Origin of the sequence: Mesonia sp. K4-1 (genome assembly GCF_008017825.1) — a bacterium.
In the GTDB taxonomy this organism is placed as follows: Bacteria; Bacteroidota; Bacteroidia; order Flavobacteriales; family Flavobacteriaceae; genus Mesonia.
The window spans coordinates 288,358-346,028 of the sequence record NZ_VRLS01000086.1; the positions used below are offsets into that span (position 1 = coordinate 288,358).

57 protein-coding genes (2 of these 57 only partly in view) are annotated in these 57,671 nt (G+C 33.0%); 31 read left to right on the plus strand and 26 right to left on the minus strand.

Annotated elements, in window-relative coordinates; all coding sequences use genetic code 11:
- Window positions 1-711: the 5' portion of a 5'-nucleotidase C-terminal domain-containing protein gene (locus tag FT986_RS13575; protein WP_147865516.1), read on the minus strand. Its footprint begins 66 nt before the window's first position; the window shows 711 of its 777 coding nt (coding positions 1-711); it begins with the start codon at window positions 709-711; its stop codon lies off the left edge, out of view.
- A 132-nt stretch (window positions 712-843) separates the two neighbouring features.
- On the opposite strand from FT986_RS13575, the gene FT986_RS13580 reads away from it, so the two are divergent.
- The 16 genes from FT986_RS13580 to FT986_RS13655 all read left to right on the plus strand — a co-directional run bounded on the left by FT986_RS13580 (window position 844) and on the right by FT986_RS13655 (window position 22,930).
- The gene (locus FT986_RS13580) at window positions 844-2,712 is read left to right on the plus strand and encodes a peptidase M61 (RefSeq protein ID WP_147865517.1); all 1,869 of its coding nucleotides are present in this window, start codon (window positions 844-846) and stop codon (window positions 2,710-2,712) included.
- Between the two features lie 134 nt (window positions 2,713-2,846).
- Window positions 2,847-3,350: a hypothetical protein gene (locus FT986_RS13585; RefSeq protein WP_147865518.1), complete on the plus strand. Its 504-nt coding sequence runs from the start codon at window positions 2,847-2,849 to the stop codon at window positions 3,348-3,350.
- Window positions 3,350-4,225 (plus strand): 4-hydroxy-tetrahydrodipicolinate synthase, encoded by an 876-nt coding sequence (gene dapA / locus FT986_RS13590; protein WP_147865519.1) that lies wholly within the window; start codon window positions 3,350-3,352, stop codon window positions 4,223-4,225. Before FT986_RS13585 ends, dapA begins: the two co-directional genes overlap by 1 nt.
- Window positions 4,226-4,324: 99 nt before the next feature.
- Window positions 4,325-5,128: an outer membrane protein assembly factor BamD gene (locus tag FT986_RS13595; protein WP_255505978.1), complete on the plus strand. Its 804-nt coding sequence runs from the start codon at window positions 4,325-4,327 to the stop codon at window positions 5,126-5,128.
- Between the two features lie 11 nt (window positions 5,129-5,139).
- Window positions 5,140-5,466, plus strand: a complete 327-nt coding sequence (locus FT986_RS13600) for a DNA-directed RNA polymerase subunit omega (RefSeq protein ID WP_111541028.1) — start codon at window positions 5,140-5,142, stop codon at window positions 5,464-5,466.
- A 3-nt stretch (window positions 5,467-5,469) separates the two neighbouring features.
- Window positions 5,470-6,669, plus strand: coding sequence for a bifunctional phosphopantothenoylcysteine decarboxylase/phosphopantothenate--cysteine ligase CoaBC (gene coaBC, locus FT986_RS13605; RefSeq protein WP_147865521.1), 1,200 nt, complete (start codon window positions 5,470-5,472; stop codon window positions 6,667-6,669).
- Window positions 6,666-7,553, plus strand: a complete 888-nt coding sequence (locus tag FT986_RS13610; protein WP_147865522.1) for a DUF4835 family protein — start codon at window positions 6,666-6,668, stop codon at window positions 7,551-7,553. Before coaBC ends, FT986_RS13610 begins: the two co-directional genes overlap by 4 nt.
- A 68-nt stretch (window positions 7,554-7,621) precedes the next feature.
- Window positions 7,622-9,274, plus strand: a complete 1,653-nt coding sequence (recN, locus tag FT986_RS13615) for a DNA repair protein RecN (RefSeq protein WP_147865523.1) — start codon at window positions 7,622-7,624, stop codon at window positions 9,272-9,274.
- A 43-nt stretch (window positions 9,275-9,317) separates the two neighbouring features.
- On the plus strand, window positions 9,318-10,136 hold the full coding sequence (locus tag FT986_RS13620; RefSeq protein ID WP_111541032.1) for an enoyl-ACP reductase: 819 nt from the start codon (window positions 9,318-9,320) through the stop codon (window positions 10,134-10,136).
- A gap of 144 nt (window positions 10,137-10,280) precedes the next feature.
- Entirely contained in the window at window positions 10,281-16,046 is a 5,766-nt protein-coding gene (locus FT986_RS13625) for a fibronectin type III domain-containing protein (RefSeq protein ID WP_147865524.1), read from the plus strand.
- Window positions 16,047-16,163: 117 nt separating this feature from the next.
- Window positions 16,164-17,942, plus strand: a complete 1,779-nt coding sequence (locus FT986_RS13630) for a T9SS type A sorting domain-containing protein (protein ID WP_147865525.1) — start codon at window positions 16,164-16,166, stop codon at window positions 17,940-17,942.
- Between the two features lie 75 nt (window positions 17,943-18,017).
- Window positions 18,018-19,019, plus strand: coding sequence for a glycosyltransferase family 2 protein (locus tag FT986_RS13635; RefSeq protein ID WP_147865526.1), 1,002 nt, complete (start codon window positions 18,018-18,020; stop codon window positions 19,017-19,019).
- Window positions 19,019-19,978 carry a YbbR-like domain-containing protein gene (locus FT986_RS13640; protein WP_147865527.1) on the plus strand — a complete coding sequence of 320 codons (960 nt, stop codon included), beginning with the start codon at window positions 19,019-19,021 and terminating at the stop codon, window positions 19,976-19,978. The genes FT986_RS13635 and FT986_RS13640 overlap by 1 nt, the downstream gene beginning before the upstream one ends.
- Window positions 19,979-19,981: 3 nt before the next feature.
- Complete coding sequence (gene coaE / locus FT986_RS13645; RefSeq protein ID WP_147865528.1) at window positions 19,982-20,572, plus strand: dephospho-CoA kinase; 591 nt, start codon at window positions 19,982-19,984, stop codon at window positions 20,570-20,572.
- 68 nt (window positions 20,573-20,640) lie between these two features.
- The gene (locus FT986_RS13650; RefSeq protein WP_147865529.1) at window positions 20,641-22,203 is read left to right on the plus strand and encodes a sensor histidine kinase KdpD; all 1,563 of its coding nucleotides are present in this window, start codon (window positions 20,641-20,643) and stop codon (window positions 22,201-22,203) included.
- 4 nt (window positions 22,204-22,207) lie between these two features.
- Entirely contained in the window at window positions 22,208-22,930 is a 723-nt protein-coding gene (locus FT986_RS13655; RefSeq protein WP_111541038.1) for a response regulator transcription factor, read from the plus strand.
- 53 nt (window positions 22,931-22,983) lie between these two features.
- Here FT986_RS13655 and miaA read toward each other — a convergent pair whose 3' ends face one another.
- Genes miaA through FT986_RS13690 form a run of 7 tightly spaced genes read right to left on the minus strand, consistent with a single transcriptional unit; the run spans window position 22,984 to window position 29,922 of the window.
- Entirely contained in the window at window positions 22,984-23,895 is a 912-nt protein-coding gene (gene miaA, locus FT986_RS13660; protein ID WP_255505979.1) for a tRNA (adenosine(37)-N6)-dimethylallyltransferase MiaA, read from the minus strand.
- Window positions 23,885-24,718, minus strand: a complete 834-nt coding sequence (locus tag FT986_RS13665; RefSeq protein WP_147865531.1) for an ion transporter — start codon at window positions 24,716-24,718, stop codon at window positions 23,885-23,887. Before FT986_RS13665 ends, miaA begins: the two co-directional genes overlap by 11 nt.
- A gap of 47 nt (window positions 24,719-24,765) precedes the next feature.
- The gene (locus tag FT986_RS13670) at window positions 24,766-26,127 is read right to left on the minus strand and encodes an exonuclease domain-containing protein (RefSeq protein WP_147865532.1); all 1,362 of its coding nucleotides are present in this window, start codon (window positions 26,125-26,127) and stop codon (window positions 24,766-24,768) included.
- Between the two features lie 14 nt (window positions 26,128-26,141).
- The gene (locus FT986_RS13675) at window positions 26,142-26,804 is read right to left on the minus strand and encodes a YggS family pyridoxal phosphate-dependent enzyme (protein WP_147865533.1); all 663 of its coding nucleotides are present in this window, start codon (window positions 26,802-26,804) and stop codon (window positions 26,142-26,144) included.
- Window positions 26,805-26,808: 4 nt separating this feature from the next.
- Complete coding sequence (locus tag FT986_RS13680) at window positions 26,809-28,047, minus strand: DUF1015 domain-containing protein (RefSeq protein ID WP_147865534.1); 1,239 nt, start codon at window positions 28,045-28,047, stop codon at window positions 26,809-26,811.
- Window positions 28,048-28,053: 6 nt separating this feature from the next.
- Entirely contained in the window at window positions 28,054-28,941 is an 888-nt protein-coding gene (locus tag FT986_RS13685) for a 3-hydroxyacyl-CoA dehydrogenase family protein (RefSeq protein ID WP_147865535.1), read from the minus strand.
- Between the two features lie 15 nt (window positions 28,942-28,956).
- Complete coding sequence (locus FT986_RS13690; protein WP_147865536.1) at window positions 28,957-29,922, minus strand: Gfo/Idh/MocA family protein; 966 nt, start codon at window positions 29,920-29,922, stop codon at window positions 28,957-28,959.
- Window positions 29,923-30,065: 143 nt separating this feature from the next.
- Here FT986_RS13690 and FT986_RS13695 point away from each other — a divergent pair, with 143 nt between their 5' ends.
- From FT986_RS13695 to FT986_RS13715, 5 genes are all read left to right on the plus strand, one after another.
- Window positions 30,066-30,965, plus strand: a complete 900-nt coding sequence (locus FT986_RS13695) for a T9SS type A sorting domain-containing protein (protein WP_147865537.1) — start codon at window positions 30,066-30,068, stop codon at window positions 30,963-30,965.
- 5 nt (window positions 30,966-30,970) lie between these two features.
- Window positions 30,971-31,846, plus strand: a complete 876-nt coding sequence (locus tag FT986_RS13700; RefSeq protein WP_187248640.1) for a T9SS type A sorting domain-containing protein — start codon at window positions 30,971-30,973, stop codon at window positions 31,844-31,846.
- A gap of 4 nt (window positions 31,847-31,850) precedes the next feature.
- On the plus strand, window positions 31,851-32,738 hold the full coding sequence (locus FT986_RS13705; protein WP_147865539.1) for a T9SS type A sorting domain-containing protein: 888 nt from the start codon (window positions 31,851-31,853) through the stop codon (window positions 32,736-32,738).
- 96 nt (window positions 32,739-32,834) lie between these two features.
- Window positions 32,835-33,476, plus strand: coding sequence for a protein-L-isoaspartate(D-aspartate) O-methyltransferase (locus tag FT986_RS13710; RefSeq protein WP_147865540.1), 642 nt, complete (start codon window positions 32,835-32,837; stop codon window positions 33,474-33,476).
- Window positions 33,477-33,490: 14 nt separating this feature from the next.
- Complete coding sequence (locus FT986_RS13715) at window positions 33,491-33,955, plus strand: hypothetical protein (RefSeq protein ID WP_147865541.1); 465 nt, start codon at window positions 33,491-33,493, stop codon at window positions 33,953-33,955.
- An 84-nt stretch (window positions 33,956-34,039) separates the two neighbouring features.
- On the opposite strand, the gene FT986_RS13720 is transcribed toward FT986_RS13715, so the two are convergent.
- From FT986_RS13720 to smpB, 5 genes are all read right to left on the minus strand, one after another.
- Entirely contained in the window at window positions 34,040-34,453 is a 414-nt protein-coding gene (locus FT986_RS13720; protein WP_370451187.1) for a DUF4870 domain-containing protein, read from the minus strand.
- The gene (locus FT986_RS16230; RefSeq protein ID WP_255505980.1) at window positions 34,454-34,603 is read right to left on the minus strand and encodes a helix-turn-helix domain-containing protein; all 150 of its coding nucleotides are present in this window, start codon (window positions 34,601-34,603) and stop codon (window positions 34,454-34,456) included.
- 204 nt (window positions 34,604-34,807) lie between these two features.
- Complete coding sequence (locus FT986_RS13725; protein WP_147865542.1) at window positions 34,808-35,884, minus strand: endonuclease/exonuclease/phosphatase family protein; 1,077 nt, start codon at window positions 35,882-35,884, stop codon at window positions 34,808-34,810.
- Between the two features lie 70 nt (window positions 35,885-35,954).
- On the minus strand, window positions 35,955-38,414 hold the full coding sequence (locus FT986_RS13730) for a DUF5686 and carboxypeptidase regulatory-like domain-containing protein (protein WP_147865543.1): 2,460 nt from the start codon (window positions 38,412-38,414) through the stop codon (window positions 35,955-35,957).
- A gap of 13 nt (window positions 38,415-38,427) precedes the next feature.
- On the minus strand, window positions 38,428-38,886 hold the full coding sequence (gene smpB, locus FT986_RS13735) for an SsrA-binding protein SmpB (RefSeq protein ID WP_111541050.1): 459 nt from the start codon (window positions 38,884-38,886) through the stop codon (window positions 38,428-38,430).
- Between the two features lie 147 nt (window positions 38,887-39,033).
- Between smpB and FT986_RS13740 the strand changes: the two genes are divergently transcribed.
- Window positions 39,034-39,843, plus strand: a complete 810-nt coding sequence (locus FT986_RS13740) for a DUF6503 family protein (protein ID WP_147865544.1) — start codon at window positions 39,034-39,036, stop codon at window positions 39,841-39,843.
- Here FT986_RS13740 and FT986_RS13745 read toward each other — a convergent pair.
- Window positions 39,840-40,388: a phosphoglycerate mutase family protein gene (locus tag FT986_RS13745; protein ID WP_147865545.1), complete on the minus strand. Its 549-nt coding sequence runs from the start codon at window positions 40,386-40,388 to the stop codon at window positions 39,840-39,842. The genes FT986_RS13740 and FT986_RS13745 overlap by 4 nt on opposite strands.
- A 4-nt stretch (window positions 40,389-40,392) precedes the next feature.
- Window positions 40,393-41,514, minus strand: coding sequence for an esterase-like activity of phytase family protein (locus FT986_RS13750; RefSeq protein WP_147865546.1), 1,122 nt, complete (start codon window positions 41,512-41,514; stop codon window positions 40,393-40,395).
- A 92-nt stretch (window positions 41,515-41,606) separates the two neighbouring features.
- On the opposite strand from FT986_RS13750, the gene FT986_RS13755 reads away from it, so the two are divergent.
- Entirely contained in the window at window positions 41,607-41,792 is a 186-nt protein-coding gene (locus FT986_RS13755; protein WP_111541053.1) for a CsbD family protein, read from the plus strand.
- A 69-nt stretch (window positions 41,793-41,861) separates the two neighbouring features.
- Here FT986_RS13755 and FT986_RS13760 read toward each other — a convergent pair whose 3' ends face one another.
- Genes FT986_RS13760 through FT986_RS13770 form a run of 3 tightly spaced genes read right to left on the minus strand, consistent with a single transcriptional unit; the run spans window position 41,862 to window position 44,523 of the window.
- Complete coding sequence (locus tag FT986_RS13760) at window positions 41,862-42,944, minus strand: peptidylprolyl isomerase (protein ID WP_147865547.1); 1,083 nt, start codon at window positions 42,942-42,944, stop codon at window positions 41,862-41,864.
- A gap of 6 nt (window positions 42,945-42,950) precedes the next feature.
- Entirely contained in the window at window positions 42,951-43,520 is a 570-nt protein-coding gene (gldI, locus tag FT986_RS13765) for a gliding motility-associated peptidyl-prolyl isomerase GldI (protein ID WP_255505981.1), read from the minus strand.
- The gene (locus FT986_RS13770) at window positions 43,495-44,523 is read right to left on the minus strand and encodes a bifunctional oligoribonuclease/PAP phosphatase NrnA (RefSeq protein WP_147865548.1); all 1,029 of its coding nucleotides are present in this window, start codon (window positions 44,521-44,523) and stop codon (window positions 43,495-43,497) included. The genes gldI and FT986_RS13770 overlap by 26 nt, the downstream gene beginning before the upstream one ends.
- A 183-nt stretch (window positions 44,524-44,706) precedes the next feature.
- On the opposite strand from FT986_RS13770, the gene FT986_RS13775 reads away from it, so the two are divergent.
- Window positions 44,707-45,126: a nucleoside-diphosphate kinase gene (locus FT986_RS13775; RefSeq protein ID WP_147865549.1), complete on the plus strand. Its 420-nt coding sequence runs from the start codon at window positions 44,707-44,709 to the stop codon at window positions 45,124-45,126.
- Between the two features lie 64 nt (window positions 45,127-45,190).
- Here FT986_RS13775 and FT986_RS13780 read toward each other — a convergent pair whose 3' ends face one another.
- The 3 genes from FT986_RS13780 to FT986_RS13790 are packed head-to-tail and all read right to left on the minus strand — an operon-like array spanning window position 45,191 to window position 46,984.
- Window positions 45,191-45,487: a DUF721 domain-containing protein gene (locus FT986_RS13780; RefSeq protein ID WP_111541058.1), complete on the minus strand. Its 297-nt coding sequence runs from the start codon at window positions 45,485-45,487 to the stop codon at window positions 45,191-45,193.
- A complete protein-coding gene (locus FT986_RS13785; protein ID WP_147865550.1) occupies window positions 45,471-45,899 on the minus strand; it encodes a lipocalin family protein in 429 nt (142 codons plus the stop codon). Before FT986_RS13785 ends, FT986_RS13780 begins: the two co-directional genes overlap by 17 nt.
- 2 nt (window positions 45,900-45,901) lie before the next feature.
- A complete protein-coding gene (locus FT986_RS13790; RefSeq protein WP_111541060.1) occupies window positions 45,902-46,984 on the minus strand; it encodes a DNA replication/repair protein RecF in 1,083 nt (360 codons plus the stop codon).
- A 143-nt stretch (window positions 46,985-47,127) separates the two neighbouring features.
- Here FT986_RS13790 and FT986_RS13795 point away from each other — a divergent pair, with 143 nt between their 5' ends.
- The 7 genes from FT986_RS13795 (at window position 47,128) to FT986_RS13825 (ending at window position 53,329) form a co-directional block, all read left to right on the plus strand.
- Window positions 47,128-47,910, plus strand: a complete 783-nt coding sequence (locus tag FT986_RS13795) for a tetratricopeptide repeat protein (protein WP_147865551.1) — start codon at window positions 47,128-47,130, stop codon at window positions 47,908-47,910.
- A 3-nt stretch (window positions 47,911-47,913) separates the two neighbouring features.
- On the plus strand, window positions 47,914-48,420 hold the full coding sequence (gene ribH, locus FT986_RS13800) for a 6,7-dimethyl-8-ribityllumazine synthase (RefSeq protein WP_147865552.1): 507 nt from the start codon (window positions 47,914-47,916) through the stop codon (window positions 48,418-48,420).
- Window positions 48,421-48,506: 86 nt separating this feature from the next.
- Window positions 48,507-48,791, plus strand: a complete 285-nt coding sequence (locus FT986_RS13805) for a riboflavin synthase subunit beta (protein ID WP_111541063.1) — start codon at window positions 48,507-48,509, stop codon at window positions 48,789-48,791.
- Between the two features lie 3 nt (window positions 48,792-48,794).
- Window positions 48,795-50,654: a DNA mismatch repair endonuclease MutL gene (gene mutL / locus FT986_RS13810; RefSeq protein ID WP_147865553.1), complete on the plus strand. Its 1,860-nt coding sequence runs from the start codon at window positions 48,795-48,797 to the stop codon at window positions 50,652-50,654.
- Window positions 50,655-51,401 carry a rhomboid family intramembrane serine protease gene (locus tag FT986_RS13815; protein WP_111541065.1) on the plus strand — a complete coding sequence of 249 codons (747 nt, stop codon included), beginning with the start codon at window positions 50,655-50,657 and terminating at the stop codon, window positions 51,399-51,401.
- The gene (locus FT986_RS13820; protein WP_147865554.1) at window positions 51,401-52,294 is read left to right on the plus strand and encodes a rhomboid family intramembrane serine protease; all 894 of its coding nucleotides are present in this window, start codon (window positions 51,401-51,403) and stop codon (window positions 52,292-52,294) included. Before FT986_RS13815 ends, FT986_RS13820 begins: the two co-directional genes overlap by 1 nt.
- A gap of 6 nt (window positions 52,295-52,300) precedes the next feature.
- Window positions 52,301-53,329: an endonuclease/exonuclease/phosphatase family protein gene (locus FT986_RS13825; protein ID WP_147865555.1), complete on the plus strand. Its 1,029-nt coding sequence runs from the start codon at window positions 52,301-52,303 to the stop codon at window positions 53,327-53,329.
- A 7-nt stretch (window positions 53,330-53,336) separates the two neighbouring features.
- On the opposite strand, the gene FT986_RS13830 is transcribed toward FT986_RS13825, so the two are convergent.
- The 5 genes in view from FT986_RS13830 to FT986_RS13850 are tightly spaced (at most 39 nt apart) and all read right to left on the minus strand, a layout consistent with a single transcriptional unit that may run on beyond the window.
- A complete protein-coding gene (locus FT986_RS13830; protein WP_147865556.1) occupies window positions 53,337-53,966 on the minus strand; it encodes a WbqC family protein in 630 nt (209 codons plus the stop codon).
- A gap of 12 nt (window positions 53,967-53,978) precedes the next feature.
- The gene (lepB, locus tag FT986_RS13835; RefSeq protein WP_147865557.1) at window positions 53,979-55,559 is read right to left on the minus strand and encodes a signal peptidase I; all 1,581 of its coding nucleotides are present in this window, start codon (window positions 55,557-55,559) and stop codon (window positions 53,979-53,981) included.
- 39 nt (window positions 55,560-55,598) lie between these two features.
- A complete protein-coding gene (dapB, locus tag FT986_RS13840) occupies window positions 55,599-56,318 on the minus strand; it encodes a 4-hydroxy-tetrahydrodipicolinate reductase (protein WP_147865558.1) in 720 nt (239 codons plus the stop codon).
- 3 nt (window positions 56,319-56,321) lie between these two features.
- A complete protein-coding gene (locus FT986_RS13845; protein WP_147865559.1) occupies window positions 56,322-56,903 on the minus strand; it encodes a DUF5683 domain-containing protein in 582 nt (193 codons plus the stop codon).
- A protein-coding gene (locus FT986_RS13850; RefSeq protein WP_147865560.1) for a ParB/RepB/Spo0J family partition protein crosses the window boundary here: on the minus strand, window positions 56,893-57,671 show its 3' portion. It continues 130 nt past the right edge of the window; 779 of the gene's 909 nt are visible here — the last part of the coding sequence; the start codon falls outside the window, past its right edge; the stop codon is at window positions 56,893-56,895. The genes FT986_RS13845 and FT986_RS13850 overlap by 11 nt, the downstream gene beginning before the upstream one ends.

A 57,671-nucleotide genomic window follows, 5' to 3' on the forward strand; every position in this document is an offset into this window, starting at 1 on the left:
AAAAATATTACGTAATTTATAGTCTAGAAAAGTCTCGCTTTCTCTCTGTGAGAAGAACTTCATATTATCTCCACCTTCCATTAAATAATCATTCGTAACGATGTAATAGGTTTTACTAGGATCTACTTTTTTCCCCTGTACTCGAGCAGTTTTAATTTGATTTTTAGAATTTAAGATCAATTGCATTCCAGAAATAGGATGTGCTCTTTTACTGCGAGACAGGTATTCAAACATTTTTAAAACTTGACTTCCTTTTAACGCTACGACTACAGCTTCATTTTCAAACGGCATAATATTATAAGCAGTTTGGGTGGTAATATCGCCGCGATTAATTTTAGAACGTATTCCGCCGTGGTTTAACAGTACACCATCTATCGTGTTTCCTGTACGTTTTTTGAATATAGGATTAGCAAACTCCATCACAGCATCTGCCATCATATTTCCAATGGCGGTGTTGTATTCTCCATCAGATTTTGATAGTGTTTCTCCAGTATAAGATAAAACCATATTCATTTCACCTTTAATCCTATTTTTATAAGGAACAATAAAAGACTTAATCTCTTCGTCTTCGGTTAAAGATTTTTTTACAGAAAGTTGCTTTCCTTCAATTTTAGAAACCTGTAGTGGGTCAGAAGAATTGTTTTTTTCTTCTCCACAAGAGGAAAGAGATAAAAGAGTGATTCCGTAAAGGAGTAAAAGAAAATTTTTCATCTATATTTTTTTACAAATATAAAGATAGCATTTAAAGCTAAAGTTAATTTAAAGGTTCCTTTTTATAAAAATTTTAAAGAATAGATGTAACATTTGAAAATAAGTGAAGTCTTATTAACAAAACCATACTACATGAAAAAAATGATTTATACTGCGGCTTTGGCTTTTGCACTCTTCTCGTGTAAAAGTACAGCAGTAAAGACTTCTGAGAATGAAACTATTGTGACTAATATCGACTTAGTAGATGTACAAGATGATAAAGTGATGGTAAGTGTTAATCCTGGAAAAATTGATAAGGAAAGCATTGTATTTTACATTCCTAAAACTGTTCCTGGTACTTATTCTACCGATAATTATGGGAAGTTTGTAGAAAATGTAAAAGCTTACAATTACAAGGGAGAGGAATTAATAGTTACAAGTCTAGATGAAAATTCTTGGCAAATCGCAGATGCGACGAATTTAGATAAAATCACCTATTGGGTAAATGATTCTTTTGATATTGCAGGTGAAGAAGGAGTGTTTTCTCCAGCAGGAACAAACATTGCTGCTAATGAAAACTTTATGCTTAACCTTCACGCATTTGTAGGTTATTTTGACGGAATGACAGAAACACCGTATCAATTAACGGTAAAAAGACCTAATAGCTTAGTGTCAGGTACTTCTTTAAAATCTAGCATAGTTTCAAAACCTGAAGGTGATGCTACGATAGATGAATACTCTGCAGCTCGTTATTTTGAAATTACCGATAATCCAATTATGTATTCTACTCCCAATCAGGTAGATTTTCAATTGGGAGATATGAAGGTGATTTTAGATGTGTATTCTCCTAATGGGGTTTATACTGCCGAACAAATTAAACCTAATATGTCTAAAATCTTAGAAGCTCAAAAAAGCTTTTTAGGAGATATAGACAATACCAATATGTATGCTATTTTATTGTATTTAGCAGACATGCAAAAAACCGATGCTAAAGGTTTTGGAGCTTTAGAGCACCATACTTCAACTACGGTAGTTTTGCCCGAAACTATGCCTTTACAAGCGTTGAACGAATCGATGAAAGATGTAGTTTCACATGAGTTCTTTCATATTATCACTCCGTTAAGTGTACACTCAAATGAAGTGCATTATTTTGATTATAACAACCCAAAAATGTCTAAGCATTTATGGATGTATGAAGGAGTTACTGAATATTTTGCTAATTTATTTCAGGTAAATCAAGGATTGATCGAAGATGCAGCTTTCTATGAAAGAATGGCAGAAAAAATAGCTAGTTCTAAAAGTTTTGATGATACCATGCCTTTTACGGTAATGAGTGAAAATATCTTAGATGAAAAGTACGAAAAGAGCTATTACAACGTATACCAAAAAGGAGCTTTAATAGGAATGGCTTTAGATATTCGTTTAAGAGAATTGAGTAATGGAGAGTCTGGTATTTTAGACTTGATGAAAAAATTGAGTGCAAAATACGGTAAAGAAAAACCATTTAATGACGATGAGTTGTTTGATGATATTGTAGAGTTAACTTATCCAGAGGTAAGAACATTTTTAACTACGTACATTAGCGGAACAACTCCAATCCCTTACGAAGATTTCTTTGCTAAAGTAGGAGTTGAGAAAAAAGAACAAGAGGTTAAATCGGGTTATTTCCTTAACGGACAAGTTCCTTTTATTGATGGAGATGCAGAAACCAAAGAACTTTTTATTCGTAAAAATATAGCTCTTAACTCATTTCTTGAAGAGATGAAGTTAGAAGGTGGTGATATCATTAAATCAATTAATGGTACTGCTTATACTATAGATAATGCATATGCATTAATTATGACTTCTCAAGCTTGGAAAGATGGTGAAGAGCTTAAAATGGTTATAGATAGAAACGGGGAAGAAATGACTTTAACAGGGACAGTGAAACCAGCAACGATGATGAAAACTTCTTATGAATCTTTAGATTTACCAGACTCAGATGCTCGTAAGCAATTACGTGAAGCTTGGTTAAGAGGATAATAAATATTAGAAATTGATAAAAGCGGTAGAAATACCGCTTTTTTTGACCATAAATTTGAGCAAACAAAGAATAAATTTACCTTTGCAAACAGTTATTGCACAAGGTGAGAATATGGAACTTTGTGCGTCTTTGTATGATAAAAGGAATAAAAAAGTTTAGTGTAAAAAAAAATATAGAGAAACATTTTTCTTTACGGAAAAATGAACCTTTAAAAAACCTTAATCGTATAGGTTTAATAGTAGACGCCAATTTTAATGAACAGCGTCTTATAAAAGTATTATCCACTACTTTTTCTTTAAATTCTAACCAATTGAGCACTATAGTTTTTAAAGAAAATAAGGGCAAAGAAATTGAGGGTGCTTTTTTTACAGAAAAAGATATTGATTGGCGAGGAGTTTTTAAAAAAGAGAGTGAAGTAAAATCGTTTTTAGCACAAGATTTTGATTTACTAATTAATTATTTCTCTAGAGATAATTTAGCATTACTTTTGGTTGCAGCTTCCGCGGAAGCAAAATTAAAAGCAGGTTTTCCTCATCAAGAAAAAAGATTAAATGATATGGAGATTTTGATGCAAGAAGAGGAACCAGGTTTGTTTGTGAAAGAATTAAAAAAGTATACAGATATAATTATTAAATAATGGAAAAGTTTGTAGGGACAGGAGTTGCATTAATCACCCCTTTTAAAGAAGATAAGTCGGTAGATGTTGAAGCTTTAAAGAAGGTGGTGAAGTTTCAAATAGAAAATAGTGTAGATTATATTGTTGTTTTAGGGACAACAGCAGAAAGTGCGACACTAACCAATGAAGAAAAAACCTTAGTAAAACAAACGATAATTGAAGCTAATAATGGTGAGTTACCATTGGTTTTAGGAGTAGGAGGAAACAGCACTGCTGCGTTAGTTGAACAGCTTAAAAGCGAAAACTTAAAAGGTTTTGATGCTATACTTTCGGTTTCTCCATTTTATAATAAACCCACTCAAGAAGGAATTTATCAGCACTTTAAACACGTAGCAGAAAACTCTCCTTTACCTATAATTTTGTACAATGTACCAGGAAGAACGGCGAGTAATATGTTGCCTTACACCGTAGCAAGATTAGCCAGTGATTTTGATAATATTATTGCGATTAAAGAAGCGGCAGGAGATATTGTACAGGCGATGGAAATGATACAGCAGACTCCAAAAGATTTCTTAGTGATTTCTGGAGATGATATGATTACGCTTCCTATGATTTTAGCAGGAGGAGCGGGAGTAATTTCAGTAATAGCCGAAGGGTTTCCAGAAGATTTTTCTAATATGGTCGCATTAGGGTTAGATAGAAAAGTAGATGAAGCTTATGAAATTCATTATAAAATAGCACCTGCAATAGATATGATTTTTGAAGAAGGTAACCCAGCAGGAATCAAATCGGTTTTCAAAAAATTAGGCTTAACTACCGATGAGGTAAGACTTCCGTTAGTGAAAGCTTCAGAAAGTTTACAGTTAAGATTAGCTGAATTTATAGATAATAATTAATAATTAGCGCAAAACAATATTTCTGATAAATTAGAGTTTTTTTAATACGTTAGAAAGCAGTACTTTTGCAAGATGTTTTATAGACTTATGAGAAAATTAATGTTCCTTTTACTTTTGGTATCTAGTTTCTACTCTTGTAGTGAATACCAAAAAGCCTTAAAAAACGACGATGTTAAAACCAAATATGATATGGCTGTAAAGTTGTATGATGAAGGGATTGAACAGGATAAAAAAGGAAAAATTAAAAAATCTCTTAGGTTAACAGAGCAAATTTTACCACAATATAGAGGGAAGCCGCAAGGAGAAAAAATCTCTTATATGCACGCTAACTCCTATTATTTATTAGAAGCTTATTTTGATTCGGGGTACCAATTTGAGCGTTTCACTAAATCTTATCCTAAAAGCGAAAAGATAGATGAGGCTTACTTTAAAAGTGCGAAGAGTTATTACTATGTTTCTCCTAGGTTTAGTTTAGATCAAACTGAAACATATAAAGCAATTGATAAGTTTCAAGATTACATCACGCGTTTCCCTGACGGAGAAAATTTAGGAAATGCCAATGAGTTATCATCAGAGTTGAGAGAAAAGTTAGAGAAGAAATCATATGAGATATCTAAACAATATCACCATACTGAAGATTATAAAGCGGCAATGGCTTCTTTTGATAATTTTATAGAAGCTAATCCTGGTTCTATATTTAGAGAAAAAGCTTATTTCTATAAAATGGAATCTGCTTATTTATTAGCGATCAATAGTTACAAGTACCTTATAAAAGAGCGTTTGTTGACGGCTAAAGAATACCACGAAAATTATAAAAAATATTTTCCTCAAGGCGAGCTTTCTGAAGAAGCGAATATAATTCTTGAAGATATTAATAACAGATTAGAAAACTATAACAGTTAATACTTTAATAAATGGATATAAAAAATGTAAATGCACCCGTAAGTACAACTACTATCGATAAAAATTTAGTAGATGCGCCTACAGATAATATCTATGAGGCAATTGCTATCATGTCTAAAAGAGCAACTCAAATTAATACTGAAATTAAAAAAGAGCTTTTAGAGAAGTTAGACGAATTTGCTACTTACAACGATAGTTTAGATGAAATTTTTGAAAACAAAGAGCAAATCGAAGTTTCAAAATTTTATGAAAAATTACCAAAACCCCATTCATTAGCTGTACAAGAGTGGTTAGATGATAAAGTTTATTACAGAGATACCAAGAGCGATAACGCATAATCTATGATATCCTTAAACGATAAAAAAGTACTCATAGGGGTAACTGCAGGAATTGCAGCCTATAAAATAGCTTTTTTAGTACGTTTATTTATAAAAGAAGGAGCAAAGGTTAAAGTGGTTATGACTCCAAAAGCTAAGGAGTTTGTAACCCCTTTAACCTTATCTACGCTCTCAAAAAATGACGTTATAATTTCCTTTACAGATAAAGAATCTGAGGTTTGGAATAATCACGTAGATTTGGGTTTATGGGCAGACTTTATGCTCATAGCTCCTGCCACAGCCAACACACTTTCAAAAATGGCTCATGGGCAAAGCAATAACTTTTTATTAGCGACTTACCTTTCAGCTAAATGCCCAGTTTACGTAGCTCCTGCAATGGATTTGGATATGTATAGACATCCATCAACCAAAAAATCTTTAGAAAAATTAAATACCTTTGGTAATGTAGTAATTCCTGTAGGGAATGGCGAACTAGCTAGTGGCTTGAGTGGAGAAGGAAGAATGGCAGAACCAGAAGAAATCATTAGTTTTATAAAAAGAGATATTGCAAAACAACTTCCGTTAAACGGAAAAAAAATATTGATTACCGCTGGTCCTACATACGAAGCTATAGATCCTGTACGTTTTATAGGCAATCATTCTAGCGGAAAAATGGGGTATGCCATAGCTGAAGAAGCAGCAAAGCTAGGAGCAGAGGTAATTTTAGTTAGCGGACCTAGCTCACTCCAGTTGAAGAATGATGGTATAAATAGGGTAGATGTGGTTTCTGCTAAAGAAATGTATGATGCAGTACATTCATATTATAAAGAAGTAGATGTGGCTATTGCTGCTGCTGCAGTTTCTGACTACAGGCCAATGACTAAGGCTACTCAAAAAATAAAAAAATCTGATCCTAAACTTACCTTAGAATTAGAGAAAACCCAAGATATTCTTTTGTCTATGGGGGAAAAAAAACAAAATCAGTTTTTAATTGGTTTTGCATTAGAAACAGAAAATGAGGTAGAAAATGCTCAAAAGAAATTACAAAAAAAGAATTTAGACTTTATTGTCTTAAATTCGTTACAAGATAAAGGTGCAGGGTTTCAACAGGAAACTAATAAGGTTAGAATTATAGATAAAGATAAAGTCCAATCTTACGAGTTAAAGTCAAAAGAGAAAGTGGCTAAAGATATTCTCAAAGAATTAGTAGATAGATTAGTATGAAAAATATTTTAATATATTCTTTATTGATGTTGTTTTCTTGTGTGTTAAGTGCGCAAGAACTTAATTGCTCGGTTACTGTAAATGCAGAGCAAACTGGTAAAACACAATTATCTATATTTAAAACTTTAGAAACTTCAGTTAAAGAGTTTATGAATCAGAGTTGGACAGATCTAGATTTGGATGACGATGAGAGAATACAATGCAGTATTTTTATTACCATAAAAGAATATAATTCAGATAACTTTACCGCTACAGTTCAAGTTCAATCTTCGAGACCTGTATATGGAAGTTTGTATTCTACTCCTGTCTTAAATTTTAAAGACAACGATTTCAATTTTAATTATACAGAGTATCAGCCATTGCGATATAGTGAAAATACCTTTAATTCTAATTTAATTTCTAATTTAAGCTTCTATGCTTTTACTATTTTAGGTTTAGACGCAGATACTTATGCGTTACAAGGAGGAGAAGATTATCATCAAGAAGCTAAGCAAATTGTGAATATCTCTGCACAAACAGCAGGTGGTGGTTGGACAGCAAATGATGGAAATCAATCTAAGTACAAGCTTAACGCGGATATTATATCGAGTAACTTTACTAAATATAGAGAAGCATTATATGTATACCACCGTCAAGGATTAGATGTGATGCATAGTGATGTAGAGGCTGGGAAAAATAGTATTGTAGATGCTATTCAGTTATTAAGAGACGTAAATAATAACCGACCAAATTCTGCTCCTATGCGAGCTTTCTTTGATGCTAAATCATCAGAAATTGAAAGTGTATTTACTGGTGGGCCTTCGGTAGAAGTAAATAAGGTTGTTGAAAATTTACGAAGAATATCTCCGCTTTATAATAAAAACTGGAATAAGATTAAATTCTAAAATTCTGTTTTGTTTTTGATGTATCTCATCAATTTCTCTTGTATATTTACCCTAAAATTAAAGAGGATTTGTTAACTAATTTATCGATTAAAAACTTTGCTTTAATTGAAGATGTTTCTCTACAGCTTCAAGATGATTTTACTATAATCACAGGGGAAACCGGTGCTGGAAAATCAATATTATTAGGTGCTTTATCTTTACTTATAGGGAAACGTGCAGACATTGCTTCTGTAAGAAACCCTGATAAAAAATGTGTAGTTGAAGGGCATTTTAAAATATCTGTTTATCAATTAGAGAACTTCTTTGTAGATAACGATTTGGACTATGAGCCAGAAACCATTATTAGAAGAGAGATCTTACCTTCTGGTAAATCTAGAGCTTTTATAAATGACACTCCCGTTACCTTGCAAAAATTAGTATTGTTGGGAAATCAACTCATAGATATTCACAGTCAGCATGAAACTCTGTCTTTAGGAGAGGTGAATTATCAATTTAAAATTATAGACGATTTAGCAAATCACAAGACGACATTAGTTAGTTATAAGCTAAAATTAAATTCTTATAAAACACTTTTAAAGCAATTAGAAGAATTGAAGTCTTCTCAAAAAGAAGCCAAAGCAGCTTACGATTATAACCTTTTTTTGGTTTCAGAACTTCAAGAAGCTAATCTTAAAGCAGGAATTCAAGAAGAATTAGAAGAAAAGTTTACAGAACTCAATAATGTAGAAGAGTTAAAGGAAAACCTTTCGGCTTCTTCTTTTCATTTAGAACAAGAAGATATTGGAGTTTTAGCTGTATTAAGAGATGTGAAAAATAAACTTTCACGTTTAGAAAATTTCAGCGAAAGCTATAAAGAAATTTTTCAGCGAGTAGAAAGCAGTTTATTGGAGTTGGAAGATGTTACGGAAGAGATTGTTAGATTAGAAAGTAAAATTGAAGATGATCCAGAAGAGTTAACTTTGGTTAATCAAAAACTTCAGCAAATTTATAATCTTCAGCGTAAGCACGACGTAGAAACAGTTGAAGAGTTACTTGCCTTACAGAATGATTTGGAGAAGAAAGTAGCAAGCTCTGAAAATGCAGATGAAGAGTTAAATATATTGGAACAAAAAATTGAAGCTTCAAAGCAAGAGGCTTTAGCATTAGCTCAACAACTTTATAAAACTAGAAAAAAGGAAATTCCCACTTTTATAAGCAAAATGCAAGCTATTTTGGCAGAAATAGGGATGCCAGATGCAAAGCTAAAAATTGAAATCGCACTTCAAGAAGAATTTAACGCTCACGGAATAGATAAAATGAACTGGCTATTAGCAGCCAATAAAGGAGGAAGTTTTAAGGATATTAAAAAAGCAGCTTCAGGCGGAGAGCTTTCTAGAATTACTTTAGCGGTAAAAAGTATATTAGCGTTTTATGGTAAATTACCAACCATAATATTTGATGAAATAGACACGGGAGTTTCGGGAGATGTAGCTCAAAAAATGGGTAATATTATGCTAAAAATGAGTCAGGAGATGCAAGTTATCGCTATAACGCATCTGCCACAAATTGCAGCAAAAGGAAAGCAGCATTTAAAAGTTTATAAAGAAACTAAAAAGAAAATAACCACGACTAATATTGAGCAGTTAAGCGAAGAAAATAGAATTTTAGAGCTTGCAGAGATGCTTGGCGGAAAAGAAAAGTCTAATTCGGCAATTGCTCACGCAAAACAATTATTGAACTAATCTAGTTTTTATATATTTACCACCACTAAGAAAAAACAAAATCATGTCATATAACTTATTAAAAGGAAAAAGAGGAATCATATTCGGAGCTTTAGATGAAAATTCAATCGCTTGGAAAACCGCTGAAAAAATAAACGAGCAAGGAGGAACTTTTGTATTGACAAATGCGCCAATTGCTATGAGAATGGGAAAAATTAAAGATCTTGCAGAAAAGACGGGATCAGAAATTATTCCTGCTGATGCTACAAAAGTAGAAGACTTAGAAAACTTAGTAGAAAAGGCAACAGAAATTTTAGGAGGTAAATTAGATTTTGTACTTCACTCTATAGGGATGTCTGTAAACGTGCGTAAAGGAAATCATTATACCGATATGAATTATGATTTTACCACTAAAGGTTGGGATGTTTCGGCAGTTTCATTTCATAAAACCATGCAGGTTCTTTATAAAAAAGACGCTATGAACGAGTGGGGGAGCATTGTAGCTTTAACCTATATGGCTGCACAACGTGTTTTCCCAGATTATAACGATATGGCAGACAATAAAGCTTACTTAGAATCTATCGCAAGAAGCTTTGGTTACTTCTTCGGTAAAGATAAAAAGGTAAGGGTAAATACAATTTCTCAATCTCCAACACCAACTACTGCAGGACAAGGAGTGAAAGGTTTTGATGGTTTTATCGCTTACGCGGAAAAAATGTCTCCTTTAGGAAATGCCACTGCAGATGAGTGTGCCGATTACACGTTAACACTATTCTCAGATCTTACTAAGAAAGTTACGCTTCAAAATTTATTCCACGACGGAGGATTTTCGAATATGGGTGTAAGTCAGCAAGTAATGGAAGCATTTGTAGAGAAAGAATAAGAAAATATAAAATATTTTTAAAAAAACCGCTTTTAAGCGGTTTTTTTTGCTTTTAACCGAATAGTGTCTTAAGTTATTAATATTGAAATAGTTTTTTAACATATATTTTGTATTTTAGGGAGTTGTTTAACTTAAAATATATATATGAAAAAAATTACTTTATTGATTTTCTTTACCTTGTTGGGAATAACGACCTCTTGGTCGCAAATCTCAACTTATTATACATTTTCTGAAAGTTCAGGAACTTATATTCCTATTACAGGAGGAACAGTTACCTCAGCTATTACAGGAGATAGTGACGATGGTGAAGAATTGAGCGTGCCTATTGGGTTTACATTAAATTATGCTGGTACAAGTTATTCAGATTTGACTATAGGTGTAAATGGAGCTATAAGCTTCACCAATAATGATGTCAGTTTTACAAACGATTTAAGTGCTACGGGCGTAGCCCAAATTGATGTAATAGCTCCCTTATGGGATGATTTGTATCATAGATCATCAGATGGAGCAGAGATTAGATATGAAACTTCAGGAACATCTCCTAATCAAACTTTTACCGTACAGTGGACAAATATTTCTTGGAGAACTACTGGGAACAATACTAGCTTTCAATTAGTACTATATGAAGATTCAAATAATATTCAATTTAATTATGGGCCAAATACTTCAACGGACTCTAGAACAGCTTCTATAGGTTTTAATAAAGGAAATTCAGGGTCTAATTTTATTAGTGTTACTCCAGGCGTTCCTGGAGCTGCAAGTACATCTACAGACAATAATAGTATTTCTTCTAGTGATTATCCAGGAGATGGAGTTACATATATATTTACTTATGCAGCTCCAACGTGTATAACACCAACAAATGCTCAAAATACATTATTAGCGGCAACAACGGCAGATTTTACTTGGGATGCTGAAGCTACTGCAACGTCAGGATATAACTGGGCAGTAATGGCAGATGGAGATGACCCAACGACAGATACTCCAGTAGCAAGTGGTACCGCTGCAACAGGAACGACCTTAGCTCAAGCTACAGGATTAACTGCAAATACAGATTATGACTTTTATGTGCAATCTAATTGTGGTGCAACAAATGGTTTAAGCTCGTGGTCTGTTAAAGTAGATTTTATAACTCCTTGTGCAACATTTATTGCAACACCTAGCTCACCATTTGTAGAGGAGTTTACTGCTACTACAATCCCAGCTTGTTGGTCTCAAACTTCAGATTGGGAGTTTTCAGGTAGTATTGGTTGGAATACTTCAGGTTGTTCTGCTATACCATCTGATAATACTGCTGGTGGAGGAGGAAGCTATGCCGCTGTTGATATGTCAGATATTACAACTACAGAAACTATCGTTTTGGAATTACCTTTAGTTGATGTAAGTGCACTTACCGCACCGAGTTTAAATTTTTATATGTTTATGTGTACTCAGGGATATAACCCGCCAAATGAATTACATATAGAAGCATATGATGGGACAACTTGGAATCAAGTTGGCATTGTTGATACTGGTAGTGCTAGTTGGGAAAACCACAAATTTATTTTACTAAATCATGTAGTAGGGAATACAGTTCAATTAAGATTTAGGGTGCAAGAACAATCATCAAGTAGTAGCTATTATGGTGATATTGCTATTGATGATGTAATGATTGAGGAAGGACCAAGTTGCTTGAAACCAACCAATATAGTTAATGCTGCAGTTACTGCAAACACGGCAGATTTTACTTGGGATGCTCCAGCAATTTTACCTTCTAACGGTTATGAATGGGTAGTAATGGCTTCTGGAAGTCCTGCTCCAGATATTTCTACTTCTATTAGTACCGGTACAGCTACTACAAATAGCACCACAGCTGGTTCTTTGACTCAAGTAACAAGCTATGTTTTTTATGTTCGTTCTGATTGTGGAGGAACTGATCAAAGTGCTTGGGAGGGTCCACTTTCATTTACTACTGGCTGTCCATCACAGCTTGCTGGAAATTATACCATTGGTACAACTGGAGATTATACTAGTATTTCTGCAGCAATATCAGATTTGAATGCTTGTGGTGTTTCTGCAGCTGTTACCTTCGATATTTTAACAGGTTCAGGACCATATAATGAGCAATTAGTATTAAATGAAGTGACAGGAGCTAGTGCAACTAATACAATTACTTTTAATGGTAATGGTGAAACTATCACATCAGCAACAGATACTTCAAATCGTAGCTTGTTTTTACTAGATGGTGTAGATTATGTTACTTTAAATAATATAAACTTCTTGACTCAAGATGTCGATAATAACTTTGTTATTCAGTTGACAAATGGTGCTAATTTTAACAGTATAACAAATAATACTATTGATTTAACTTCAGCAATTGACGATACAGGATCTGATAATGCAGGTATTGTTGTTTCAGGAAGTTTAACTAGCGCAACATCTGATGGTGATAGTGGAAATGTAACTATTACTGGAAATACCATCATTGGGGGGTATTATGGGATTTCAATTAGTGGACAATCTACGGGAAGTTCAATGGATAATACAATATCAGATAATACTATACAAGATTTTTATTATTATGGTATTTATAACAATGATGTTGAAAATACTACTATTATTAGTAATGATCTACATAGGGAGAATAGAACGAATGTTAGTAATTTTTATGCTCTGTATTTTACAGGAAATGGAGGTGGAAACATTATCAATGCTAACATGCTTCACGATGCTTTCACGGGAGAACCATCTGCAACAAGCGCAGCATATCCTATTTACCATACTTCTACAGATGCAGCTGCAGGTAATGCCAATATTGTCTCAAATAATATTATATATAATATTAATGGCGCAGGAGGTACTAATTATGCTATTTATAATTCTGGTAGCGATGGTGTACATTACTATCATAATACGATTACACTTGATTTTCAAGGTGCGTCTTCTGGAACAACAAGAGGTTTTTATCAAACCACAACAGCCTCTGATATCGAGTTTATCAATAATATTGTTTCTATAACTCGTGGAGGTTCTGGAACTAAATATTGTCTATATTTCAATACTTCAGGATCTAGTATTATTAGTAATTATAATGTATTACATATGGACGCCCCAGCTGGTACCAATCACATAGGTTATAGTGGGAGTGCACAAACGACATTATCAGACTGGCAAACTGCTACTGGTGGTGATACTAACTCTGTAGATGTAGATCTTTTATTCGCTGCGCCTGCTACAGGTCAATTAGAACCAAATAACCCAGCAGTAGATAATATTGGTACGCCTTTAGCATCTGTAACAATGGATATCAATGGTAATGCTAGAAGTGTAACGGCACCAGATATTGGAGCATTCGAATTTACTCCAGCTTCTTGTATACTGCCTACAGGTATTATGGCTAATAATATTACAGATTCTTCTGCAGATATAATTTGGACAGGTAATAATACACCAGCTGCTACAGAGTGGGAAATAGAATATGGCCCTGTAGGTTATACTCAGGGTTCAGCAGCAGCTATTGCTACAATTAATGATAATGATGGTACTTTAGGTGAAACTCTAACAGGTTTAACAGGTTCAACAGACTATGACGTTTATGTTAGAACTATTTGTTCATCAACAAGTTCAAGTGCTTGGACAGGTCCATTCACTTTTACAACACTTTGTAGTCCGATTACAGCTCCATTCTTTGATGATGTTGAAACACATACAGCTACGGCTACTAACCCTGTTGAAGATTCAGAATGTTGGTATACAATTCAGGGTTCTTATGAATGGCAAATTAGTGATGATGATACAACATCGTCAGGAACCGGGCCAAATCAAGCTAATAGTGGTACTAACTTCTTTTTTACTGAAGGAAGTAGTGGCTTAGCAGGAGATGTAGCAGAATTATATAGTCCTTTTTTAGATATTAGTTCACTGTCATTCCCAGCATTAGAATTCTATTATCATATGTTTAATGGAAGTACTATAGGAGATATGGGAGAGCTACATATTGATGTCCATGATGGATCTACTTGGAATAATGATGTTATGACTCCAATAGTTGGCGGGCAACAAGCTGCTCAGGCTGACCCTTGGGTTCTTCAGACCGTAGACCTTTCAGCTTATTCAGGAACTATACAGATTCGTTTTAGAGCATTAAGAGGTAATGATTATGAAAGTGATATTTCCATTGATGATATAAGCGTATTTGATTTTAACTGTGTAGCTCCTACTAATGTAGTTGTTTCAAGTATTACTACAACTGCGGCAGATTTTAGTTGGACAGCTTCTCCTGATGAGACTAATGGGTATGAATATATAGTGATGTTAGATGGTGAAAATCCAGATATGGATACTCCTGCAGCTTCAGGTATATTGTCAACTGGTAATACTATGGTATCTGTTTCAGGTTTATCTCCTGGTGTGGCTTATGATTTCTATGTAAGAACTATATGTTCTTTAGATGGACCTTGGTCTCCAGTAGTAGATTTCACAACAGCTTTACCACCATGTGATCTACCAACAGGAATCACTAATACTGCTGTAACGTTAACTACTGCCGATTTCTCTTGGACTGCTTCTGCAGATGAAACCAATGGTTATATCTGGTTAGTTATGGCTGATGGAGATGATCCATTAGTAGACATGCCTTTAGATGATGGAACGGTAGCTACTGGAGTTACTACATTAACAGTTAATGGATTAACTCCTGCGACAAACTATGATTTTTATATTCAAACAGATTGTGGTGGAGGTACTTTAAGTATAGTGAGTAACAAGGTTGATTTTATGACCGATAATTACCCGTGTACACCGCCGGCAAGTATTTCTAATAATGCTATTACGGGCACGACAGCAAAACTTACTTGGCAAACAAATGGTTTGGAAACTGGAGGTTATAACTGGGTGTTAATGGCCGATGGAGATGACCCAACAACCGATATGCCTTTATTTAATGGGAGTGTAGGAACAGGAGTTACTTCTGTAATCATTTCGGGGTTAACTCCGATGACAGATTATGACTTCTATGTACAAACAGTTTGTGCTACAGAAGACAGTGGTTGGTCGTCTAAAGTAGATATTACCACAACAGCACCTCCTTGTGCAGAACCATCAGGAGTTGTAAATACTGATGTTCAGAGTTCTACAGCTGATTTTGATTGGACAGCTTCACCAGATGAATCTAACGGTTATAATTGGGTTCTAATGGCCGATGGAGAAGATCCAACAATCGATACGCCTTTATTTAATGGAAACGTGGCAACTGGAGTTACTTCTGTTTCTATTTCAGGGTTAACCTCAATGACTGATTATGATTTTTATGTACAGACGTTATGTGGTTCAGGGAACTTAAGTGATTGGTCTACTAAGGTTGATATTACAACTTTAGCATCGGCTTGTGCAGCACCTACAGGAGTAATGAATACAGATGTTCAAAACACTACAGCTGATTTTTCTTGGGCAGCTTCACCAGATGAGACAGGTGGTTATAGTTGGGTAGTAATGACAGAAGGTGAAGATCCTATGGTTGATTCGCCGGTACAGCAAGGTGCTGTAGCAACTGGAGTTACTAACATTCAAGTAACTGGTCTTACAAAGGACACTGAGTATGACTTCTATGTTAGAACAGATTGTGGTTCTGGTAATATGAGTGATTGGTCAACAAAAGTAGATTTTATAACTACAGACTTGAAAACTTCTATTTCTAATTTCCAGAACTTCTCTTATTACCCTAATCCGGTAAAGTCAACTTTGGTTTTAGAAGCTTCTATTCAAGAAATGCAGAAAGTATCTGTATATAACTTATTAGGGCAAGAAGTAATTTCAATTCAACCTAATTCGTTTAAAACCAATTTAAATTTGGAAAAATTAGCAGCAGGTCCATATATGATAATGGTAACTATTAATGGGGAATTAAAAACCTTTAAAGTAATCAAAGAATAGACTTAATAATTAATTAATTTAAAATTAAAACCTAAAGCGCTTGCTTTGGGTTTTTTTTTATAAATTTGCCCGATCCCCCATAAATTTTTAATATAAGTTTTTTAAAACAAAAGAGTTATGAGAAAAATTACTTTTTCTATTTTACTTGTTTTGGTTGCTACGTTGTTTGTAAATGCTCAAATAAATACAAGCCAAAACTTTAACTCGTCTACTTCATATACAGATGGATGGAGTGATGACGGGGCTTTTGCAATTACCCCAACAGGTGCTTGTGGAGGTAACAGTGCTAGAGACAATGTATGGGTCAATAGTATTAGTGGAAAGTTATATTCACCTCCGATAGATGATTTATCTAGTGGTACAACGATGGATATAAGTTTTGATTATAAAATTGTAGATTATGTGTCATCAGGAATACCTATTAATGCGACCCAACCTGGTTGGGGTAGTTTAGATGTAGAATATACTTTAGATCAAGGTACAACTTGGATAAATTTAATGACCATTGATGATAATAACCATATTACCAGCTCTAGTTGTAATACAATCAATCTCACAATTCCTGCTGCGGATATTCCATCAGGCTCAGATTTTCAGTTAAGATTTACTTCACATTGGCTATCAGGAGATTTCTATGTGTATTTAGATAATATCTCAGCTGTTCAGACGGTTACATCAACTCCTAATTGTGATATAGTCATGACTTCACCCACCGATGGACAGGCCAATGCTTCTACAACCGGTTTAATTACTTGGAGTCCTGCTACGGGAGGAGTAGTAGCTTATAAACTCAATATAGGTACAACTTCAGGAGGAACAGATGTGGTTAATCAAGCACTAATTGAAGGAGGAGATACTTTTTACAATGCAGGTTCACTCTTGCAAGGAGTAACTTATTATGTTTCTATAATTCCCTATAATAATTTAGGAGAATCATCGTGTTCAGAATTTCAATTTACAACCTTTGATGTCCCTGTCAATGATGCTTGTATAGATGCATTTGATGCTTTTCCATTACCTTATACCAATTCTCAAGACGTATATGGAGCTACCAATAATGATGGTTTTATTGCTAATTGCGAATCAGGAATGAATGATGGAGTATGGTATACCGTTAGCGGAAATGGAGAAGAAATTACCGTTACTGTAACTGAAACTTCTGTGTGGGATTCAGAATTAGGAATTTATACGGGAAGTTGTGGTAATTTTACTTGTATAGATTTTTCTGACTCTTCTAATGATACTGAAGAAGTTGCCTTTACATCTGTCATCGGAGAAACTTATTATATTAACGTAGGAGATTTTAGTGGATTTATGGATAATGATGAAGGAGCTTTTGATATTAATATCACTTCCTCCCCAGTATGTTCTTTACCATCAGATATCCAAGTAAATAATATTACAGATAAATCTGCTACCGTAACCTGGGTAGAGAATGGTACAGCAACTGAATGGCAAGTTGTTTATGGACCAACAAATTTTGATCCTACAAGTGAGGGGACATCAGTTTTTGATAATGACGGAATATTAGGAATAGAAATAAGTGGTTTAAAGGAAGAAAGTACTTATGATGCATATGTATTTGCTGTATGTGACGGTAGTCTTAGCAAATTATTAGGACCAACCACTTTTACGACAGATAAATTATCAGTTGGAATTCAAAATTTTGCTGGTTTTAGTTTTTATCCAAATCCTACGAATTCTATAATCAATTTAAAATCAAATTATCAAATTGAGAAGTTAACACTTTATGATATGCTAGGGAAGAAAGTTGAACAGTCAATCCCTAATAGCCTAAATACTGTAGTTAATCTAGCTCAATTAAATTCAGGAGTTTATTTGCTTCAAGTAGAAATTAATGGTGATTCTAAAACCTATAAAGTGATAAAAAAATAATTTAGATATACTACATTAAATAAAAAGTCCCAAGATAATTTCTCTTGGGATTTTTTGTTTGTGTATTTTAGCCAAATGAATATTAATTACTCATTTGTTATCCCTGTTTATAATAGGCCAGAAGAAGTGGAAGAACTACTAAAATCTTTTGCTACTTTCACAACTAAAATTCCTTTTGAAATAGTTTTAGTAGAAGATGGGTCTACTTTATCTTCTAAACCCATCGTAGAAAAATTCATTGATCGTTTAGATATATCTTATTTTGAAAAGGAGAATTCAGGCCCTGGAGATTCTAGAAATCACGGAATGAGTAAGGCAAAAGGTGAGTTTTTTATCATTTTAGATAGCGATGTAATATTACCAAAGGACTATTTAAAACAAGTTGATGATTATTTAAACAATACTTATGTAGATTGTTTTGGGGGGCCAGATGCTGCCCATCAATCATTTTCTTCTACTCAAAAAGCAATTAACTTTGTAATGACATCCTTTTTGACTACTGGTGGAATACGTGGTAAAAATAAATCAGTCAAAGAATATGAGCCAAGAAGTTTCAATATGGGGATTTCTAAAAAAGCTTTTTTAGCTACTAAAGGATTTGGGAAAATCCATCCAGGTGAAGATCCCGATTTAGCAATAAGAATTAAAAACAAAGGTTTCAAAACTGGTTTTATTGAAAAGGCATTTGTTTACCATAAGCGGAGAATTGATTGGAGTAAATTTTATATTCAAGTTAATAAATTTGGTAAAGTAAGGCCTATATTAACATCTTGGCATCCAGAAACATCAAGTATAGCTTTTTGGTTTCCAACTTGTTTTATTTTTTCAGTTCTATTCTCATCAATTTTGGTATTGATGAATTTGTATCTTCCTATTTTATTGATATTTAGTTATTTATTTTTAATATTTTTCTTTTCAAGTATTGAGAATAAAAGTATATACATAGGTTTTTTATCTATAATGACAGTTTTAATACAGTTTTATGGTTATGGGATTGGCTTTTTAAAATCTACCTACTATATTAGATTACTAAAGAGAAATCCAAAAAAGGTTTTCCCCGAATTATTTTTTGAATAATGTTTAAAGAGCAAGTACAACGTTTAAATAGAACTACCTTTAAAAAGACCAATTTTAAAGCATTCTTTTTTTTCTTTATTTTTGCTTTACTGATTTGGTTACTTATTCAGTTTTCTAAAACCTATACCAAAGAAATCTCAGTTCCTATTCAGTTTACAGAAATTCCTAAAGATAAAATAGTAAATAAAACCAAGGGGACTATTAAAATTAGAGTGACAGAAAACGGCTTTGGTCTAGCTTGGTTATCCATAAGAAATCCTAAGATAATTAGTTCATTGGAAGATCTGTCCGTTACGGAAAATAATATCACTTTTCTAACAGAAACTCAGGAGACAGAAATTTTATCAAAACTTCGAGTAAATTTTGACAAAGTTCATTTTATTACTAAAAAAATAAATATTCCATTTATTCAAAAGGAAACAAAGAAAATTCCTGTTGTTCCAATTATAGATGTGAGTTATGCTCCAGGATATAACTCAGATGAAAAACTGGAGATACAACCTGATTCAATCAAAATAAGTGGTGCCAAAAAGATTTTAGACTCTATTAAATTTATTTCTACTCAAAAGATAACTTTAAAGGAAGTAAGTTCCAATCAAAATGGAAAGGTAAAAATTGACACAGCTGAGTACTCTAATGTAACTTATTACCAAAATGAGATAGCTTATCAACTAAAAGCTAAAAAGTTTACGGAAGGAAGATTAAATATTCCTATTGAAATCTTGAATGCTCCAGAAGATGCTACAGTAAGTATATTTCCGAAAGAGGTTATAGTTATATATACAGTTAGTCTTGATAGCTTTGAAGAAGTTTCTAAAAATGATTTTTTAGTAATTTGTGATTTTAATGATTTAAGTGAAAATCAAAACTTTCTAATTCCTAAAATAAAAAAGAAGCCTAGTAATGTAACTGCAACAAGATTGAATATAAATAAAGTTCAATTTGTTTTAAAAAGATGAAAGATGAAAATTATAGGGCTTACAGGAGGAATTGGTAGCGGTAAAACTACAGTAGCAAATTTCTTTAAAGAATTAGGAGTACCAATTTATATTGCCGATGTTGAAGCGAAGAAAATAATGAATACTTCTGCAAGCATTAAGAAGGCTTTGATTTCTTGGTTTGGAGAAAAATCTTACTTAAATAATGAATTGAATAGAAAATTCATTTCATCCAAAGTATTTAAGGATAAAGAATTGCTTCAAAAGCTTAACAATATTGTTCACCCAGAAGTTGATAAACATTTTAAAGTTTGGGTAGCTAATCAAGATCAATCTTATGTTATTTATGAGGCTGCTATCATTTTTGAAAATAATGCTCAAAGCAAATTTGACTATACAATCTTAGTTACGGCTCCTGAAGATATAAAAGTGAAACGAGTTCTAAATAGAGATGAATCTACTGAGCAAGAGGTGAGAAATAGAATGAAGAATCAATGGGATGATTCTAAGAAAGAAAAACTTGCAAATTTTATAATTGAAAATATTGATTTAGAAGATACAAAGTCACAAATTTATCTACTTCACACTAAGCTCTTAAGCCTTGCTACCGCTTAAGAAATCCATATGTTAACATTTGGTTAAACCAGTTTATCTCTAAATGTTAAAATCTTACTTTTGGGGACATGAAAAAGAAAGTATTCTTATTTCTTATTCTTTTGATGAGCTTATCATTAATAGGAATCATTTTTGTTCAAGGTTACTGGATTAAAAATACGGTAGAAACAAATGAAGAGCAATTTTCATTTAATGCAAAACAAATTCTTATCAATGTAGTAGAAGATATTGAAAGTCAAGAAATTGATAAATATTATGTTCAATATGCTATCCTAGCAGATTCAGCTAAACCTAGTAGTGCAAGGCTTAGTGAGCTATTTCAAATTAAACAAGATCAGCTTACCAACGAAACATTTTTTTACTCTAATAGTGTTTTACAAGAAGACTATAAACTCTCATCTTCCTTTTTAAGTGAAGAGAAAGATAGTATAGATTTTAAAAAACTAGTTAACCGAAAAGTAACCAGAATCGTTAGAAATGATGAAATTGATGGTTCAGAACAACTTTCAGCACAAGAAAAATTTGAACGAATTTCTAGGTTAGAAGACAATGAAAAATTTCTCTTATTAGAAGCTATAAAAGAAAAAGCTGCAGAACTTCCTATTTATAAAAGAGTTGATACCACTCTTATAAAAAACTTGGTTTTGTCAGAATTAAAGACTAGAGATATTGAGTCTAATTTTGAAATAGGAATATACAGTGATGCTTTAGCAACAAAAATAAAGACTGAAGATTTTGTGCTAAATTCTCCCGCTACATATGGCATTCCTATATTTAAATCAGATAATACCAATTATAGACTTTTTATCAATTTTACTGGGAAGAAAAAAGAGGTGTTGTCTTCTATTGCTTTTATGGCAACATTAAGTATCGTTTTTACACTTATAATTATTATAGCATATTTTAGTGCACTCTCGCAACTAATTAAACAAAGACAAATCTCCCAAATTAAGACCGATTTTATTAATAATATGACTCACGAATTTAAAACGCCAATTGCTACTATTAATTTGGCTTTAGATTCGGTTAAAAATCCAAAAATTTCTTCAGATCCAGAAAAAGTACAACGTTATATGAGGATGATAAGAGAAGAAAACAGAAGAATGCATGCGCAAGTAGAGAATGTTCTTCGAATTTCAAAATTAGAAAAGAACGAACTCAATATTAAGAAAGAAAGATTAAAGCTACACGAATTAGTTGAAGATGCAATTACACATATAGAGTTAATTGTAGATGATAGAGACGGGTATGTTAAAACACACTTTGGTGCCTTGAAATGTTCTATTCTAGCTAATGAATCTCATTTTACCAATGTTATCGTCAACATATTAGATAACGCTGTAAAATATTCTGATGGGAAACCCAAAATTGATATCTATACAGAAAATGTAAAAAACTATGTTATTTTAAAAATTAGAGATCAAGGAAAGGGAATGAGCAAGGTTGTTCAGAAAAAAGTTTTTGAAAAGTTTTTTAGAGAACATACAGGTGACGTACATGACGTAAAAGGTCATGGTTTAGGTTTAGCCTATGTAAAACAAATACTTACAGATCATCACGGCGAAGTGAGTGTTCAAAGTGAAAAAGGAAAAGGAAGCACATTTATAATTAAATTACCATTAATATCTTAAATATATGGAAACTGAAAGCAAGAAAATTTTATTAGTAGAGGACGATCCAAACTTTGGTATTGTTCTTAAAGATTATTTAGCGATGAATGACTATGATGTTACTCACGCTAAAAATGGGATGGAAGGATTTGAAAAGTTTAAAAAAGACGATTTCGATCTTTGTATCTTAGATGTAATGATGCCTTATAAAGACGGATTTACATTAGCAAAAGAGATTAGAGAAAAAAATGAAGAAGTGCCAATTATTTTCTTAACCGCTAAAGCGATGAAAGAAGATGTATTAAAAGGTTATAAAGTAGGTGCAGATGATTACTTAAATAAACCTTTTGATAGTGAAGTACTTCTTATGAAGATAAAAGCTATTATGCAACGTAAGGCTACTGACAGCATTGCAGATAGTAAGCAATTTGAATTTCAAATAGGTGGTTTTCACTTAAATTCTAAGTTAAGATTTTTAACTTTTAAAGAAGAAGAACCATCTAAATTATCTCCAAAAGAAAATGAACTTTTAAGGTTGTTAGCTTTGCATGAAAATGATTTAATGCCTAGAGAATTAGCATTAACTAAGATTTGGAGAGATGACAATTACTTTACATCTAGAAGTATGGACGTATATATCGCAAAATTACGTAAGTACTTAAAGAAAGATGAGAATGTAGAAATCTTAAATATTCACGGGGAAGGATTTAGACTTGTGATTAGAAATAAAGAAGAGGAAAGCAAATAAATTTGTAATTTAAAGCTCTTCAGTTTCAAAAATTTACTAGTAGCATTTAGCTACTAGTAAATTTTTTGTGTTATAGACTCAATTATTTTTTCAGGCGGACTATCATAAGAAAACCAAGTTGTGTTTTCATCTTTTTTAAACCAAGTAAGTTGTCTTTTCGAAAATCTTCTAGTATTCCTTTTAATTTCACTTATTGCAAATTCTAGACTCCACTCTCCATCAAAGTAATTAAATAATTCTTTATAACCTACAGTATTTAACGCGTTTAAATTCCGTAAAGGATATAATTTTCTAGCCTCCTCTATAAGTCCGGCCTCGATCATGAGATCAACCCTTTTTTCTATACGTTCATAAATTAATGGGCGAGGAGCATCTAAACCTATTTTAATGATATTAAAGTCTCTTTTTTTATTCGAATGATTTAAAAAACTAGAATAAGGCTGCCCAGTACCTAAACAAATTTCTAAAGCTCTAATTACTCTTTGCGGATTAGAAATAGCTACATTTTCATAGTGAAGAGGATCTAGGTCTTTTAGCTGAAGCTGAAGTGGTTCAATACCTTCTTTATTTAATCTCTCGTTTAAACTCTCTCGAATTGCAGCATCCACTTTAGGAAAGTGGTCTAAACCTTTATTTACAGCATCAATATATAAGCCACTTCCGCCAACTAAAAATAGAATTTTATGTTTTTTAAAAAGATCTTTTAATTTATTAATAGATTGCTTTTCAAAATCTCCTACAGAATAATTATCGTGTATAGAAATGTGTTGGATAAAATGATGAGGAGCTGCAGCTAATTCTTCCAAGGAAGGCACCGCTGTACCAATATTCATTTCTTGGTAAAACTGTCTAGAATCTGCTGAAAGTATTTCAGAAGAAAAATGCTTTGCTAATGCAATACTTTTTGCAGTTTTCCCAATGGCAGTTGGTCCTACAATACTTACTAAATAAGGTTTATTTTTCAATATTTAAAGAATATCCGCAGTTATGACAATAATGGGCATCGTCTAAGTGTTTACTTTCGTTACAATTATAACAAGATTGAGTATTTACTCTTGGTTCTTTCTTAAAGTTTTTAGAGTATTCGGCACTTACAATTCCTGTAGGAACAGCTATAATACCATAACCTAAAATCATAATAAGTGATGCAATAAATTGACCTAGCGGAGTTATAGGGTGAATGTCACCAAACCCAACAGTAGTTAATGTCACAATACACCAATATATGCTAATAGGAATGCTTGTGAATCCACTTTGCTCACCCTCAATAATATACATAGCTGTACCAGCTATTAATGATAAAATAACTACAGCAAAGAGAAAGACAAAAATTTTAGCTCTACTTTCTTTTAAAGCACTAGCTAGTTTATTTCCTTCTCCAATATATCTACTTATTTTTAAAATTCTAAAAACTCTTAGAAGCCTTAACGCTCTTACAGTAACTAAGGCTCCACTTCCTACAAAAATGAGAGAAAGATAAAGAGGTATGGTAGATAGAAAATCTATAATTCCGTAAAAACTAAAAATATAATTAGAAGGCTTTTTTATAGAAACGATTCTAAGAATATATTCAATAGTAAAAAGTATAGTTACTACCCATTCTCCATAAAATAGAAAGTCATAAATCCAAGGTTCTAAACCTTTTATACTTTCAATCATAACAAAGATGACACTCAAGAAAATAAAAACAAGTAAAACGACATCAAATAATTTTCCTGTAGGCGTATCTGCCTCATAAATTATTTCATGCAACTTCTCTTGCCAGGTAAAGTTTTCTTTTTTATTCAATGAATAGAATTTTAGATTATAAGATTATAGGTAATATAAAGTAAAACTTAATACTCAACAACTTTTATATTTTTATTTCTTCTCATATAGCTTTGTATAATATGTTGTGCATCTCTATTATTTTGCATAGGAGAAATAATATTTTTCAAAATATCTATATGATTAATTTGGTGGTTAAGATTTGCATATCCAAAACCTTGAAATTTACCTTCTTCAATAAGCAAAATACTTTTCTCTCCAGTTTCTCTCCCTCGATCAATAAGTACCATATTTTTATTGAGATAACTAAAACGTTGTAAAACCTCTTCAACTTTTTCATTATAAGAAACAGTAGATTCTTCTGAAATACAAGCTCCATCACAAGATTTTATAGAGTAGTTAAAACAACTCGTATCAGTTTTATAAATTCCTGTAAATTTTTGACACAGTCCATAATTCTCTGTCAGCATTTCCATAAAATTTTTAGCTTGTTTTAGAGTGGTAAATGTAGTTATAGGGTTTTCTATTAGAGAAGATTTCATGATTTTTAGCTCTATATAACCATCTTCATTTGTAAAAGAGGTAACGGCATAATTAAAAATATCTTTCTTTAAAGCACGATTGTATTTGGGCTTATTCTTTTTGATTTCGTCATTTTCTTTTAACAATGCTAGAAGTTCATTACCTGTAAGCTCATAAGAAACGGCAGCAATATCGTGTCGCATTTTTTTAGCTTTGTGACTTTCGTTTGTAAAATGCTGATTTAATCTTTTTCGAATGTTTCTACTTTTTCCAATATAAATAATCTCACCTTCTTCATTATGCATATAATAGACTCCGGTGCTAGAAGGAACATCATCTAAAATCCTTATCAATTTCGTATCTAATTGATTCTTGGGTATTTTCCTAACCGATTTTTTTATAATTTCCTTTTCGGAGTCTTTATTCAGTAATAATTGAAACAACTTAACAGTTGCCAGTGCATCTCCGCTCGCTCGATGTCTATCTGTAATAGGAATTCCTAAACTTTTTGTAAGTTTCCCTAAACTATATGAAGGTTGATCTAATATAAGCTTTTTAGAAAGCTCTACGGTGCAAATAGTTTGTCTCTCATAGGTGTAACCTAATCGTCTATATTCTAACTTTAAAATTCTATAATCGAACTTCGCATTGTGGGCAACGAGTACACAATCTGTAGTAATTTCAATAATTCTCTTTGCCACTTCATAAAACTTAGGGGCATTACGAAGCATGTCATTGTTAATTCCTGTAAGACCAACCACAAAGGGTTGTATAGGGCGTTCTGGATTTACAAGGCTTATAAACTGATCTACAATTTCGTGTCCATCAAATTTATAGATAGCAATCTCAGTCGTTCCTTCTTCATTATATTTACCTCCCGTGGTTTCTATGTCAACAATTGCGTACAACTATAAATTTTGTTTTAATTATAAATCCGTTTTCCAAATATAGAACTTCCTATTCTCACCATATTACTTCCATTATCAATGGCAAGTTGATAATCACCACTCATTCCCATAGATAGAGTGGTTAATTGAGGAAAATCTTTAGAAAACTCATCCATTTTCTCTTTTAGATAAGCAAATTCACTAGCTATCTTCTGTTTATCTTCCGTTAAGGTTGCCATTCCCATCAAACCAACAATTTTCACATTTTCCATTTGCTGGTAGGCATCAGAATTTAAAATTTTTAAAGCTTCGTCTGCTTCCATCCCATATTTACTATCTTCTTCAGCTATTTTTATTTGAAGCAAACATTCAATTACGCGATTTTCTTCTTTTGCTCTTTTTTCAATTTCTTTAAGCAACTTCATTTTATGAACCGCATGTACTAGACTTACATATGGTGCCATATATTTTACTTTGTTGGTCTGTACATGACCAATCATATGCCATTCAATATCTTTAGGAAGAGCTTCATGCTTATCTGTCATTTCTTGTATTTTGTTTTCTCCAAAAATACGCTGACCTGCATGGTAGGCTTCTAAAATATCTTCATTCGGTTTGGTTTTAGAAACTGCTATTAAGCAAATATCTTTAGGCAAACTTTCTCTATATTCTTTTATTTTATCACTTATGTTGCTCATAGAATTAATATTCATAAATGGTAATTCCACTTCTTAATTTAGGTTCTATATAAGTAGATTTTGGTGGCATGGTTAGACCTTCATTCGCAATATTTTTCATTTCTTCTACACTTGCAGGAACCATTCCAAAACCAACTTTAAAGGCGCCGCTATCTACTAATCCTTTTACGTGAGGCATTCCTTTTTTTCCGTGAGCGTAATCTAAACGTTGATCATTTCTAGGGTCTTTAATCCCTAAAATAGGTTCTAAAACAGTTTTATATAAAACTTGTGCATCTAAATGAGAAAGTGAATTTTCTATTTTAAAATTTAGCTTTCTTAAATGTAAAGAATAAAACTCACCATCTAAGTACATGCTAAATTGATGTTTCTCTAGTGGCCTATAATAAGTACTTTTTCTATTCTGAATTCTAAACGAGTTATCTAATTTAATTAAGAACTCTTCTTTAGATAATCCGTTAAGGTCTTTAATTAATCTATTAAATTCTAAAATCTTAAGATTGCTTTCAGGGATAATGTAACTCATAAAATAATTATAAGGTTCATTCCCTGTATGTTGAGGATTATTTTTCCTTAATTCTTCATAAAGTTGGTAGGCAGAGGCACTTCTATGATGGCCATCTGCAATATAAAGATGATCCATACTACTAAATTCTTCTTGAATTCTCTTCAGTAAAATTTCATCATCTAAAGTCCATAAATAATGAGTATCTCTATACGTTGTGGTGAACTCATATTCAGGTCGGTCTTGAGTAACTTCTTTAATAATTTCAGCTAAAGCGGAATTATCTGGATGAGTTAATAAAACAGGTTCTGCGTTAAATCCTACAGTCTCCAAATACTCCTTAAAATCATCTTCACGATGTGCAATCGTTTCTTCGTGACGCTTAATAAGATTGCTTTTATAACTATCTAGGCTCGTTGCGGCTACAATTCCTGTAAAAACGTGTTTTTCGCTATCAATTAAGCGGTAGATATAATAATTAGGTTTTTCATCTTGAATAAAGATATGATCTTCCCTAAATTCTTGATATCTATTTTTTACCAGTTCATAACGATCTGGACCCGAAATTTCTTTGTGGTATTTATAACCAGGATTTACAATATGTAAAAATGAAAACGGATTGTTGTCTAGACGCGCTTCCCTTTCGGCCTGAGTGTAATGATGATAAGGCCTAGAGGAGATAAGACCTACTTTATCTCGCGTAGGTCTTACCGCTCTAAAAGGAGTTACTTTTGGCATAAAATTTTATTTGAATTGAGCCGATACATGTTCTGCTTTTCTGCTTTCCGAGTAATCGTAAAAACCTTCACCAGATTTTACACCTAGTTTTCCTGCTTGTACCATATTTACTAATAATGGGCAAGGTGCATATTTAGGGTTCTTAAAGCCATCGTACATCACTTCCAAAATGCTTAAACAAACATCTAAACCAATAAAATCGGCTAATTGTAATGGTCCCATTGGGTGAGCCATTCCTAATTTCATTACCGTGTCAATTTCTTCAACACCAGCAACTTGATTGTAAAGCGTTTCAATAGACTCATTAATCATGGGCATTAATATACGATTCGCCACAAAACCAGGGTAATCATTCACCTCTGTAGGAACCTTTTTTAAAGCTTTAGAAAGATCCATAATAATCTCGGTAGTTTCATTTGAAGTGTTGTAACCTCTAATGATCTCGACCAATTTCATAATAGGTACAGGATTCATAAAGTGCATCCCAATAACTTTATCTGCTCTTTTGGTTACCGAAGCAATTTTGGTAATAGAAATAGAGCTTGTATTAGAAGCTAAAATCGTATTGGCAGCACAAAATTTCTCTAGATCTTCAAAAATCTGAAGTTTAAGTTTTTCATTCTCTGTAGCGGCTTCAACTACAAGTTCAACATTTTTTACACCTTCTTCTAAAGAAGTATGCTTAGTAATATTCTCTAAGGTGTTGCTTTTATCGCTTTCGCTGATTTTTTCTTTGGCTACCATTCTATCCAAATTTTTAGTAATGGTGGCTACACCTTTAGAAAGGCTATCTTCAGAAATATCTATTAAATTAACTTTATAACCAAATTGTGCAAAGGTATGGGCAATTCCGTTTCCCATAGTTCCTGCTCCAATAACAGCAATATTTTTCATGTGATTGTATATATTTTAATTAGAAAAACTTTCAATAACTTGTTTAGCTACTTGTAAAGCTTTTGTTCCTTGCTCTAAAGTAACTTTTGGGGTGGTATTATTATTAATCGCATCGGCAAAAGTTTCTAGCTCATCTAGAATGGCGTTATTTTCTTCTACGTCTGGATTATCAAAATAAATTTGCTTTTTAATGCCTTCAGCATTTTGGAGAATCATATCAAAATCTCCGGGGTTTTCTGGAGCTTCTTTCATTTTCACTACTTCACAATTCTTTTCTAAAAAGTCTACAGAAATATAAGCATCTCGCTGAAAGAAACGTGCTTTACGCATTTGCTTTAATGAAATTCTACTAGCTGTAAGGTTAGCCACACATCCGTTTTCAAATTCGATACGAGCGTTACAAATATCTGGGGTTTCACTAATCACAGAAACTCCGCTGGCATTAATTTTCTTTACATCAGATTTTACAACGCTAAGAATAGCATCAATATCATGAATCATTAAATCTAAAACAACGGGAACATCAGTCCCACGTGGGTTAAATTCCGCTAGACGGTGAGCTTCAATAAACATAGGCTCATCAATCATATACGACACCGCTTGGAAAGCAGGATTAAAACGCTCCACATGACCTACTTGACCCTTTACTTGGTGCTTTTTTGCAAGCTTTACCAAATCTTCTGCTTCTTCAACCGTATTGGTAATGGGCTTTTCTATAAACACATGTTTACCAGCCTCGATCACTTTTTTTGCTGTTTCGAAGTGAGAAAGGGTAGGAGTAACAATATCAATCACATCTGCTTGCGCAATAAGTTCTTCTATAGAATTGAAAACAGTGTATCCAAATTCTTGAGAAATTTTTTGTGCATAATCGGGATTACTATCGTAAAAGCCAATTAAATTATAGTGTTCTGATTGATTTAATAAACGCAGGTGAATTTTTCCTAAATGTCCTGCCCCTATAACTCCAACATTAAGCATATGGTCTGGTTTTTCACAAAAATAGTATTTCTTTTACAGAAGTGGTATTAAATTTAGTAAATACATGTTTCTACTTGATATTTAACTATTTATTTTAAATCAATAAATTTTTAGTAAATTTAAAGAACCAAAAATCTAGCTTTATGAGGACAATTTTACTTTTTCTTGTTGGAATTTTAACGACTTCCATTTCCGCGCAAACCACCAGCATTCCCGACCAAGGTTTTGAGCAAGCCTTAATTGATTTGGGTATAGATTCTGACCAAACCCTTAATGGGCAAGTATTAACTAGCGACGTCGCTAGTGTTACGAGTTTAGATTTATCCGATTGGATGCAGAATACAGGCACATTTTATATATATAAAATTGATGGGATTGAAGATTTTGTAAACCTTGAAGTATTAGATATTTCAAATACTAGTATAGGTGCGGTTCTTCATGGTGTGGAGTTAGAAGACCCTCCTAGAATTTTAGATTTATCTAATTTAACAAACTTAGAAGAACTTAATATGGAAACTAGTGAATTTAGTGGTCCTTATATTCAGATTCTGATTGTGGATAACAACCCGAATTTAAATTTGATAGAGGCGGTTGGTCACGCTTTGGAAATTGTACGTTTAAAAGGAGGAGACCTAGCAATAAACAATCTAGATCTTTACTTAGGAGATGATTATTTTGGACCAGGGACTAGGCCTTCCGTTTGTGTAGAGGTAACTAATGCTAGTCAAGCCAATAACCAACAAGGTACTTATGCTAACTGGACAGCTCAAGGAGCTTACCATTATTCAGAGACGTGTACTTTAAGCAGTGAAGCTTTTAATAAAATAGACGTTCAATTGTTTCCCAACCCAGCAACTGAACATTTTCAATTAAAAACGAATGAAGAAATTAAAAGTTTAACGGTTTATTCCCTTAACGGAAAAGAAATTTTGAAATTTCAAAACCAAAATACTTATGATGTTTCTCAACTTCCTGCAGGAATATATTTTGTAAAGATGGAAACCTTGAATGGTACGGGAATTCAAAAATTGATTAAAAATTAATGATCGTGAAATTAACAATTAAACTACTCTTTATTTTATGTTCTTTAGGTGTTTCCGCGCAAACCACCAGCATTCCTGACCAAGGTTTTGAGCAAGCCTTAATTGATTTAGGAATAGATTCAGATCAGACTATTAATGGGCAAGTACTAACTAGCGATGTCGCAAGTGTCACGAGTTTGGATTTATCTTCTATAGCGGGAATGGGAAATATTTCTAATATAGATGGAATAGAAGGTTTTGTAAGTCTTAAAACTTTAAACTTGTCTGATGCAGGTTTATTCTATTACAATACACTTTTAGATTTATCTAGCTTAACAAATTTAGAAGAATTTTATTTTGGAGGTCAAGGTGATATGATTACAAATAGTGTTTCTGAAGTAATATTAAACAATAATCCCAATTTGAACCTTATCTCTGCTATAGATAACTACCCTTTAAATAAAGTATCCTTAAAAGGTGGAGATGTAAATATTACCGATTTAGATTTGTATTTAGGTTATTATGATAACTATTCAGCAGATGATTATACGCATTATGTTTGTGTTGAAGTAACTAGTTCTTCTCAGGCCAATAACCAGCAGGGAAACTATAGCAACTGGCAGGTGAACGGTTATGTAAATTATTCAGAAAATTGTAACCTAAAGACATTTAGTTCTAATAAAGTTGACGTTCAACTATTTCCCAATCCTACTGCGCAACAGTTTCAGTTTAAGACCAAAGAAAAAGTTAAGGGGATTAAAGTGTATTCCCTTAGCGGAAAAGAAGTCCTAAAGTTTCAAAACCAAAACGCTTATGATGTTTCTCAACTTCCTGCGGGGATATATTTTGTAAAGATTGAAACTTTAATTGGTACGAGAATTCAAAAATTGATTAAAAACTAGCTTTATGAGGACAATTTTACTTTTTCTTGTCGGAATTTTAACGACTTCCATTTCTGCGCAAACCACCAGCATTCCCGACCAAGGTTTTGAACAAGCCTTAATCGATTTGGGAATAGACTCTGACCAAACCATTAATGGACAAGTACTAACGAGTGATGTTGCGAGTGTTACTAGTTTAGATTTGTCTCCATATAACGGAGGTTATTATTTTGTGCAAAATATTAGCGGGATTCAAGCTTTTACATCTCTTAAAATATTAAATTTAAGCGAGGTAGGCTTATATACCAATTTAGGGTATTCACCTGGTCCACCTTTGGATTTATCTGCTTTAACTCAATTAGAGGAGTTTTATTTTAATGGTCATGGGGATTTGATAACATTGAATGTTCCTGAAGTTATCCTAAACAACAATCCTAATTTAACAAGACTGGAAGCAGGAGGGAACTGGATGCTTGAAAGAATAGTTTTGAAAGGTAGTGATCAGTATTTATGGAATCTATTTATGATTGCAGGTGATTACGATCCCTGGACAGGAGAATCTATTGATGTTTGTGTTCAAGTTACAAATTCTACGCAAGCTGAAAATGGGCAAGGTATTTATAGTAATTGGACGGTTTACGGACCAATAAACTTTTCTAATGATTGTAGTTTAAGTGCATCAAGGTTTAATGAAATTGAAATTCAGTTATTTCCTAACCCAACAACCGAATATTTTCAATTAAAAACGCAAGAAGAAATTAAAAGTTTAATGGTTTATTCTCTTAACGGAAAAGAAGTTTTGAAATTTCAAAACCAAAATACTTATGATGTTTCTCAAATTCCTGCAGGGATATATTTTGTAAAGATGGAAACCTCAAAAGGTACGGGGATTCAAAAACTTATTAAAAATTAAGAGGTTAGAAAAACCTTAGTTTTAAAAGAGATTTTCTTTGATTTATAGCCAAGAATTCAAGAGATTTTTGGCTATTTTTATGCAAAATTTGGCGCATTGAAAGATACTTTTAGACATCAAGGAAAAAGACAACATTTGGTTGAGATTCTTAAAGAAAAAGGAATTACAGATAAAAAGGTCTTATCGGCTATTAATAAAATACCAAGACACTTGTTTATGGATAGTTCTTTTGAAGATCATGCATACCAAGACAAGGCTTTTCCCATTGCTGCCGATCAAACCATTTCGCAACCTTATACGGTAGCTTTTCAAAGTGAATTGCTAGAAGTAGAGAAAGGCGATGAAATTCTAGAAATAGGGACAGGAAGCGGATATCAAACAGCCGTATTATGTGAACTCGGTGCTAAAGTTTACAGCATCGAACGTCAGCAAGAACTTTATAAAAAAACCAAACTCTTTCTTAGCAAATTGGGATATCGTCCTAAGTACCTTACGTTTGGTGACGGCTACAAAGGTTTGCCTTTATATAAGCCTTTTGATAAAGCCATTGTTACGGCTGGCGCTCCTTATGTACCTAACCCATTATTAGCACAATTAAAAATAGGAGGTAGATTGGTAATTCCCGTTGGAACCGATAGCCAGGTGATGACACTTTTTATACGTAAATCTGCTAAGGAATTTGAGAAAAAAGAATTTGGTGAATTTAGATTCGTACCCTTGTTAGAAGATAAAAATTAATTAAATACTATACTATGGGAGAATATTCAAATAGGATTAAATTAAAAGTATTAAAAAGTTCTCTCAGGCTTGAAAAAACTGCGAGCTATTCTTTAGCTTTCATTCTGGGTATAAATGATCCTGAAAACAGTAAAAGCCTTGGTAATAAAAGTTCCTCTTTATCATTTAATCAAAAATTGAACTTACTTTTAGATAGTGGATCAATTACAAAAACTGATAAATTGAAATTAGAAATTTTTATGGAAGTTAGGAATCAATTTATGCACAATTTGGATGTTTATTCATTTAAAGAAGTTTTTCAATTACTTGAGGGTAGGGAAAAAAAGCTAAAAAAAAATTACCCAATATTTTTTTCTGATTCTATAGATATTGAAAAATCATTTGAAGAGTGTATAACAAAAATTTATAGCGAAGGTATCAGTTGTTTTGCATCCTTTAAAGGAGAAAGACTTAGGAAGTTTAGATCGCTTAACGGCTAATATTAAATACAACCTTCGTTTTGCCAATCATCTCATTAAGGTCTTTAAGTCGAATTATTTGAAGATAAAAATTAATACACTCAGCTATTTGATTAGTCTTATGATATTTGGGTAAAGATCATCAGTTTTTCCTTTATTGCTTTTAACTGCGAATACGATGGGTAAAGCAATATTTATAAGGTAAAGACCAATAAATACCAAAAATATATATTGACTATAGCCATAATGCATAATTTTCAAAAAGGTGAAAACAAAAATATTAGCAAAGAAAATTACCGACCAAACAATCTGAAAATTTAATAGGTTAGCACCAATACTCTTTAACCCAATAACTTCATTCTTTTTATTGAGCCACAAAATTACTGGGAGAATAATATTTCCTAAAGGAATTGCTAAAAAAGCAAATACCGAAAGATGAAAAATAACAAGATAGCTTTTATCTTCTTTTTTACCATAATCTAAAAGATCTTCTGCATTTATTTCAAGAACATCACAAATTTAATGTAGAGTTTTTCCGTGAGGCTGACTTTCATTATTTTCTATTCGTTGAACTGTTCTTAAACTTATTTTCGCACAATCGGCTAATTCTTCCTGGGATAAGCCTTTTCTTTTTCTGACTTCTTTAATTTTTTTTCCAATTTCTTTCATAATTAGTTCTGTTTAAATATTTCTCCAAAATTAATTATGAAAGTTCCCATTTGATAACGTTGTTTAGGTGACACTTTTATGACATTTTTGTCAAATTGCTCGTGTGTAATGCTTTACCTGGCATTATAGGTAAGTTTTATAAGACTCTATTTGTAGGGCAAGAAATTATAATTTAGCTGATTTTACGAAGGGTTTTAAATGAGATTAAGATTTTTTGTTCTTCTTCTTGCCTTTTTCAATTTTTTCACTGGCCCAATCTTCTTCATCTTTTGAAGATTTTAAATCTTGCTGTTTCCATTCAGCTCTGGGCGTATAGTTAAGTTTTGCATACATGGGAAAATGATCTGATCCAATATTTTTTTCTCTTGCCATTTCTACAAGGGTAAAATCACTTGTATGAAAAATATGGTCTAAGGGCCAGCGCAGTAAAAGATAATCTGCATTATAGGTATTAAAAAAACCTCTTCCGCGACGAGGGTCCATTAAGCCACTTATTTTTTGAAACAGTTTTGTAGTCCTAGACCAAGCCACATCATTAAGATCGCCAAATACTAATGTTAATTCAGCATCTTTATCAATTTCTTTACCCATTAAAAGTAATTCTGCATCTCTATTGGTAGAAGTTTTACTTTCGGTAGGACTAGGAGGTCTAGGGTGTAAGCAATGAATATTAGCTTCTTTGCCATTAGATAATTCTATCTTCCCGTGTATAGAAGGAATATCATCTTTAATTAAATATTTTACCTCAATATCTTTTAAAACCAGTTTAGAGTATAGGTGCATTCCATATAAATTATCTAATGGTATTTTTACAGAATGTGGGTATTCTTCATCAAAAATGCTTAATGCTTTCTCCCATTTTTTATCCGATTCTAAGGTTAAGAAGACATCGGGATTACGAGATTTTATTAAATTAATCAATTTGTTGTAGTCTCTATTTGTTGTGAGTACGTTGCTTACTAAAATACTTATTTGATTATCGTTTTCTTCTCCGCTGTATTTTATTACCTGCTTTTTCCAGAATATAGTATATGGTAATATGAGCCAACATTGGTATACTAAATTAAGAAAAAGTAAAATGAGTAGTATAGGATGCCACCACTTGGTAAATGAATAAGCAAATAAGGCAAGAATTATATTGATAACAATAAGAGCTGAAATCTGAATTCTAGGGAAATCGAACCCTCGTACCCACCAATAGTCCAATTTTGTGACCGAAGCCAAGGTAGGAATGCAAATTAAAATATTAAATATGATTACGACTATTTCCATATAATTCATAAGTAATACATTTTTACAAAAATAAAGATTATTTAGCTAATTGCATCTTCAAAAGAAAGTCTTATAATGATTAAAAACTAAGTCCAAACATAAAAGCTCCGTTTTGCCAACCTCCTTGGTAAGGTTTTACATAATCTACCCGTAAAAATCTAAACTTACCAATTCCTAAATTATCGATACCTATGCTAAACTCGGTATAAGGCTTATTTTCGTTAGTGATTAAAGAATGTGTACCAACGATCATATTAAAATTGAGTTGGTTAACGCCAGGTATTTTTCCTAAAATCCAACCGTTAAAGTTATGTTCTAAGTGAGCTTCTGCATAATCATCATTGGTGCTATGAGAATAGTAGGGAAGTAAATTAAATTTTGCTAAGGCATTATCTAAGTTAATCCTGGTTTGATTTCCACGGAAGTGTTGAAAATCTACTAGAGAAATTTCATCGGCATCAAAGAATTTTCCTGCTCTCAAATTATAACTCAACTCTCCTTTGTTTTGTAAACTCAAAGTTTGGCTCGCCGAAATTTTTATCAAATCAAAATTATATTGTTTAATATCTGATGCAAAACCTTTTTCGTATCCTAACCAAAGCGTAGGATAATCATCATTGGTTACATTATACTTTCCGTCGGGGTAATTATAATATTCTTGACCAAAATTGATTCTGGCATTCAGCTTTAATTTGGCAATCGTATGCTCTTCAAAAGAGGCAGCACCAAAAGCTTGCGGAGCCAATGGATTGTTAGAAGTATAACCTCCATTATCATTATTTACAAAAACATGATCGGTGGTATTAAAAAGCGGACTCCTTTTTTCTGCGCTTAAAGCGGAATAGAAACGGAAACCATTAAATAACTCTTCAGAATACGTTGCTTCAGCAAATAGCTTGTCATAAAGTTTTAAATAATTACGCTCAAACAAAATATTAGCGACATCGTTAACATACAGTGGCAAAGGATCGGTGTCGTTAATTTGAGTCGCTTTTATCCCTCCACTAATACTAATATAAGCTTTAGATTTATTGTTGAGTAAGCTTGTAAAGCCACCACTAACTCGGTAACGCTCGTCGCTTACTCCATAACTCATGTCGCTAAACAAGTTCCAATACGTGTTTTCTTCTTCGTTTCTTTTGGTAAAGTTAAGGTCTAAATTTACGCTCCATCCTTGAACGGTGTTATAATGCAATCCGTTTACAGGACCACTAATGCTAAAACGATAATTTTTATGAGAATTTTGATAACTGTAACCAAAAAGCGGATCGGTAATTGAAAACTTGTTTCTTACGCCGTCAATAGAATCTTTATATACTTTAGAGTTTTTACGCTCTTGAATACTGTCTTTCCTTACATAATCGTTCAGTTCTTCATCGGTTAACGGAATAGGACGAATGCCTTGCCAAAATAGAGAGTCTTTTTTATTAGCTTCTCCTTCAAAACTCATAATCTCTCGGCTAAAAGAATCTTCATCAAACTGCGGACTAAAGTTGTGGTTACTATAAACAGCAGTAAAACGACCATCGCCAGTGATACCGAAAATCCCCCATGTGAAATCTACGGTTTGAGAAATTTTCACCCATAACTGGTCATTTTTGTTGTACTTAAAATTTTGTTTAAAACTTAACGTATCTATCGGGGTAATTTGCATCGCTTTTCCGGTAGTGTTTAAATCTACGCCGTAAATCTCCCAATCGTCTTCAATTATATAGATAAAACCAGAAAAGATACGATCGTTTTTACGTTTAGGGGTAATTTTTACTTTATTGATGAGGTTGCCTAGCTCATCATAAAAAACACCATCTAATTGATAATCGTAATAATTAAAAGCATAATCAGCGATAGGAGAAACGATTTCTGTATTGAGTTCTATTGTATTGTTATAAAAATTGAAATTGGCTTCGCGGGCGCTATTTAAGCTAAAGCCGTTATCGTCACCACTGACTTTAGAAGCCACTATTTTTTCGTGAAATTTATCTGGCGCTTTAAATTTGATTTTAGAGATCGTTTCCGATAAATAAACAATTCCGCTACGGGTAGAATCTAATCCACCACCAAGATCCCCAACTTCTGCTCCGAGAATTTTTTCGGGCGCATTTTGTATTTTCCAAAGTCCGCGAGAGTAGAAATCTGCAGTATAAGCTTCGGTTTTGGCTAGATTTTCTTCTCTGTATTCAATCGCTTTTTTAATAACGCGAAGGGCCGGGTTTTCTCCCGATTTAAGAATTACTTCATCTAAGCTTGTAGATTCTTCCGCTAAGGAAACATTTAATACGAATGGAAAATTGGTAATATTTACTTCTTTTTCTAAGGTTTTAAACCCTAAAAACTGAAAAACAAGGGTGGTTTTTCCAGTTTGCTCATAATCGAGCATATAATTTCCTTCATTGTTAGTTGTAGTCCCTTTGTAGGTGTCTTTAATGTAAATATTTACGTAGGGAATAATTTCGCCGGCTTCATCGGTAACTTTACCTACGAGTTGAGAAAATCCAGAAAATGAAATAAATAAGAAGGCTAGGAGTAAAAGTTTTTTCAAGAAGAATAGGTGTTTAGTTATACTCTTTTTTAATTCGATCTAAGCGTCGTTTACTTTCTCTGTCCTTAATCGTTTCTCGTTTGTCGTGCGTTTTCTTACCCTTACAAAGTGCAATAGATAGTTTTGCAAAACCTCTATCGTTAATAAATAGACGAAGTGGAATAATAGTTAAACCCGTTGAGGTCACTTGCTTTTCTAACTTTCGTAATTCATTCTTATTAAGTAGTAATTTGCGTTCACTTTTAGGAGCGTGGTTAAAATGCGTGGCGTGAGAATACTCTTCTACATGCATATTAATCACAAATAACTCCCCGTTATGAAATTCACAAAAGCTTTCGGCAATTCCTGCTTTCCCAGCTCTTATAGACTTAATTTCGGTACCCGCTAATTTAATCCCGGCAGTAAACTTATCGAGAATTTCGTATTGAAACTTAGCTTTCCTATTTTTTATATTGATGTTGTTTTTACTCATAGCAATCGCTAAAATAGGAAGCTTTTTTTAAATAAACATACGCTATTGACTTAAAGACCTCTTAAAATTAAAATTGTTACAACTTTAACGACTTAAAATTACCCCTATAACGAAGTTGTGTATATTTGCAATAAAATTAAACACTCCATGAAATACGCATATATTTTCATTTTTTTTATTGTATTGATAGCTTGTAAAAATGAAACTAAAGAGTCTCCTGTCAAAGAGAAAGTAGAGAATAAAGAACTTACAGAAGAAAGTGTATCTAAAGCTCAAAGCGTTTTGAACAAAGTAATAGAGCAAGCAGGAGGAGAAAAGTATGAGACTTCGGCTATAGAATTTCGCTTTCGCGGAAAAGAATACGTAAGTGTTCGTAATTGTGGAATGTACGAACTTCAAAGGAATCAAATTAGTAAAACTGGCGACACGATAAAAGATGTAGTTTCTAATATGGGTTTTGAAAGATTTGTGAATCGAAAAAAACAAAATCTGCCAGATTCTTTATCAAATAAATATAGTAATGCTGTAAACTCTGTTCATTATTTTGCTCAACTTCCCTTTGGTTTAAATGACCCTGCTGTTAAAAAAACTTATTTAGATACAGTGAAAATCAATCACACTGCATATTATAAAATAAAAGTACAGTTTACTGAAGAAGGAGGAGGGGACGACCATGATGATGTCTATATGTATTGGGTTAACCAAGAGAAAAATACCATAGATTATCTAGCTTACTCTTTTGAAGTTAATGGAGGAGGAATGCGTTTTAGAAAAGCAATTAATCCTAGAATCATTAACGGAATTCGCTTTGTAGATTATGAAAACTATGCTCCCAAAGAAGCTAATCTAAATGTGAAAGATTTAGATAAGGCTTATGAAAATGATAACCTTAAAAAAGTGTCAGAGATCATTAACGAAGATATTCAAGTGGTATTAGGTAAAGAAAAGTGTAATTAAAGCGGATGCCGAGTTAACTTACTTTTTTTCTTTCCGTTTTTTGAAACTACGACTTTATAAAGGTTACTATTGTTATTGTCATTAATATCTTTATACTTTGTTTCACCTAAAATAAGGTTGACGAATTTTGGAGTTGTATCGCTGTGGCCTACTACTAAAACCGTCTTTCCTTGAGTTTCTTTCTGAAAATTAATATCATTCAATTTTTCTACAGGATATAATTTAACCTCTTGCGAGAATAGATTTGCCGTAGGAGTGGCAGTTTGTATCGTACGCTTAAAATCGCTACTGTACACTAAATCAATATTTTTGTCCTTTAATACTTTAGCCCAATTTTCGGCTCTTTGCTGTCCTTTTTCGGTTAATGAGGGATCTTTAGAATCCGTAGAGCGGTCTTTTTCTGCGTGTCTTATGAAATAGTATATGGTTTGAGTTGCGCTTTCTTTTGCTTCCGCGGAAGCGATATTAGCTTCTTTAGTTGAAGAAGGTTTTTGCTCTTTACAAGCAAAAAAGAGAGTAAGTAAAAGAATAAATGAATATTTCATAACGCTATTTTTTTATAATCTCGAACCACAAAAGCTGATTGAGTTGTGGCATAAAACTATTAAAGTTATTATCTGCGATTAAAAGTAAAGTTTTATTTCCGTTTTCTAAAGTAGGACCGTAACAAAAACCTTCTAAATTGTCAATACTTTTACTAGGGAGTTGATCTCTAATATCATCTAAATCTAAAACTAGATTCTTTTCTACGTGTTGCTTTCGTAGTTTTCTAAGCGATTCTTTTTCTAAAGTGTTAGTATTATGATGTAACACATATTCATAAATGACCACACGATGAGACTTTTTTCCTTTACCGGCAGAAAAAGCTCTTTCTAATACCAAAACCCTATTTTTTGCTAATGCCATTATGCTGGTTAAACCATTAAGAGAAAAAGGAACATTAGGTATTTTTTTTATTCTTCCTAGTGGATAAGAAAATTGTTGTTGAGGTTTTGTATTTTCAAAATCATAATAAGTAAATCGTACTAGAGATTTTGTTTGGTAAAGTTTAGGCTTAGGACCATCGGCTTTTAAAGGAAGTTCATTAGCTACCCAAAATCCTTTTTGATCTGTACTTACTGTAATTGCTTCAAAAACTCCATTATTTCTTGGTCGTGAAGAACTATTGGCTGTAAAGTGAGACGGAATTTCATATTTTCTTACAAATTTTCCTTTCTCATTAAACTGAATAATTGAAGGATCTTTCTTATTATCAATATTTCCTTCGCTAACTATTATATACTCCTTATTTGTGGGATGGATAATCAAATCTTCTGTGTCTAAAAATACCTTACGAAGTAGTGGATTATTTTTATCTAATAAAATTACCTCATTAAAACTAAGACTATCAATTTGCTTAGCGGAAGTAAATAAATGTGCTTCGTAAATTCTTGGAGTTTGAGGGTCGTCGCTAATTAAATAATACGCATTATTATTCTGTTGAATGCCTGATAGACCTCCTATTGCGGTATTTTCTAATTGAGAATCTGCAGGTATAATATACTCATCTAAAAGTTGAAGCTTTAGGGAAGGGGTTTTACTTGGTGGTAAAGAGGCACAACTGGTTAGAAGAAAGAGGGTGGTAAAAAATAAAATATAAGCTAATTTTCCTTTAGAATTGTTAAATAACATACTGTTAAGATAATGATAGGAGTTTGTTGGGACAAACTGAATTGATTAAGCTTTAAATTTATTGTATTATAAACCACGAAAAAACTTAAGTTATGAACAATCAAGAATTAGAAGGAAAATGGAACCAAGTAAAAGGAGATTTTAAGCAGAAGTACGGTAAAGTAACCGACGATGATGCTACTTACTCTGAAGGGAAGTTTGATGAAATGTTAGGTAGATTACAAGAAAAAACTGGTAAGACAAAAGAAGCATTGCGCGACGAGATTGAAAAATGGTAAAACCAAATTGCTATGAAAAAGGAAAAGCCTCATTTTTAAATGAGGCTTTTTTTATATTCTAATTAGAGATTATTCAGCTCCAATCCCTACTAATTCTACATCAAAAAGTAAAATAGAATTTGGAGGAATAGGACCATTTCCTCTTTCTCCATATCCTAAGTAAGGAGGTATGATAAGCTTTGCTTTTTCACCAACTTTTAATAAACGAATTCCTTCGTCCCAACCTGGAATAACTTTTCCTACGCCTACAGGAAATACTAAAGGCTGATCTCTATCATAAGAAGAATCAAATTTAGTGCCATCTGTTAACATACCTGTATAATGTACTCTTACTGTTTGTCCACGTTCTGGAGTAGCACCAGATTTTTTGCTTTTAGTAATTTTATAACGCAATCCGCTTTCAGTTTTAGCATAACCTTCAGACATGTTATTAATTTCGTTATCAATTACTTCTTTAGCTTTTGCTTTTTCCGCTTCAGCTTTTTCTTGAGCTATCTTCTCAGCTTTTTCAGCTTCTTTTAATTGCGTGTCAAATACTTTTGGAGCATCGAAAGACTGAGCATCACTACCTTTTCTAACAATGTTCACTTCATTCATTACTACAGGATCTACTGGTTTATCTCCAGCTTGGGTTTTTACTTGTCCTATAGAGTCAACGATGTCTTGTCCTACAACAATTTTACCAAAAACAGTATGTCTATTATCTAAATGCTTAGTAGGAGCAAGGGTAATGAAAAACTGACTTCCGTTAGTTCCAGGTCCCGCATTAGCCATAGAAAGTATTCCTTTGCTTTCGTGTTTTAAGCTTTCGTCAAATTCATCTGGAAACTTGTAACCAGGTCCTCCAGCTCCAGTTCCATCAGGATCTCCCCCTTGAATCATAAATCCGCTGATGATACGGTGAAACGTTAAACCGTTATAATACTTTTTACCTTTGTAAGTAGTATCGGCCATATCTTGTTTTCCTTCAGCTAAAGCTACAAAGTTAGCTACCGTAAGCGGAGTTTTGTCATAATACAATTCGGCTACAAAAGTTCCTTGGTTTGTTACAAATTCTGCGTACATACCGTCTTCCAAATCTGGATATTTGTCGTTGCAAGCGAACAAACTAAGGCTTGTAATTAATAAGAGTAGTAAAGTTTGTTTTTTCATTTTTATTTAAGGTTTGTATTGATTTTTTTCTAAAGTAATTGAATTTAATGTGATGGTAGAACGTATAGGCACGTTTCTTCCAATTTTATCTAAATCGCCATAATAACCAAATGCTTTATGAGAAGGGAAAAGAAAAGTAACTGTTTCTCCTACTTTCATCAATTTTAAGCCTTGGCGTAAGCCGTTAAATACATTTTCTTTATCAATTACATATTCTCTTTTTCCTATTTCTTGTTTGGTGTAAATAGGATTCCCTTCGAGTGTAGAAATATTATACTCAAATTCTACAAGATCTCCAAAATGCGGAGTGAGGGTGTCTTCAATATTTTGATCTTGATAATAGTACCAAAAACCATTAGATGAAGAGATGTAATTATTAGTAGTATCGATTTTTATAATGTCCGATATTATTTTTTCTTCTTGAGCGACTAATTTTTTATTCCGCTTGACGGATTCTTGTATGAAAGATCCCGATTTAGAAGCGACAGGTTTTCTGGCTTCGGGTGTTTTGCAAGCAAAAGCGCAAAGCAGTACTAAAATAAGGTATAAACTATTCTTCCCCATGTTCCAATTCATTTTTATAGTTATTTAAAATACGCTCAAAAGAAGCTGTAGTTTCATTTAAAGATAAATCGCTTTTTCCTCCAGCAGCATTAATATGTCCTCCACCTTCAAAATGTTCTCTCGCGAACTTATTTACATCAAAGTCTCCTTTAGAACGTAATGAGATTTTAACAATACGATCCTGCTTATTTTCAATAAATATAGCGGCAAAAATAATACCTTTTATAGATAAACTGTAATTTACAAAACCTTCAGTATCTCCTTTTTTAAATTGATGAGTGTCTAGCTCTTCTTGTGAGATTGTTATGTAGGCAGTTTTTAACTCTGGTAATACCTTCATATTACTAAGAGCTACACCCAACAACTGTATTCTGTTAGTAGAATTGGTATCGTAAACCATTTGATGAATTCTAGAGTTATCGGCGCCTTTATCTATTAAATTAGCGATAACTCTATGGGTGGTACTTGTAGTAGATGCAAATCTAAATGAACCGGTATCGGTCATTATCCCAACATACAAACAAGTAGCGATTTCTTTCGTTACCTTATGAGTATCCTCCAGCATTTCTAAAAAATGATATACCATTTGGCAGGTCGAAGAAATGCTAGTATCACTATAGGTGAATTTAGCGTAATCTGCAGGTGCTTGATGATGATCTATCATCACATAAGTAGTATCGGTTTTATCTAAAACCTCCTGCATATCATTTCCAGTTCTAGAAAAATGATTAAAGTCTAAGGTGAAAATAAGATCGGCATCTGCGATAAGCTGCTTGGCCTTTTCAGTATTTTCAGTAAATAAAATCATTTCATTTACACCTGGCATCCATTTTAAAAAATCGGGAAAATCATTAGGAGCTACAACTGTAGCATCGTGACCTTCTTGTTTTAAATAGTGTTGTAAAGCCAGTGTAGAACCAATAGCATCTCCGTCAGGGTTTCTATGAGGTATGATAACCGTCTTTTTAGGTTGGGAGAGTAGTGCTTTTAATTCGGCTACTTTTTCATTTTCCATAGGGGTAAATATACAATTTCTTTGGATTTTGAAGGGAATTGACCTATAAATTTAAGCTAACTCAGCCTGCGGTGTTTTCTTTTCCGTCAAGCGGAAATTATTACAAGAATGTTTAAAATAGGGTTAAGACTTGTATATCACATATAAAAAGGTATTTTTGCACCAAAATTAAAAAAAAATAACATGGCAGAAAATAGAACTTTCACTATGATTAAGCCTGATGCGGTAGAAAATGGCCACATTGGAGCAATATTAGAACAAATCAACTCTTCTGGTTTTAGAATCGTAGCGTTAAAATTAACGCAAATGACTAAAGCTGATGCTGAACAATTTTACGCTGTTCACAATGAGCGTCCATTCTTTGGAGAATTAGTTGAATTTATGACACGCGGACCTATTGTTGCGGCAATCTTAGAAAAAGAGAACGCTGTTGAAGACTTTAGAACTTTAATCGGAGCAACTAACCCAGAGGAAGCTGCTGAAGGAACCATTAGAAAAAAATATGCAACTTCTATAGGAGAAAATGCAGTTCACGGAAGTGATAGCGATGAAAATGCTGCTATTGAAGGAGCTTTTCATTTTGCAGGTAGAGAAATGTTCTAAACATTTTTATAAGATATAAAAAAGGCTGTCTAAAATAGACAGCCTTTTTTTGTTTTCTATATTCTTACCTCAATACCAATTTATCAACCAGCTCTTCACCTAATTCTTCGTTCATCATTTTGATGATTTTAGATTTTCCGTAACTTAATTCTTCCCTCAAAACAGAAGAGCTTAATGCTACGAAAAGCGTTTTGCCTTTGAGCTCTATTTGAGTAGTGTATTTCGCTATGGCAGGTCCCATTTGGGCATTCCAAACATCCTTAACATTTACTTTATTTAAGCCTTTTTCTAATTTGTTTTTTTTGACAAATGCTTTAAGTACGTCACTTATATTTTGCTCTTCATTATTTCTCGCCATCAGTAATATATCCTTTAAAATTTTTATAGGTGTAGGTGATTCCGTGTTCGTTTTTTACGACTAGTTCTTCTTCGGTTAACCGAATTAAATATTCTTTCCATTGATCTTGTGAAGTCTCATAATAAATAAAAATGCTGTCATTCTCTTCCTTTACGGAAACTTTTTCTTTTGCTCCGTTGGTTTTATAACTACCATCAAATTGAGGCTGCATTTTTTGTCGGAAGCCTTTTAGATTTTCTAAATAGAAATAATCTACATGTTCATTAAAATTAAACTCCTTTTCATTGCCATTTTCCTCTTTTACTTTGCTTATTTCCCAGTAACCATTAAGTTGATCAATTTGAGAAAGATCTGGTGTAGAGTTGCAAGAGATAAGTAAAAAACTAATCGATAATATTAAAAATAGGTTTCTCATAATTAAGATAAATGAATCATTTGATATTCTTTTGCGTGGGTTTTTACCACATTTTCTGTCCTGTCAGCGTGCGTATCGCTTATAAAAAGCTGACCTAGATCGTCTTGAGTTACTAGTTTAATAATCTGCGCTACACGCTCTTCATCTAGTTTGTCAAAAACATCATCTAATAACAAGATAGGATTTACTTTACTTTCTTGTTTTAGGAAATCATACTGAGCTAATTTTAAAGCGATTAAATATGATTTTTGTTGACCTTGAGAACCGAATTTTTTTACAGGATAACCTTTAATCTTTAAACTTAAATCGTCTTTATGGGTACCTGCGCTACTGTATTGTAGTTTAAGGTCTTTTTGAAGGTGTTCTTGAAATAATTCCGTTAAGGAAGTATCTGTCAACTGACTTTTATATTTAAGTTTTACTTTTTCTTTTCCGTCACTAATCGTTGCATAGCGTTCTTCAAAAATTGGAGTGAAAATTTCTAAGAAAGCTTTTCTTTTTTGATGAATACTTTCCGCCAAGGGTAATAATTGAAGGTTATATATTTCTAAAGTTTCCTTTTCAAAAACTCGATTTGCCGCAAAGTATTTGAGTAACGAGTTACGCTGAGAAAGAACTTTGTTATAATTAATTAGAGTGGTTAAATATTGTTTGTCACTTTGAGAAATGATGCCATCAATAAATTTACGTCTTACGTCACTCCCTTCCATAATTAAATCTCGATCTGCAGGAGAAATAATTACAACAGGGATTAAACCTATATGATCGCTAAATTTTTCATAGGCTTTTGCGTTTCTTTTAATGACCTTTTTTTGTCCTTTCTTAGCGCTGACAACTATTTTTTCATCTCTTTCACTTTTTTCAAACTCTCCATCAATGACAAAAAAGTCAGCTTTATGATTAATATTTTGACTGGTAACAGGGTTAAAATAGCTTTTTCCATAAGCTAAATGATAAATACTATCTAACACATTTGTTTTTCCTACTCCGTTAAATCCTACAAAGCAATTGATCTTTTCATTAAAACTGAAAGTAGTGTTTTCGAAATTCTTGTAATGGAGGAGAGATAATTTTTTTAAAATCATAAATGTTTTACAGTCTTCTTTAAATTGATTTTAGAAAGGCTAAAAATACAAATACAATGCCTAACAACTTCTTTAAAATAACAAATAATTCTCTTTTATATATGAATAAAAATTTTAATTTTGCGGTTCATTAACTAATTTTTATGGCAACATATAAGAAAAGGGGTTACAAGCCTAAAGCAACTAAAGAGAACGATGAGGTAGAAGACAACTTCAACGAAGAAGAATCTACAACCGCAGAAGTTTTCAATAACTTAGATGAAGGTGCTAACAAAACAGAAGAGTGGGTTGCAGGCAACCAAAAACCTATTCTTATTGCAATAGGAGTAGTAGTGGTAGCTGCATTAGCTTACTTAGGTTACTCTAGATTTGTAGAGCAACCAAAAGAATTTGAAGCTGCAGATGAAATTGCACAGTCTCAAATCTATTTTGAAAATGCTTTAGATGCTACTAATAAAGATCAAGATTCTTTATTTAATCTAGCGTTGAATGGAGGAAATGGAAAATACGGACTTTTAAAGGTAATTGATAATTACGGAGGAACTTCTTCTGGAAATCTTGCTCATTATTATGCAGGTGTAGCTTATTTAAACATTGGTAAATATAAAGAGGCTATAGATCAATTAGAAGATTTTAAAAGCGATGATGAAATTTTAGCTCCATTAGCTAAAGGAGCAATTGGTGATGCTTTTATGCAATTAAATCAGCCAGAAGAAGCTTTAGGTTACTATGAAAAAGCGGCTTCTATGAGAAAAAATAAATTCACAACTCCTAAGTTTTTAATGAAAGCAGCAATCACTGCTATTCAATTGAAAAAAGGAGCTGATGCAGAAAAGCACTTATCTAAAATTGAAGAAGAGTATAGCGATTCTCCAGAAGCTGAAAATGTACCAGTTTATTTAGGACAAGCACAAGGTTTACAATAATCTATGGCAACAGCAGGAAAAAACTTATCTGAATATAATAAAGACACTATCCCAAACGCGAAAGATTTTCGGTTTGGGATTGTTGTTTCAGAATGGAATAGTGATATTACTGAAGGATTGTTTCAAGGCGCTTTTGATGTTTTTATAGAGAATGAGGTCTTAAAAGAGAACATCGTTCGCTGGAATGTTCCTGGTAGCTTTGAGTTAATTTATGGTTGTAAAAAGATGCAAGAGTCTTTTGAAATGTTAGATGCCATAATTGCAGTAGGGAATGTCATACAAGGTGAAACTAAACATTTTGATTTTGTTTGCGATGGAGTAACTCAAGGAATTAAAGATTTAAATATCCAGTCTGATATTCCTGTAATCTTTTGCGTGTTAACCGATAATACCAAGCAACAATCTATAGATCGCTCTGGTGGTAAACACGGTAATAAAGGAGCTGAAGCAGCTGTAGCGGCAATTAAAATGGCTCAACTTAGAAAAGACGCCAAATTCTATAAAGGTTAATTTTTAAAACTTCTTTTCTTTAAAATTTAACCAGGCTTTCTCGGCATTGTTTTTGATTTTCCATAACTTTGAAGCAATAGGAAATCATGGGAATTTTAAAGCGACGTAAGAATAAGAAATTTAGCTATAGCCCTCGTTATTACAATGACGAAGGGAAAGGTAGTCCATATCAATTAGAACATAAATTTGATAAATTCCGTAAAACTGCGGGAGATGCCGGAGGTTTAGTTTATCGGTTTAAATCGGCTTGGTCTGAATTTAGAGATGAATCTGATAAACAAACCAATAGACGTGTGCTTTGGATTATACTTATTCTAGTGTTTATTTTTCTATTTATTATTGATTTTGATCTTTCTATTTTCTTTAGCTAATTCATGACAGATATTATTCAACTTTTACCAGATCATGTGGCCAACCAAATTGCTGCAGGAGAAGTCGTACAGCGTCCAGCTTCTGTAGTTAAAGAGTTGCTCGAGAATGCCATAGATGCTGGTTCTACAAGCATACAATTACTTATAAAAGACGCAGGTAAAACCCTCATTCAAGTTGCCGATAATGGTAAAGGAATGAGTGTTACCGATGCTCGTCTTTCTTTTGAACGTCACGCCACTTCTAAAATTAAATTGGCAGAAGATTTATTTCAGCTGCAAACTAAAGGGTTTAGAGGGGAAGCCTTAGCTTCTATCGCGGCGATTGCTCAAGTAGATTTAAAAACTAAGCAAGAAGAGGAAGAGGTAGGTACTCATATTCAAATAAAAGGTAGTGAGGTAGAGTCACAAGAAGCTTGTGTTACTCCTAAAGGAACGGTTATCCACGTTAAGAATTTATTTTACAATATTCCGGCAAGGAGAAATTTTTTAAAGTCTACCTCCGTAGAAACGCGCCATATTATAGACGAATTTCAGCGTGTGGCTTTGGCGCATCCTTCGATTGCTTTTAGAATGCATCATAATGGAAGCGAAATGTTCCAGCTTCCAGTAAGTAATCCGCGGCAGCGAATTGTAAATATTTTTGGGAGCAAAACCAATGAAAAGTTAGTGCCCGTAGAAGAAGATACTGAGATGGTGAAAGTAACTGGTTTTGTGGGTAAACCCGAATTTGCCAAGCGAACTCGTGGAGAACAATTTTTCTTTGTAAATGATCGTTATATTAAATCACCTTATTTAAACCATGCGGTAACCGCTGCTTTTGAAGGTTTACTGAAAGATAAAGCACATCCTTCTTATTTTTTATACTTACAGGTAGATCCTAAGAGTATAGACATCAATATTCATCCTACTAAAACCGAAATTAAATTTGATGATGAACATGCTTTATATGCTATCTTAAGAAGTGCGATTAAGCATAGTTTAGGTCAATTTAGTGTAGCTCCAGTATTAGATTTTAACAGAGATTCTAATCTAGATACTCCTTATGAATTTCAGCAAAAACAAGCTGAAACCCCTAAAGTGGAGGTGGATAGAGATTTTAATCCGTTTAAAGAGGTCAGCACAAGAAATTCTTCGGGTTCTTCTGTTGGATTTCAATCTAAAAGACAAAGCGCTCCACAAGAAAGTTGGGAGGCTTTATATACTGGTTTGAACGATCAAAATGATGAAAAAGATTTTTCTAAAGTAGAGTTTGAAAGTGATGTGGTGACGGGTCAACTTTTTGACTCTTCAGCTGTAGCAACATCTTCCACTACATTTCAATTACAAAAAAAATACATTATAAGTCCGTTTAAAAACGGAATGATACTTATTGATCAGCATAGGGCGCATTGTAGAATATTGTATGAAGATTTATTGAAAAGTATTACCGTAAAAGCAGCTGTAAGTCAGCAATTATTATTTCCGTTATCCTTACAACTCAACGCGCAAGAAACCCAAATGCTTCAGTATTTAAGGGAGTCATTAGAGCAAACTGGGTTCATTTTTTCAAAAATGGAAGAAGAAGAAATCGAGATTACTGGAATCCCAACTTTAATTCCAGAGAGTGAAGTCTCTATTTTATTAGATCAATTACTTTCTGATTTTGAAAATGAAATTCCCGAAAGTGGATTCCTACAAACCGATTTACTCGCAAAGTCATTGGCGAAAAGCATGGCGATAAAAGCAGGAACACAGTTGGATACCGTAGAGCAAATTGCGATCGTAAATGGTTTATTTGCTTGTAAAGAACCACAATTAACTCCGTCTAATAAAAAGATTTTTATAACGCTACAAGCGGAAGACATCGAGAAAAAATTCATGTAAATGGGAAATATAACCGAAACCGTAAAAGTTTTATTAATTGCTAATATTCTATTTTTTGTAGGGAGTCAGTTTTTGGGAGATTATGCTTATCAATTATTAGCATTGTGGTTTCCTGAAAATGAGAATTTTCAACTTTGGCAAATAGTAACACACATGTTTATGCATGGTGGTTTTTCCCATATTCTATTTAATATGTTTGCTTTATATATGTTTGGAAGTGTTTTAGAGCAAACATTAGGGCAACAACGTTTTTTATTCCTTTATTTTTCTGCAGGATTGGGAGCTGCAGGTTTACAAATTTTATTTAGCTATTGGAGTTTTAACTCTGCAATGCAAACCTATTTAGACGCTGGTTTGTCTTCGCAAGAAGTGTATGACATGCTTTCTCAATATAGTACAACGGGGAAAGTATATGCATCTATTCCGCGTGAAGCGACTCAACAATTAATATCTACTTATATGACTCCAATGGTAGGAGCCTCTGGAGCTATTTTTGGTGTTTTAGCTGCTTTTGCAGTAGTTTACCCAAATTTACCTTTATATTTAATGTTTGTACCTATTCCAATTAAAGCAAAATATTTAATTGGTGGTTATTTTGCTATAAATGTATATTCTGCTGTCACAGGCACCACTTTATTAGGTCCTTCTAATACCGCATATTGGGCTCATATAGGAGGGGCAATTATCGGCTTTATCACGATGTGGTATTGGAAAAAAAATAGTTTTAACTCAAATCGCTGGAATTAATGCGTTGGCAAGATCAATTACGTTACCGTTACAATATGGCTGGAGTTTTAGAGAAACTCATTGCTGTTAATGTAGTTGTGTTTATCGTTCAGTTTTTTCTGCAAACTCTAGGGTTTCTATTTAAAACTAAAATTAATTTTATTTTTGAATGGTTTAGTTTTCCAACCCATTTACAAACTTTGCTTTATAAACCGTGGAGTATTATTACGTATGCTTTTTTACACGGTGGTTTATTGCATTTGTTTTTTAATATGATGATTCTCTATTTTTCGGGAAGGTTATTTCTTACTTTTTTCTCTCCGAAGCGATTATTGAATTATTACTTCTTAGGTGCTATTAGTGGAGCATTGTTATTTGCCTTAAGCTATAATTTATTTCCTGCTTTTGCGGGAGTAGGAAACGTTCCTTTAGTAGGAGCATCGGCAGCAGTAACTGCGATCCTGGTAGGAGTAGCAACTCAAGCTCCTCATATGCAAGTGAGAATGATGTTTATAGGAAATATAAAATTATGGTGGATTGCTGCTTTCTTAGTGGTGGTAGATTTTATACAAATTCCTTTTGGAAATGCCGGAGGCCATATTGCTCATTTGGGTGGTGCTCTTTTGGGATATATGTATACTACACAGTTATCTAAAGGAAACGATATTGGTGCTTGGTCTCAAAAAATTACCGATACGATTGTAGGCTGGTTTCAACCTTCTAAGAAGAAACCATTTAAAAATGTATATAGAAATACTTCATCGGCTAAAAATAAAAAGGCCGCTTCTTCGTTTTCAAATCAAGAAGAAAAGCAAAAGAAAGTGGATTCTATTTTAGATAAGATAAGTAAAAACGGTTACGATAGTTTAACTAAAGCAGAAAAAGATTATCTTTTTAAAGCGGGGAAAGATTAATTGCCTATGAAAGGCTTAAACCTTATAGATAAACTTATTTTCATTGTAAACTCATTGTTTGCAACAGCTCTTTTATTAGCTTATCTATTGCCTTATATTCCTCCCAACACATTTCCGTTTTTATCGGTTTTAAGTTTAGGAATGCCTCTTTTGTTGATTATTAATTTTATCTTTTTTCTTTTTTGGGCTATTCGGTTTAAACGCCAAGTACTTCTTTCCTTTTTTATCTTACTTATTGGGATTAACCATATACTTTCTTTGTACAAATTCTCTAACGATCAGCTTCAAGCGGATACCAACGATGATAAGACTTTTAGTTTGATGACCTACAATGTTCGTCAGTTTAATCGTTACGATTGGATTAGAGATTTTAGTGTGACTAAAGAAATTATCACTTTCGTGGAAAAAGAAAATCCAGATATTTTATTGGTGCAAGAGTTTCATGCAAGAGAAGATGTTAACTTTAAAACCTACCCGCATAGTTATGTGAAGTTAGTAGGGGAAAATTCGACATCTGGGCAAGCGATTTATTCTAAATATCCTATTGTAAATAAAGGTTCATTAGATTTTCCAAAGACGGGAAATAATGCTATTTATGCTGATGTTCTTATTCACAAAGACACTATACGTATTTTTAATTTACATTTAGAAAGTTTGAAGATTAATCCAAAAGTAAAGGAGCTTCAAAATAATAGTGAGAAATTAATAGGTAGGGTAGGGAACTCTTTTAGAAAACAACAAAAGCAAACCGAAATGGTGTTAGCCAAGGTTGATGAAACTTCATATAAAAGCATCATCGCTGGCGATTTAAATAATAGTGCTTTTTCTTACGTATATCAAAAACTTTCTGAAAATTATACCGATGCCTTTAAAAACGCAGGAAGTGGTTTTGGGAAAACCTTTGACTTTGATTTTATCCCTTTACGAATTGATGTAATTTTAGCTGATAAACAGATTAAAGTAAAAAAATTGATCAATTACGATCAACAATTATCAGATCACTATCCTATTATGAGTGTGTTACAATTGAAGTAATCTCTGCCTATTTAATGCTTTGATTTTCGAGATACATTAAACTATTTGGACCTTCATTAAACAAAAGATCTAAAATAGATAAGTCTGGAATAAAACCTTTTTTACTATCAAAAACCTGTGTATAGGTTTCTAAGCTCAAAGTTTCTCTATTTTTAGCATTTATCAAATTCCTAGCATCAACAACATTTTCCTCGTTGCTATAATCATTTAAAAATACCTCTGTTTTTTCTATGGGTTTTTCTATTTGAAGGCAAGAAAGCAATACTTCTAAACAAGCATAATTAAAATCGAGCAAGTGGGTATAGGTTTTATCATAAAGAGGCTGTAATTCATCTTCATAGAACTCAAAAAAAGGAGAGGTTCTGTAAGCAGCTTCTAAAGAACGCCAATGAATCGTTTGCCAATTAAAATCGTTTTCAATTTTTATCTCTTTATATTTTTGACGCTTATCTTTAGAATGCTTGATAGGAATATTTAATAGAAGTTTTCCATTAGCACCATAGATGTATTGTCTACTTCGGTAGCTTTGTTTTTGATAATTATCTTCATTTTCAAAACAAATTTTTTCCGCTTTAGCGAAATAAACAAATTGCTCAATAGATCCGAAATAGGCGGGATGAAGGATTAACGTATTCATAAATTTAAAAAACTATGATTCCTTATTTTTCTTCTTTTTCCAGAAGAAATTGATTCCGAAAACAATCACCAACAAAATAAGGAAATGGAAAAAGTATGAAACTGGCTTTCCATCACCACCAACGGTAGTAAATAAGCGATCCCAGCGAATTTTATTGCTAAAACCTTGTCCGTTTCCATCCCAACTCATCCATATCAATACAGGTTTTCCTACTACGTGATTTTCTGGAACGTAACCCCAGTAGCGACTATCTTCACTATTATGACGGTTGTCTCCCATCATAAAGTAGTAGTTTTGTTTGAAGGTATATGAGTCTATAGGGTTTCCGTTAAGTAAAACTTGAGTTCCTCTAGTGGTAATCTTATTATCTATATGCATTTCTTCTCCTTCATAAGTTTCGATAATGCGCTTATAAAATGGAAGAGATTCTCTAGTAATGCTTACTGTTTTTCCAGCTTCTGGGATATATATAGGTCCGAAGTTGTCTCTATTCCAGCCCGTTTTCCCTGTATTCGGGAAAGTTCCTCGATCTTGTTTTCCTACCGAATCAATTATTCTTTCTACCGACGCTACATTAGGATGATTTTTAAATCGCTCTACAGTTTCTTCCGATAAAGAGGTGAAGTAATATTGTTTTTTGGTTTGATCGTACCAACCTACAGGGTCTGTAATGTCGTAGGTTTGATATAAATTTTGAAGGGAGAAACCTTTACCTTTTCCTTGTACTACGTAAGAATATTGAGGCTTAGCTCTTTCTGGTAATTGTAAAGGCTGGTTATTAATATGAATTTTACCATCTACGATTTTTAATGAATCTCCAGGAATACCCACAGTTCTCTTAACGTAATTCGATTTTTTATCGATAGGCTTGGTGTAACTTTCTTTTCCGCGGTAACGGAAATAAGGTACCGTATCTACTGGCCAGTTAAAAACTACAATGTCATTTCTTTCGATATTCTCAAAACCTGGTAATCTAAAATAAGGAAGCTGTGGCCAATTGGTGTAAGATTTAATTCCGGCAACGGGAATAGTATCGTGTACCATAGGAAAAGAAACCGTTGTTTTGGGTGTTCTTGCACCGTAGTGAAACTTACTTACAAATAAGAAATCTCCTACCAATAATGTTTTTTCTAAAGAAGAAGTAGGAATAGTAAAAGGTTGTATAAAATACGTGTGAACGATAGTAGCAGCAACGACAGCAAATAAAATAGAACTTACCCATTCACCAACCTCTGTTCTAGGTTTTAGACTGCGCCCCTCAACATAAGTAACATCTAAGGCATAATTTACGTAATAGACATAAAACCCTAAGGTCAAAATTGCTAACCAAGTATCAGCTTTGGTTTGTTTGCCAAAACTACGAATCGTTTCTACCCAAATTACAGGAAACATTATAAGGTTGACTATAGGTACAAAGAGTAAGATCGTCCACCACCAAGGACGATTAATAATTTTCATTAAAATTACTGCATTGTAAACGGGTACAAAAGCTTCCCACGCTTGCCTACCTGCTTTTATATATAATTTCCAAGTTCCTAAACCATGAATGGCTTGTATCGCCAAGAAAAATATAAACCACTGTACAATTGTCATCTTTGTTTTGTTTTATAAGTAGTAAACAAGCTAAACTTGTTACAAATTATTTAGTTGTAGCACATCTTTCATGCTATACACTCCTTTTTTTCCATTCATCCATTCTGCTGCAATTACTGCACCAAGAGCAAAGCCTTCTCGAGAATGAGCTGTATGTTTAATCTCTATATCATCTACGGTAGATTTGTAGCTAATACTATGCGTACCAGGAACATTCTCTATGCGTTTTGCCGTTACCGGAATTGATTTGCCTGCATTTTCATCTTCTTGCTCAACCAGCTTCCAATCGGTTAAAGAAGAGTGGTTGATAATACCTTCAGCAAGACTTATAGCAGTTCCGCTAGGCTTATCTAATTTTTGTATGTGATGAATTTCTTCTAAACTCACCTGATATTGCTCATGATTTTTCATCAATTTAGCAAGGTGTTCATTGAGATTGAAAAACAAGTTTACTCCCAGACTAAAATTGGATGCGTATAAAAAAGTTCCGTTAAGTTGATTGCAAGTTTTAACCACTTCGTCATAATTTTCTAACCAACCTGTGGTACCCGAAATAACGGGAACTTGGGCTTTAAATGCTGAAGTTATATTTTCTATCGCTGCTGTTGGAATACTAAAATCTATCGCAACATCTGCCTGTTGAAGATTTTCTTTATTAATTCCAGAAGAGGTTTTATAAACAATAGTATGGTTTCTTTCTAAGGCTAATTTTTCAATGGTTTTACCCATTCTTCCGTAACCTAATAAAGCAATTTTCATAAGTTAAAATTTTAAATTTAAGGATAAACCGTAATTTGCTCTTCCGGTAAGGTCATCTACATTTAGATTAGGTTGTACACTTAAATCTTCATCTACGTTAAACTGTCTTAAATGCGCATCTACATTGGCATCAATAATATTAAGAATGTAGATAGCGGCAGTCACTAAAATTGATATTTCTTTTTGTCTTCTAAATTTTTCTTGAGCAGAAATTAAGGTAGCGTCTTCTAAAACTCCTTGAAACTCATCGTCACTATAACCTGCGAGTCTTCTCTTATAAGCATCTCTATAACGGTTATATTCACGATCATTTACCGAATAAAAATAAATTCCTGCTCCAATTCCTGCATATACAATAGGGATTTTCCAATATCTTTTATTGTATGCTTGCCCTAAACCAGGTAAAACAGCCGAATAAAATGCAGCTTTTGCCGGAGCTAACGGATTATATTCTACTTTGGCTTTTAGACTTTTCTTTAAAGTCACTTCTTTACTTGTCTTAAGTTGTAAAGAATCTTCTTGAGCAAAGATTTGAAAACTTAAAAACAGAAAAAAAACAGAAAAATAAAAACAGCTATTTTTCACTGTGGATGAGTTTAGTTAACCGCTCAAAATCTTCTTGAGATGAAAAAGGAATAATCACCTTACCATTTCCTTTCTTACTAACTTTTACATCTACTTTAGCGCCAAAATAACTAGAGAAATCTTTGACAGACTCCTTAATTTCTTTAGGGACCTTAGGAGTGTTCTTAGTTTTTTCTGAGGAAAGAGAACCAGAAGACTGCACACTTTTTACTAATTTTTCAGTATCTCTTACTGAAAGTGAGTCTGCTAAGACTTTTTCATAAACTTCTAACTGAAGTTCTAAATCATCAATGTTTATCAAAGCTCGACCATGTCCCATACTTAAGAAACCATCTCTCATTCCTGTTTGAATGATAGGATCTAGTTTTAATAAACGCAAATAATTAGCAATAGTAGATCTATTTTTACCAATACGATCACTCAGTTGTTCTTGAGTAAGACTAATTTCGTCGATTAATCGCTGGTAAGAAAGTGCAATTTCTATAGGATCTAAATCTTGACGTTGAATATTTTCAACCAACGCCATTTCTAACGACTCTTGATCGTTAGCAATTCTAATATAAGCAGGGATAGTTTTTAAGCCTACAAGTTTAGATGCTCTAAACCTACGTTCCCCAGAAACCAATTGAAATTTATTAAAATCAATTTTTCTAACCGTAATAGGTTGTATAACGCCTAACTCTTTAATAGAAGTGGCAAGTTCTTGTAAGGCACTTTCGTTAAAACTAGTTCTCGGCTGAAAAGGATTGACCTCAATTGCATCAATAT

Bases quoted from the DNA above. Each gene is read 5' to 3' on its own strand.
- FT986_RS13580 (WP_147865517.1), top strand. From the start codon at position 844: ATGAAAAAAATGATTTATACTGCGGCTTTGGCTTTTGCACTCTTCTCG.
- FT986_RS13585 (WP_147865518.1), top strand. From the start codon at position 2,847: ATGATAAAAGGAATAAAAAAGTTTAGTGTAAAAAAAAATATAGAGAAA.
- dapA (WP_147865519.1), top strand. From the start codon at position 3,350: ATGGAAAAGTTTGTAGGGACAGGAGTTGCATTAATCACCCCTTTTAAA.
- FT986_RS13595 (WP_255505978.1), top strand. From the start codon at position 4,325: ATGTTCCTTTTACTTTTGGTATCTAGTTTCTACTCTTGTAGTGAATAC.
- FT986_RS13600 (WP_111541028.1), top strand. From the start codon at position 5,140: ATGGATATAAAAAATGTAAATGCACCCGTAAGTACAACTACTATCGAT.
- coaBC (WP_147865521.1), top strand. From the start codon at position 5,470: ATGATATCCTTAAACGATAAAAAAGTACTCATAGGGGTAACTGCAGGA.
- FT986_RS13610 (WP_147865522.1), top strand. From the start codon at position 6,666: ATGAAAAATATTTTAATATATTCTTTATTGATGTTGTTTTCTTGTGTG.
- FT986_RS13620 (WP_111541032.1), top strand. From the start codon at position 9,318: ATGTCATATAACTTATTAAAAGGAAAAAGAGGAATCATATTCGGAGCT.
- FT986_RS13625 (WP_147865524.1), top strand. From the start codon at position 10,281: ATGAAAAAAATTACTTTATTGATTTTCTTTACCTTGTTGGGAATAACG.
- FT986_RS13630 (WP_147865525.1), top strand. From the start codon at position 16,164: ATGAGAAAAATTACTTTTTCTATTTTACTTGTTTTGGTTGCTACGTTG.
- FT986_RS13635 (WP_147865526.1), top strand. From the start codon at position 18,018: ATGAATATTAATTACTCATTTGTTATCCCTGTTTATAATAGGCCAGAA.
- FT986_RS13640 (WP_147865527.1), top strand. From the start codon at position 19,019: ATGTTTAAAGAGCAAGTACAACGTTTAAATAGAACTACCTTTAAAAAG.
- coaE (WP_147865528.1), top strand. From the start codon at position 19,982: ATGAAAATTATAGGGCTTACAGGAGGAATTGGTAGCGGTAAAACTACA.
- FT986_RS13650 (WP_147865529.1), top strand. From the start codon at position 20,641: ATGAAAAAGAAAGTATTCTTATTTCTTATTCTTTTGATGAGCTTATCA.
- FT986_RS13655 (WP_111541038.1), top strand. From the start codon at position 22,208: ATGGAAACTGAAAGCAAGAAAATTTTATTAGTAGAGGACGATCCAAAC.
- FT986_RS13675 (WP_147865533.1), bottom strand. From the start codon at position 26,804: ATGAGCAACATAAGTGATAAAATAAAAGAATATAGAGAAAGTTTGCCT.
- FT986_RS13680 (WP_147865534.1), bottom strand. From the start codon at position 28,047: ATGCCAAAAGTAACTCCTTTTAGAGCGGTAAGACCTACGCGAGATAAA.
- FT986_RS13685 (WP_147865535.1), bottom strand. From the start codon at position 28,941: ATGAAAAATATTGCTGTTATTGGAGCAGGAACTATGGGAAACGGAATT.
- FT986_RS13690 (WP_147865536.1), bottom strand. From the start codon at position 29,922: ATGCTTAATGTTGGAGTTATAGGGGCAGGACATTTAGGAAAAATTCAC.
- FT986_RS13695 (WP_147865537.1), top strand. From the start codon at position 30,066: ATGAGGACAATTTTACTTTTTCTTGTTGGAATTTTAACGACTTCCATT.
- FT986_RS13705 (WP_147865539.1), top strand. From the start codon at position 31,851: ATGAGGACAATTTTACTTTTTCTTGTCGGAATTTTAACGACTTCCATT.
- FT986_RS13715 (WP_147865541.1), top strand. From the start codon at position 33,491: ATGGGAGAATATTCAAATAGGATTAAATTAAAAGTATTAAAAAGTTCT.
- FT986_RS16230 (WP_255505980.1), bottom strand. From the start codon at position 34,603: ATGAAAGAAATTGGAAAAAAAATTAAAGAAGTCAGAAAAAGAAAAGGC.
- FT986_RS13725 (WP_147865542.1), bottom strand. From the start codon at position 35,884: ATGAATTATATGGAAATAGTCGTAATCATATTTAATATTTTAATTTGC.
- smpB (WP_111541050.1), bottom strand. From the start codon at position 38,886: ATGAGTAAAAACAACATCAATATAAAAAATAGGAAAGCTAAGTTTCAA.
- FT986_RS13740 (WP_147865544.1), top strand. From the start codon at position 39,034: ATGAAATACGCATATATTTTCATTTTTTTTATTGTATTGATAGCTTGT.
- FT986_RS13745 (WP_147865545.1), bottom strand. From the start codon at position 40,388: ATGAAATATTCATTTATTCTTTTACTTACTCTCTTTTTTGCTTGTAAA.
- FT986_RS13750 (WP_147865546.1), bottom strand. From the start codon at position 41,514: ATGTTATTTAACAATTCTAAAGGAAAATTAGCTTATATTTTATTTTTT.
- FT986_RS13755 (WP_111541053.1), top strand. From the start codon at position 41,607: ATGAACAATCAAGAATTAGAAGGAAAATGGAACCAAGTAAAAGGAGAT.
- FT986_RS13760 (WP_147865547.1), bottom strand. From the start codon at position 42,944: ATGAAAAAACAAACTTTACTACTCTTATTAATTACAAGCCTTAGTTTG.
- gldI (WP_255505981.1), bottom strand. From the start codon at position 43,520: ATGAATTGGAACATGGGGAAGAATAGTTTATACCTTATTTTAGTACTG.
- FT986_RS13770 (WP_147865548.1), bottom strand. From the start codon at position 44,523: ATGGAAAATGAAAAAGTAGCCGAATTAAAAGCACTACTCTCCCAACCT.
- FT986_RS13775 (WP_147865549.1), top strand. From the start codon at position 44,707: ATGGCAGAAAATAGAACTTTCACTATGATTAAGCCTGATGCGGTAGAA.
- FT986_RS13785 (WP_147865550.1), bottom strand. From the start codon at position 45,899: ATGAGAAACCTATTTTTAATATTATCGATTAGTTTTTTACTTATCTCT.
- FT986_RS13790 (WP_111541060.1), bottom strand. From the start codon at position 46,984: ATGATTTTAAAAAAATTATCTCTCCTCCATTACAAGAATTTCGAAAAC.
- FT986_RS13795 (WP_147865551.1), top strand. From the start codon at position 47,128: ATGGCAACATATAAGAAAAGGGGTTACAAGCCTAAAGCAACTAAAGAG.
- ribH (WP_147865552.1), top strand. From the start codon at position 47,914: ATGGCAACAGCAGGAAAAAACTTATCTGAATATAATAAAGACACTATC.
- FT986_RS13805 (WP_111541063.1), top strand. From the start codon at position 48,507: ATGGGAATTTTAAAGCGACGTAAGAATAAGAAATTTAGCTATAGCCCT.
- mutL (WP_147865553.1), top strand. From the start codon at position 48,795: ATGACAGATATTATTCAACTTTTACCAGATCATGTGGCCAACCAAATT.
- FT986_RS13815 (WP_111541065.1), top strand. From the start codon at position 50,655: ATGGGAAATATAACCGAAACCGTAAAAGTTTTATTAATTGCTAATATT.
- FT986_RS13820 (WP_147865554.1), top strand. From the start codon at position 51,401: ATGCGTTGGCAAGATCAATTACGTTACCGTTACAATATGGCTGGAGTT.
- FT986_RS13825 (WP_147865555.1), top strand. From the start codon at position 52,301: ATGAAAGGCTTAAACCTTATAGATAAACTTATTTTCATTGTAAACTCA.
- FT986_RS13830 (WP_147865556.1), bottom strand. From the start codon at position 53,966: ATGAATACGTTAATCCTTCATCCCGCCTATTTCGGATCTATTGAGCAA.
- lepB (WP_147865557.1), bottom strand. From the start codon at position 55,559: ATGACAATTGTACAGTGGTTTATATTTTTCTTGGCGATACAAGCCATT.
- dapB (WP_147865558.1), bottom strand. From the start codon at position 56,318: ATGAAAATTGCTTTATTAGGTTACGGAAGAATGGGTAAAACCATTGAA.